This is a genomic window from Corynebacterium sp. 1103A, from assembly GCF_055700955.1.
The window spans coordinates 57,672-115,342 of the sequence record NZ_JASTTF010000005.1; the positions used below are offsets into that span (position 1 = coordinate 57,672).

Consider the following 57,671-nt stretch of genomic DNA (forward strand, 5'->3'; position numbering starts at 1 on the left):
CTGTCCAAAGGCCGAAAAATGGAGCAATGTGCCCAAGTAGGCATCGTCAGGCACAATTAGGCGCACAAAGACCCCCGCACGCGGCGGGGGCAGTGGAGAATTTAACTGCTAGAACAGCTCGCGCGACGCGATTTCCGCGCCCTCGACCAGCGACTGCAGCTTCGCCCACGCGATCTGGTAGTGCAGGCGCCCACCCAGACCACAGTCCGCGGAGGCGACGACCTTGTCCGGGCCAACCTGCTCGGCGAACTTGATGTTACGGTCGGCCACCAGGCGCGGGTGCTCTACGGCGTTGGTGGAGTGCGAGACCACGCCCGGGTAGATGACCGTGCCCTCGGGCAGCTCGTGGTCCTGCCAGACGCGCCACTCGTGGGCGTGGCGCGGGGACACACCCTCGAAGGAGAAGCCGCCGACCTTGGCCTGCAGGATCTCGTCAATAATGTCCGCGAACGGAACGTCGGTCACGTGCGGGCCGTGCCAGGACCCCCAGCAGATGTGCAGGCGGGTCTTTTCGACGGGCAGGTCGCGGATGGCATCGTTGAGCACGTTGATGCGGTCCCGCACGAAGCCGCGGAAATCCTCGACGGACGGCTCCGGGTTGATCTGGTCCCAGGCCTCAGCCAAGTCGGGGGGCGTCGAACTGAACGGTGAAGCCGGCGTCGGTAATCGCCTTGTACTCGTGGCTCAGCGCCTCGCCGCAGGCGCGCACGACGTCGAAATCGTCGTCATAGTACTTGTTCTTCAGGCGAGCGGCGGACCCCGGGGACAAAGCGGCGACGAAGCCCTCGGCAGCGCCGGCCTTGTCCATGGCCTGGCGCAGCAGCTTCACATCGACCTCAACCTGGTCCTGGCCGATGTAGGTAATCGGGCCGGTGAACTCCGGGTTGCCCACCTTAGAGCGGCCGGTGAAGATGCCGGACTCCGGATCCTCGTAGGCCTCGGAGAACAGCGCGCGGTCGCGGCGGTCCGGGAAGGAAGTCAGGCGCGGGTTGCCCGGGGTGGAGCGCACGACCTCGTCGTTGGCCCAGCGGTCGGTGTCGGTCATGGTGAGCCCGCCCAGGCGGGTAAAGGAGTAGTTCCACCAGGCGCCGTAGTCGACGGCGCCCGAGGTAATGTGCCCGTACTCCCCCTCGTTAATGATGTCGAGGCCCAGGTCGACCTGGCGGGTGACCACCTCGTCGACGGAACGCTCCAGGATGGCGTGGAATTCCTCATCGTCGAGCGCACCCTGGGCCCGCTGGTGGTTGGCTTCCAGCAGCTCCGGGGTGCGGGGCAGCGAGCCGACGTGGGTAGTGCGAATCTTGTTGGCCATGGGAGGTTCTCCTTCGTTCCCAGTAGACTGTGCTGTCTACATTAACTAAGGAGGGCCTGCGCCCCGACGTTTTTATTCACCCTGCCCGGCTAGCCGAGGATGCCGGCGCCCATCGTCGCCTTCAAATCCCCCATCAGGTTGCCGGAGCGCTCCACGCGCAGATCCTCGCCCAAGATCATCATGGTGGACTCGTCGCCGCACGTCAGCGTCAGGTAGACGTCGGACTCGCCGCGGTTGTTGGTCAGCACCTGCTTGAGCTTGGCGATGTTGTCCATGGTGCACTGGTCGGTGCGCATCGTCAGCCGCAGCGGCAGGCCGGCGCCGTTGCCGGGGCCTAGGTCGGGCACGCGGATGTCGTTGCAGAACAGGGACATGCGCTCGTCCCGGATCTTGACCTGGACCTTGGCCAGGATGATGTTGTCCTCCACGATCTGCGGAGCGACCAGGGAGTAGACCTTGTTGAAGACCAGGATTTCCACCTGCGCGCCGTGGTGGTCCTCCACCGTGACGATGGCCCAGGGCGAGCCGTCCTTCTTGGAGAAGCGCCGGTCCACGCCCGAGATGATGCCGCCGATGAGCAGCTCCTGCTTGTCGCGGACCTCCCCGGCCAGGACCTTGGGCAGCGGGGTGTCTGTCTGCGCGTCGAGGGCCTCCTCGAAGCCGTCCAGCGGGTGGCCGGAGACGTACAGGCCCAGCATCTCGCGCTCCAGCGCCAGCTCGTGCTTGCGCTCCCAGTGCTCGTCCGGGACCTCGATAGCGAAGGCGTTGGCGGTCTCGGAGTCGTCGCCGCCCAACCCCGCGAACAGGTCAAATTGACCCTTGTCCGCGGCCTTCTTGGTGGTCTGCACCGAGTCCACCGCGTCCTCCTGGATGAGCATCAGGCCCTTGCGGGGGTGCCCCAGGGAGTCGAAAGCGCCGGCCTTGATGAGCGACTCGGTGACGCGCTTGGAGCACGCGGCCAGCTCAATCTTGTCCAGGTAGTCGGAGAAGCTGGTAAACGAGCCCTTTTCGCGGCGGGTGGAGATCAAAGACTCCACCACGTCCGCGCCGACGTTACGGATGGCCCCCATGCCGAAGCGGATGTCCTCGCCGACTGCCTGGAAGTCGACATCGGACTCGTTGACGTCCGGCGGCAGCACCTTGATGCCCAGGTGGCGGCAGTCGGACAGGTAGATGGCGGACTTGTCCTTCTTGTCGCCGACCGAGGTCAGCAGCGCCGCCATGTATTCCGGCGCGTAGTAGGCCTTCAGGTAGGCGGTCCAGAAGGAAACCAGCCCGTAGCCGGCGGCGTGGGACTTGTTGAACGCGTACGACGCGAAGGGCTCGATGGTGCCCCAGAGGGCATCGACGGCCTCCTTGGAGTAGCCGTTGTCGAACATGCCGCCCGAGAACTTCTCGTACTGCTGGGCGAGCACCTCGGGCTTCTTCTTACCCATAGCCTTACGGAAGCCGTCTGCCTCGCCGGCCGTGTAGTTGGCCACCTTCTGGGAGATACGCATGATCTGCTCCTGGTAGACGATGAGGCCGTAGGTCTCGTCCAGGATCTCCTTCAACGGTTCTGCCAGCTCGGGGTGGATCGGGGCGATTTCCTTGCGCCCGTTCTTGCGGTCGGCGTAATCCCAGTGGGCGTTAACACCCATTGGGCCCGGGCGGTAGAGCGCCAGCGATGCCACGATGTCCTTGAAGCCCGTCGGCTTCATGCGCTTGAGCAGCTCCTGCATGCCGCCGGAGTCCAGCTGGAACACGCCCAGGGTCTCGCCGCGGGAAAGCAGGTCGTAGACGCGGCTGACAGCCGGGTCGTCGGCGTGCAGGTCCTCCAGGTGGATCTCCTCGCCGCGGTTTTTGCGGATGTTTTCTAGGGCGTCGCCGATGACGGTGAGGTTGCGCAGGCCCAGAAAGTCCATCTTCAGCAGGCCGATGGCCTCGCAGGCCGGGTAGTCCCAGCCGGTGATGATGGCGCCGTCGGCGGGCCGCTTCCACATCGGGATGTGTTCCATCAGACGTACCGAGGCCATAATCACCGCGCAGGCGTGGACGCCGGCCTGGCGGACCACGCCCTCCAGGCCGCGGGCGGTGTCGTAGATCTGGCGGACGGTCGGGTCGGATTCGACCATGTTGCGCACCTCGGCGGCCTCGGAGTAGCGCTCGTGCTCTGGGTCGGTGATGCCGGCCAGCGGGATGTCCTTGGCCATGATCGCCGGCGGCAGGGCCGCATTGATGCGGTCGGCCATCTGGAAGCCCTCCTGCCCGAAGTGCACCTTTGCGGAGTCCTTGATGGCCTGCTTGGTCTTGACTGTGCCGAAGGTGATCACCTGGGCGATCTTGTCCTCGCCCCAGCGCTCGGCGGCGTAGGTGATCATCTCGCCGCGGCGGCGGTCGTCGAAGTCGATATCGATATCGGGCGCGGACGGGCGCTCCGGGTTGAGGAAGCGCTCAAAAAGCAGGTCGTGCTCGATGGGGTCGATATTGGTAATGGTCAGCGCGTAGGCGACCAGGGCGCCGGCGGCCGAGCCACGGCCCGGTCCGACGCGGATGCCCACCGACCGGGCGTGCTTGATGAGCTCGGCCACGATGAGGAAGTAGGACGGATAGCCCTTCATGTCGATGACCGAGATCTCGTACTCGGCGCGCTTGATGTAGTCGTCCGGCACCTCCGAGTCGGGGAAGCGCGCCTTGAGCCCCTCCATTACCTCATGGGTCAGCCAGGAGGTCGGGCTGTAGCCCTCCGGCACGTCCGCGATCGGCATGCGGTCGTGGGTGTGTTCCTCCCAGACCTTGCTGTAGTCGCCGACGCGCTCGGCGATCCACAGGGTGTTGTCACAGCCGTCGGGGACCATCTCGTCCCAGATCTCGCGCATCTGCCGCGCGGACTTGATGTAGTAGCCCGATCCGCCGAACTTGAAGCGGTCCGGATCGTTAAGAGTCTTGCCGGTCTGCACGCACAGCATGGCCTCGTGGTTGGCGGCCTGGGATTCCAGCACGTAGTGGCAGTCGTTGGTCACCAGCGGCGGCAGGTCCAGGCGGCGGCCGATTTCCAGCAGGGCGTCGCGGGTGCGCTTTTCGATGTCCAGCCCGTGGTCCATCAGCTCCAGGAAGTAGTTGTCCTTGCCGTAGATGTCCTGCCACATAGCGGCAGCCTCCAGCGCCTCGTCGAACTGCCCCAGGCGCAGGCGCGTCTGCACGTCCCCCGAGGGGCAGCCGGTGGTGGCGATGATGCCGTCGGCGTGCTCGGCGATAAGCTCGGCGTCCATGCGCGGCCACTTGCCCAGCTGGCCCTCGTAGGAGGCCAACGACGACAGCTTGAACAGGTTCTGCAGACCGGTGGCGTTCTCGGCCAACATGGTCTGGTGGAGGTAGGCGCCGGAGGCGGAGACGTCGTCGCGTTTCTGGTCCGGGTTGCCCCACAGCTGGCGCTTCTTGTTGAAGCGGGAGCCCGGCGCCATGTAGGCCTCGATGCCGATGATCGGCTTAATACCCGCCCCCGTCATGCGGCGGTAGAAGGCGTCGGAGCCGAACATGTTGCCGTGGTCGGTCATGCCCACGGCCGGCATCTGCTGCCGGACGACCTCCTCTGCCAGCAGATCCACCTTGGCCATGCCGTCCAGCATGGAATACTCGGTGTGGTTATGCAGGTGGACGAAGGAGGAGTTTTTGACCATGCCGGCTATTCTAGCGGGTGCGTCAAGGCAGCCTTAAAGCCGTGGAAGGGGACCTTTTAAGCCAATGCTGTATACACTCGCCGCCTACCTGATGTGGGGATTTTTCCCTGCCTTCTTCCCTCTCCTGCTGCCCGCCGACCCGCTGGAGATCCTCGCCCACCGCGTGGTGTGGACCGCCGTGCTAGTCGGCGCCTACTTGCTGGCCACCGGCGGCTGGCGGGAGCTGCAAGCCTTCAGCCTGCGCACCTGGGGCTGGATGGCCGCCTGCGGCGTGGCGATCACCATCAACTGGGGTGTGTACGTCGTGGCGATTAACACCAACCACGTCGCCGACGCCGCCCTGGGCTATTTCATCAACCCGCTGGTGGCGGTCTGCCTAGGCATCATCTTCTTGAAGGAGCAGCTGCGCCGCGGCCAGCTCGCGGCGGTCATCATAGCCGCGGTGGCGGTGCTCTGGCTGACCTTCATGACGAGCCAGACACCATATATCTCGCTGGCGCTGGCGCTCAGCTTCGGCATCTACGGGCTGCTCAAGAAGAAGGTCTCGGTCTCCTCGACCGCGTCCGTGGCGGCGGAGACCCTGGTCATGGTCCCGCTGGCGCTGGGCTACCTCATCTACCTAGAGGCCGGCGGCCAGGGCACCTTCTTCAACCAGGACCCGCTGCACCCGCTGCTGCTCATCAGCGCCGGCCTGGTCACCGCGCTGCCGCTTCTGTGCTTCGCCCAGGGCGCCAAGCACCTGCCGCTGGCCACCATCGGCATGCTGCAGTACATCACCCCGACCATGCAGATGCTCTGGGCGCTGTTTGTCACCCAGGAGCACATGCCCCCGGAGCGCTGGGTCGGCTTCATCATCATCTGGGTGGCCGTGGCGGTCTACCTCATCGACCTGTTGCGCCACCGGCCGCGCAGGGCGCGGCAGACTACAGGGCGCCCGGAGGGCGAATAGCGAAGCTGCCCCAGGCGGCATCGGCGGGCGCGGGTTCCACGGCCGCCACCTGCCCCTCCCCGGCGATGTCCCGCAGGGTCTGCCCGGTGTCCCAGACCACCACGGCGCTCAGCTCGCGGGGGATCTCGACGTGCCCGATTCCCCCCATCCCCGCCCGGGTCTGCTCCAGCGCGGCGTCGAAGACGTCCGCCCTTTTAGCCCCGGCGACCGGCTCCGGCACGGCGATGGGCTCAGACGCGCCCACCAGCATGGCGTTGACGCGACCGGCCGGCTCCACAACGTCGGCGGCGTCCTGGGCAGATAGCGCGGACCGGAAGGTCACGAGCGCGTAGGTGGAGGTGGCATCGTCAGCGGCGGCGAGGCTGTCCGCGGCGCGGGCGACGTAAGCGTCCTGGTCCTCGCCGGCTCCGGGGCCGAGCTGGTCTCCCTGCAGTGGCGCGGTAGGCTGCGCGCCGAAGGCCCCGGCCGCCCAGACCACCCCGACCGCGGCGACACCGACGACCGCCCAGCCGCGGCCATTCATCCGCGCACCACGTCGAGGGCGTGGTCCAGATCGTCCGGATACGGCGCGGTGATTTCCATCCAGCGGCCGCTGACCGGGTGGTAGAAGCCCAGCTTGACCGCGTGCAGCCACTGGCGGATAAGCCCCAGGCGCTGCGCGAGGTTGGGATCGGAGCCGTACATGGGATCCCCACAGCACGGGTGCCCGGTGGCGGACATGTGCACGCGGATCTGGTGCGTGCGGCCGGTCTCCAGGTGGACCTCCAGCAGGCTGGCCTCGCGGAAGGCCTCCATGAGCTCGTAGTGGGTCACGGCCGGCTTGCCGTCCTCGGTGACGGCGAATTTCCAGCCCGCGGACGGGTGCCGGCCGATGGGGGCGTCGATGGTGCCCTCGATGGGATCGGGCAGGCCCTGGACCAGCGCGTGGTAGGTCTTTTTCACCGTGCGCTCCTTGAAGGCGCGCTTGAGCACCGAGTAGCCGCGCTCGCTGGCGGCGACCACCATCACGCCGGAGGTGCCCACGTCCAGGCGCTGGACGATGCCCTTGCGCTCCGGCGGCCCCGAGGTAGAAATCCGGAACCCGGCCGCGGCCAGGCCACCGACGACGGTGGGCCCGTCCCAGCCGACGGTGGGGTGGGCGGCCACGCCCACGGGCTTGTGCACGGCGATGACGTCGTCGTCGGAGTAGAGGATGTCCATGCCCTCGACCAGTTCCTCGGCCGGCATGAGCGGCTTGGGCGGCTCCGGCATGGTCACGTCCAGCCAGGCGCCCTCCAGCAGGTGGTCGGACTTGCTCTGGGGTTTGCCGTCGACGGTGACGTCGCCGTCGGCGCACAGCTGCGCGGCCGTGGCCCGGGAGAAGCCGAGCAGCTTGGATAGGGCGGCATCGACCCGCATGCCGGCGAGTCCTTCGGGGACGGGCAGCGTTCTACTCTCCCTGTGCACGGGCTTGGCTCCTTTCTTCTCGGAACATGGCGACGATGAAGATGACCACCCCGATGGTGATGGACGCGTCGGCAATGTTGAACACGGCGAACGATCCCACGGAGATGAAGTCCACGACGTGGCCGAACCAGAAGCCCGGTTCGCGGGCGATACGGTCGATGAAATTGCCCAGGGCCCCGCCGGCGATCATCGCCAACCCGACGGCCTGGCCGGGGTCTTTGATCCGCGGGGCGGCTATGGCCACGCCCACGACGAAGGCCAGCTGGATGGTGGTAAACAGCCAGGTGGCCCCCTCCCCGCCCATGGAGAAGGCGGCCCCGGGGTTGAAGACGAGGAAGAACCGGAACCAGTCCCCGATGACGGCGACGACTTCGCCTTCGTCGAGCCACGCCAGCATTACCGCCTTGGTCACCTGGTCGAGGACTGCCACCGCCACCACGATGGTGGCCATTAATCCGAGATTTCTCCTTTTAGTTGGGCTCACCCGGCCCATTGTAAACGTATCGATCCGGTAATTTGGAATACGTGTTTCGTGTTAAAGCTATCCCCGCTGTCCTAGTCACCTCCCTGCTGCTGGCCGGCTGCAACTACCAAGCCCCCGGCCCGGCCGTGGAGCAGCCCGTGGGCATGGCTGTCGATGCCCCACGCGTGACCGTCGAATCCACCGGCCAGGGCGACAAGAAGGTGCTCGCCTTCGCCGACATAGACTCTGAGCAGGAGCTCAACCTGGATATCACGGAGGGCTTCCAGCAGGACGTCCTGCGGGCCGATGCCGCGGCCGACTTCCGCGCCGAGGACATCGACACCGCCACCACTCACCTGCCGCTTCAAGGCGCCGTGGAACAGGCCTCCGAGGCCACCGAGGGGCAGGCGCCGGCCACCCGGAATGCCTTCTTCACCGTGGGCGAGCCCGGCTTCGACGGCGATTCCGATATCTCCTCGGCCGAGGGCTTCCAGTTCGGCTGGCGCGCCGAGGACAATGGCCAGATGTCTTCGCTGCGCCTGGCCGCCCCGCAGGAATCCACGGATACCGCACGGGCGATCGCCGAGCAGGCCATCACCAAGCTGACGGCCCTGCCCGTGGTCTTCCCAGACGAGGAGATCGGCCCCGGCGCGACCTGGACCGTGGAGTCGCGCGTGCCGGGTGAGGCGGTGTTGTTGCAGGAGACGACCTACACGCTGGAATCGCTTGCGGATGGGCGCGCGGAGCTGGGCGTGGAGATCCACCAGCGCCCGTCGCTGGGCGCGCTGTCGCTGGACGGCCAAGCGGAGGGAACCGATCTGGAGGGTCAGGAGCTGAAGGTGCTGGACTCGAGCACCAACAGCACGGGCTCGCTGACCGTGGATCTGGGCAAGCCCCTGCCCGTGGCCGGCAACGTCAGCATGCACACCAAGATCACCTACGGCACCCCGGAGTCCGAGGTGCGCGTGGTCCAGACCTCCGCCACCGCGCTGGACTTTTCCTAGAACCCCGGCCCCGCATGGCACGAGCCCCTCCCGGCCGCTAGGGCGGGGAGGGTCTTCGGCTCAATAGTTGCGCGGCGGCGGGCGGGCTTACTGCTCGCTGACGGCGCCGTCGTTGTTTTCGACGCTGCCGTCGGTGCACATGGCCGGCACCTGCTCCGGGGCGACGGTGTTGGTGATCAGGGTGCAGGCCCAGGACTGGGACAGCTTCCACTTGCCGTCTTCGTAGACGAACTCGACGTTGTCGGCGGTCTGGCCGGGCTCTTCGGGGACGCTGAAATTGACGGTGGCCAGCACGGACTGCGGGGCGTAGCCCGGCAGGACCGGGTCGACGACCTCGAAGGTTGCGCCGGTCTCGGCCTTGGAGGCGGCCATGGTCTCGAAGAGCTCGGGGGCGGTCTCGCCGCCCTGGACGGTGGCGACCTTATCTTCCTCGGAGGCGGCCGGGTCCGTGGCGGTGGCCAGGACGGCGTTGAGGTCCGCGGCGGTCGGCTGCTCCGGGGTCGCGCTGTCCCCCTCCGCGCCGGCGGAGCCGTCAGTGCCCTCGGCGGATTCCGCCTGGGTGGTCGCGGCGGAGTCGGTGGCGTTGTTGTCTTCCTCGTCGGAAGAGCAGGCGGCCAGCGCCAGCCCGGCGGCCGTGGCGAGTGCCGCGGCGGAAATCCGACGACCAAGTTGAGCGTTAATCACGAAAAAGATCTCCTTGCATAGGGTCCAGCGCGCGGTCTTGCAGAGCGCGCCTGTCAGTCTTATTTATGCTACCGGCTTTGCCGCCACCTGCGAAACACGCGCGCCGGAGCTATCAGCCAATTCCCAAACTCTCCCCGCTCGCAGCCCCCCCAAAGTTTATGCTGGAGCATATGAATTCCACCTCCGCGTCCCCGTCCATCGTCGTCTTGGCCACCGGCGGGACCATAGCCTGCACGAAGGATGATTCCGGCGCGCTGGTGCCCACCCGCCAGGCCGCGGACCTGGTGCAGGGGCTTGAGCCCCCACTGCCCGTCCGCGCCGTGGACTACCTGCAGCTGGACTCTTCCGCCATCACGCCGGCCGACCTGGACGGGCTGCTGGCCGAGGTCCGCGGGCGACTGGCCGATCCCGCCACCGCCGGCGTGGTGATAACCCACGGCACCGATTCGCTGGAAGAAACGGCCATGGCCCTGGCCTGCCAGCTAGCCCCTGCCAAGCCCGTGGTGCTTACCGGCGCCCAGCGCGCCGCCGACCACCCGGACCCCGACGGGCCGGGCAACCTGCATCTGGCCCTGGACACCGCCTGCCACCACGCGGGCGCTGCCACCGGCGGGGCGTGGGTCTGCTTCGGCGGACAGACGCTGCCGGCGGCAGGCGTGCGCAAGCGGCATACCAGCCAACTCGACGCCTTCGAGTCGCTCGAGGTGCCACACGCGCTTTCTGCCCGCTTCCCGCTGCCGGCGGGCGCGCTGGATACCGCCCCGGTTGCCACTCTCGCGGCCTACCCGGGCGCCGGGCGCGAGCTTATCGATGCCGCCGTGGCCAGCGGAGCCCGCGGCATCGTCGTCGCGGCCATGGGCTCGGGCAACATGTCCCCGGCGATGGGCCAGGCCCTGAGCGAGGCGCTGCGGGCCGGGACCAGCGTGGTGATTTCGACCCGCTCGCCCTACGGCGCGGTGCGGCTGGCCTACGGCGGTGACGGCGGGGGCGCATCGTTGGGCGCGGCGGGAGCCTTGGGCGCGGGACCGCTGCGCCCAGGGCAGGCCCGGATCCTGCTGGCGGCCTGCCTGGCCGGCGGCGTGGACCCGGCCGAGGTCTTTAGCTTCTAGTCCTCGTCCAGACCCGCGAGGTCATCCTCGTGGGCTAGGAACCACTCGTCCCAGGCCAGCGAGTCCAGCGGATCAGCAGGCACCAGGTCCGGGTCGTCGTCGGGAAGCGACTTGGTGCGCCCGGGGCCGGTTGCGCGCGTTTCGAAGCGCACGCTGACCACCCCATGGCCCGCCCCCTGGATCCAGCCGTGTCCGTAGTCCGGGTGGTAGACGTCCTGGGTGGCCACCCACTGGCTATCCGGGGTATCGGCGACATCGACGGCCACGGGGCCCGTATCCACCGTGCGATCGGCCACGCCGGTCTCGAAGTCGCTATCCGGCGGGACGGGCCTAACGATCTCGCGATCGAGCTCGGGGAAGAGCACGTCCTGCCGGGCGGTTTCCAGCCCGGAATAGCCCACGCCGACCAGGCGGATGGGGCCCAACTCCGCGGGGTAGCGCGCCAGCTTGAACGCCGCGGCGCGCAGGGTCTCGAAGTCGTCGGTGGCGTAGGGCAAGGTCGCCGAGCGCGACTCGATGTGAAAGTCCGCCATCCGCAGCTTGACCGTCACGGTGCGCGCTCCCCGCCCGTCCTTGAGCAGGCGGACGTGCGCGCCCTCGGCGGCGCGGTCGATAGCCGCGTCCACCTCCGCCTCCGTTATCAGATCCTTCGGGTAGGTGTGCTCGGCGGAGATCGACTTGGAAATGGCCCGCGGGGCGACCTCGCGCGGGTCGATGCCGCGCGCCATCTCCCACAGCTGGCCGCCGACCACGGAACCGACCGAGATCTCCACCTCGCGCTTGCTTAGGCTGGCCAAGTCGCCGATGGTCTTAATCCCAATCGAGTGCAGCTTCTGCGCGGTCACCGGGCCGACGCCCCAGAGCTTGGCCACGTCCAGCGGGTGGAGGAAGTCCAGCTGCTGGTCCGCGGGGATGACGAATGTGCCGTCCGGCTTGGCCTCGCCCGAGCCGATCTTGGCGAACTGCTTGCCCGTGCCCGCCCCGATGGAGCACGGCAGGCCGGTCTCGGCACGGATGGCCGCGCGCAGCTCCTCGGACCAGTCGAAGACGGTCTGGGCAGAAGCGCCCTGCAGCTCGGCCGGCTCCATGAATCCCTCGTCGATGGACAGCTGCTCAATGAGCCCGACGCGGGAGGAAATCAGTTCGAAGACGCGCCGGGAGGCGGCCTGGTAGACCACGCGCCGGGGGCGGACCACGACGGCGCGGGCGCTGACCAGTTGCTGGGCGCGGTACATGGGCATCGCCGAGTGGGCCCCGAAGGCGCGGGCCTCGTAGCTGGCCCCGGCGACCACGCCGCGGCCGCCCAGGCCGCCGACGAGGACGGGGCGCCCGCGCAGGGTGGGCCGGGTCAGCTGCTCGACGGAGGCGAAAAACGCGTCCATATCGATGTGGAGAACCCAGCGCTTCATACCCCCGATCTTAACCTGGCACTTGCCCCGCAACCGAACTTGGATCCATGCTGTATCCATGTTGCATACAAAGACCGAGCACCACTCCCCGCCCGCGGCGGAACGGGCCTACGCCTACCTCAAGGAACGAATTATCGACGGCACCGTGCCCGGATCGAGCATGCTCAGCGAGGGCGAAATGGCCCAAGAACTCGGTTGCAGCCGCACCCCCGTCCGCGAAGCTTTCCTCCGCCTAGAGGTCGAGGGCTTTTTGCAGCTCTACCCCAAGCGCGGCGCCCTGGTGGTGCCGCTGACCGCCCGGGACATCCGCGAGGTCTACGAGGCCCGCGAGCTGGTGGACCGTTTTTCCGCCGAGCACATCTGCGGGCTCTCGGACAGCGAGCGGCACGTCATCGGCGGCGTGCTGGAGGCCATCATCGCCGAGCAGGACGAAGCCCTAGCGGCCGAGGACTTGGCCGAATACACCCGCCTGGACGCCAAGTTCCACCAGACCATCATGGACAATGGCGGCAACCGCTTCCTGTCCCAGCTCGGCCACAGCCTGCGCGAGCAGCAGCAACGCTTTACCGCCACGGCGGTCGGGCGCAGCCCGGCGCGCGCCCGCCGCTTCGTCGACGGCCACCGCCAGCTCACCCGCGCTCTTAACTACGGTGACTTCGAGGCTTACAGCCACGCCCTATCCAACCACCTCACCCACTCCCGAAATCAGTTATGACCACTACCGTTACCGAACGCATCCCTCAGTTAAGTCCTATCCCTCCCACGCCTGGTGGCCTGTGGCTGGCACCATGTTCGCCGTCGCCTGGGGCGGCAACGAATTCACCCCGCTGCTGGTGATGTACCGCGAGATCTCCAGCTTCAGCCAGGGCACCGTCAACGGGCTGCTAGCCGCCTACATGGTGGGCATTATCCCCGCCCTACTTATCGGCGGGCCGTTAACCGATCTCATCGGCCGCAAGCCCACGCTGCTGCCGGCCGCTCCTCTGTCCCTGTTCGGTTCCTTCCTGCAGTCGGTGGCCCCGAACGAGCCGCCGATTATCGCCGGCGGGCGCGTGCTCTGCGGCATGGCGCTGGGCCTGGTCATGGCGGTCGGCTCCACCTGGATCACCGAGCTCGAGCCTCGCGGCGGCGCCCGCAAGGCCTAGCTGTGCCTGACCGTCGGCTTCCTCGTCGGCGCCGGGCTGGCCTCGGTGCTGCCCCAGCTGCTTTCCCGCTCGGCCGGGGGACGTCCCCATAGCCTTCTCCGGCCTGATGACGGTCATCACCCTGAGCTGCGGCGTGGGCGTGCAGATGCTCGGCCAGGTCATTGACACCAACCGCTCAGCGCGCGCCTCGGCTATCGCCATGGCGGTTATCACCTGCGGCACCCTGCTGGGGGCCGCCGCCGCGCACACCCTGTCGCTGCCGCTGGGCATTCTCGCCGCTGCCACGATGGGCGCCGGCTACGGCCTGGCCCTGGTGGCCGGGCTGTCCGAGGTCCAGCGGATCGCCGGTGAGCGGGAGCTGGCCGGCCTGACCGCCGTCTACTATTGCATCGCCTACCTCGGGTTCTTCATCCCGATGGCGTTCTCGGCGCTGGCGCCGTATATCGGCTTTACCAGCCTGTTTTCCGTCGGCGCGGTGCTCGCGCTGTTCTGCCTGGGCAACGTGTCCCTGGCCTGGCGCAAGCACCTGCCGGGCACAAACTAATTCTTCGCGACGGTGGCGGTAACTCCCGCCACCACCTGGTGCACGCCCTCGCTTTCAGCGGGGGCGTTTGTACTGACCTGGAAGTCCGTGGCCAGCACCTCGCCCGCGATGTGCTCGGCGTGGCGACGAGCCCAGTCTTCCTTCTCCGCCGGCACGTAGAGCACTGCGGAAATCCGGTCGCTGACCTCGAACCCGGAGGCCTTGCGGGCGTCCTGCAGGCCGCGGATAACGTCCGCGGCCCAGCCCTCGGCCTCCAGCTCCTCGGTGACGTTGGTGTCCAGCACCACCAGACCGTCGACGCCGTCGATGCGGGCCGTCGAGTCCGGATCCGCCGCCTGCAGGCGCTCGGTGTACTCGTCGGCGTGCAGGGTGATGTCGCCGTCGACGACGACCTCCTCGCCCTGGCGCTCGTAGTTGCCCGCCTTCAGGTTCTTGATCGCGCGCTGGACGTCCTTGCCCAGGCGCGGGCCGGCGACCTTCGCATTGCAGACGACCTCGAAGCGGCCGGCGGAATCCACGTCCTCGGTCAGCTCGACCTCCTTGACGTTGACCTCATCGCGGATGATGCTCGCGAAATCCGCCAGCTTGTCCGCGCCGGCCATCGCCACGGTCAGCTTCGGCAGCGGCAGGCGGTTGCGTAGCTTATTGGACTTGCGCACCGAGGACGCTGCCGAGGCCACCGCGCGGGTGGCATCCATGGCGGAGACCAGGGCATCGTCAGCCGGGTAGTCCGCCAGATCCGGGAATCTGGTCAGGTGGACGGAACGCTCACCGGTCAGGCCGCGGTAAATGACCTCGCTGATGTGCGGCAGCAACGGGGCGAAGACGCGGGCCACGGTCTCCAGCACCGTGTGGAGGGTGTTGAAGGCCTCCGGGTGGTCCGCGTCGCCGGACCAGAAGCGGTCACGGGAGCGACGCACGTACCAGTTGGTGAGCACGTCCGCGAACAGGCGTGCCTCCTCGGTGGCGGTGGCGATGTCGGTATTCGCCAGGGAGGCATCGACGTTTTTGACCAGGTCGTGCGTCTTGGCCAGGATGTAGCGGTCCAGCACGTTGGTCGAGGAGGTGTCGAAGTGCGCCTCCTGGCCGGCGTAGAGCTGCAGGAAGGAGTAGGCGTTCCAGATGGGCAGCAGCGCCTGGCGCACACCGTCGCGGATGCCCTGCTCGGTCACGATGAGGTTGCCGCCGCGCAAGATGGGGCTGGACATGAGGAACCAGCGCATGGCATCCGAGCCGTCGCGTTCGAAGACCTCGTTGACGTCCGGGTAGTTGCCCTTGGATTTGGACATCTTCAGCCCGTCGTTGCCTAGAACGATGCCGTGGGCGACGACCTTCTTATACGCCGGGCGGTCGAACAGCGCGGTGGACAATACGTGCATGACGTAGAACCAGCCGCGGGTCTGGCCGGAGTACTCGACGATGAAGTCCGACGGCGAGTGGGTCTCGAACCAGTCCTTGTTCTCGAACGGGTAGTGCTTCTGAGCGAAAGGCATGGAGCCGGACTCGAACCAGCAGTCCAGCACGTCCGGCACGCGGCGCATGGTGGACTTGCCCGTCGGATCATCCGGGTTCGGGCGGGTCAGCTCGTCGATGTACGGGCGGTGCAGCGAGCTCGGGCGCACGCCGAAGTCGCGCTCCAGCTCGTCCAGCGAGCCGTAGACGTCCATGCGCGGGTACTCCTCGGAATCGGAGACCCACACTGGGATCGGCGCGCCCCAGTAGCGCGAGCGGGAGATGTTCCAATCGCGGGCGCCCTCTAACCACTTGCCGAACTGGCCGTCGCGGATATGGCCCGGCATCCACTCGATCTCGTTGTGGTTGAGCTCGACCATGCGATCACGGAACTCGGTGACCTTGACAAACCAGGACGGCATCGCCTTGTAGATGAGCGGCTCGCCGGAGCGCCACGAGTGCGGGTAGGAGTGCTCGATGGTCTGGTGGCGCACCACGCGGCCCGCGGACTTCAGGTCGCGGATGATGTCCTTGTTGGCGTCGAAGACCAGCTGGCCCTCGTAGTCCGGCACCTGGGAGGTGAACTTGCCGTCGTCGTCGACGGGAATGACCAGCTCGATGTCGTGCGCGGCGCAGGTGTTCATATCGTCCTCACCGAAGGCCGGGGCCTGGTGGACCACGCCGGTGCCGTCCTCGGTGGTGACGTAGTCGGCAGACAGTAGCTGGAAGCCGTTACGCATATCGGCGAAATAATCGAATATCGGCTGATAGTTGAAGCCGGTCAGCTCCGATCCGGTGAAGGTCTTGACGACCTCGGCGTCCTCGCCCAGCTCCTTGGCATACGCCGCGCGCAGCCCGTCAGCGAGCACGAAGAGCCGGCCGGCGAACTCGCCGTCGCCGCCCACGCGCACCAGGGCATAAGTGACCTCCGGGTGCACGGCCAGGGCGGAGTTAGACGGCAGGGTCCACGGGGTGGTGGTCCAGGCCAGGAAGGAAGCATCGGCCAGCTCCGGGTTGGCCTGCAGTGTCTCCTCCGCGGCCGAGCCGGCCAGCGCGCCGGTGACCGGGAAGGTCACGGTCAGCGTCGGGTCCTGACGCATCTTGTAGGAGTCATCCAGGCGGGTTTCCTGGTTCGACAGCGGGGTGTGCTCGGCCCAGGAGTACGGCAGCACGCGGAAACCCTGGTAGATAAGCCCCTTGTCGTAGAGCTCCTTGAAGGCCCACATGACCGACTCCATGAAGTCCAGGTCCATGGTCTTGTAGCCGTGGTCGAAGTCCACCCAGCGGGCCTGGCGGGTGACGTAGTCCTTCCACTCGCCCGCGTAGCGCAGGACCGAAGACGCGCAGTACTCGTTGAAGCGCTCGAGGCCCATCTCCTCGATCTGGCCCTTGTCGGTGATGCCCAGCTGCTTTTCGGCCTCCAGCTCCGCCGGCAGGCCGTGGCAGTCCCAGCCGAAAACGCGGGGAACGTAGTTACCCGCCATGGTGCGATAGCGCGGGACGATGTCCTTGACGTAGCCGGTCAAAAGGTGACCGTAGTGCGGCAGGCCGTTAGCAAAAGGCGGGCCGTCGTAGAAGATGTATTCCGGCTTGTCCTCGGACTGATCCAACGAGGCCTGGAAGGTCCCGTCCTGCTTCCAGTAGTCTTGGACGACCTCTTCCATATCCGGGAAGCGGCTGGAACCGCCGGTCATATCTACTTTGGGGTACACGCCGCCGACATTGGGGCTGTGGTGGTTCACGGTTTACTCCATCCTTCACGCGCGGTAATTAAACACTGCGCGGGGACGCCCGTTATGAGCGCGGTACCACCCCGCTTGGAGCCCACATGGCGCTCCCGCTTCGTTGATCGTGAAGGAGTTGACGGTCCCACCCGCCCGGTTCTAGTAAGCGCTGCTCAGATAGCGTAAAAAGCAGCGCCGTTCTTCCGGAATACTCCCCGGTGATTGCCGGATCATCGTATATAAGCCCTTAGTATAGCCGCCCGAGCGCCGGCTGGGCCAGTCCCCGCGGCAATTCGTTTCCGCACCAGGCCAGCCTGCGAGGACAGGACAGCTAGGACTGGCGGGCCGCGTCCTGCGGCTGCGAGCTAGGCGGGGTCCGGTCCCCGCGGTGCTTGGCGAATGCGTCGATTATAACCAAGATGATGCCGGCGGCTGCGGCGACGAAAACCACCACGAGCGACCAGGTGGCCGCGGACAGCAGGTAGTTTACGAAGGCGATGAAAGCGATGAACGCTAAGACCAAAGCAGCAATCAGCATGGAAAATGACGCCCTTTCTCGCAGATGCGTATCAAACTGGCTTATGCATTAAACCTACACCAAAGCCCCCGTCGCGCACGGTTATGACCGTGGGCGTCCGGGGGCGTGCGGTAGCGCAGGGAAGACGAGCTTCCTCCCTAGCGAGGTCTTAGGAGTTGGACTCGCCGTTCGGGGCGGCGGAGCCGCGGGTCTCGAGCTCCTCCAGCTGGGACTCCAGCAGGGTCTTCAGGCGGGTGCGGTACTCGCGCTCGAATGTGCGCAGCTCGGAGATGCGGGTCTCCAGGGCGGTCTGCTGCTGCTTGACCGTATTCATGATCTCGGTGTGCTTCTTCTCAGCGTCAGCCTGCAGGGCCGCTGCCTTCTCCTCGGCCTGGCGGATCTGGGCCTCGGCGCGCGAGTTAGCCTCGGACTCGGTCTGCTTGGCGCGCTGCTGGGCCTCGGCGACCTGAGCGTCGGCCTTCTTCTGGGCCTCGTCCAACTGGGTGCGGGACTTGGTGTCGGCGTCGGACAGCTGCTTCTCGGCGGCGGTGCGCGCGTCGCTCAGCATGGACTCGGACTCGGCCTTGGCCTCGTTGGTCAGGCGGTCGGCCATCTCCTGGGCCAGGCCCAACACGCGGGCGGCCTGCATGTGGGTCTCCGGGGTAGCCAGCCCGTTGGCGTCCGCGGTGGCGGCAGCCGCCGGGGTCTCCTTGGCGGTGGAAGCGGAGGCGGAGGAACCGGAAACGTCCGCGACCTTCTTCTGCAGCTCCTGGTTTTCTTTCTTGGCAGCCTCCAGGTCGCGGCGGGCCTTGTCCAGGTCCTGCTTGGCCTTGGTGGCCTCGTCCTGGGCGGCCTTCAGCTCCTTGGAGTCGGCGCTGGACTTGCCAGCGGCAGCGGAAGCCTGCTCCTTCTTGGCGTTCTGCGCGGCTTCGGCCTTGGCGTCGGCCAGCTTCTTCTCGTATTCCTTGTCGAGCTGGGAGCGCAGGTCTGCCTCGATCTCCTTACGGAGAGCGGTCTCGTCGACCGAAGAGGTAGCGGACGGCGCGGAAGCGGTGGCAGCGCCGGAGCCGGCCTGCAGGCTGTTGACCTGCGACTGCAGCTCGTCATTCTCGTCCTGCAGCTGGGCAAGGGCGTCTTCAACCAGGTCGAGGAACTGGTCGACCTCGTCCTCGTTGTAGCCACGCTTGCCAATCGGCGGCTTGCTGAACGCGACGTTGTGTACATCAGCTGGTGACAGCGGCATTGACTTCTCTTCCCCTTCAAGTCGGTGCAACCCCGGAGGTTTCCGGAGCCAATAGAAGATTTGAATCAAGCTACGAGCCTACACTCGTCGCCCAACCCAAGGTTTTCTAATCGGACAATAATACGATTCTTCGTTTCATTGTAACCAAAAAGACACAGTAACGGACGATTACTCAAGTCTCAATATTAAGCCGAGGTTGACGATTTTGCACTTTCGTTTACCTCTGCCCCGCTAGTGCTCGTCCGTTACCGCCGTGTTCTAGCCCGTCGGCGGCCGGCTAAATCACGGAAACTAGACCATCGTGGCGATGACGATATTCATCAGGATGGCCAGGATAATGAACAGGACGATGATTGACATGTCTAGCGCTACCCCGCCCAGCCGCAACGGCGGAATGAGTTTGCGCAGGGCTTTTACGGGCGGATCTGTGACCGCAAACAACGGCTCGGCGCACATCATGAACCAGCGCGGCGGGTTGAACTGCCGGGAAAAGGACTGGATCATCTCGATGATGATGCGCACGATTAGCGCTAGGGAAAAGATACGGAGCACGGCGTACAGAATAATTCCTAATTGACTCACCCCTTCGACCCTATCCGAACTACCCCCGCCTTTGGGGAAATACCCGGCAAAACACGAAAAATCCCCGGGTGCTGAACTGGCCCCCGAAAGTTGGACTGGTTTAATTCTAGGCGGTTAGGGCTTCAAGGGTCTGATTTCGATATTGCATCGGGGTCAGAACCTTGAGTCGTTGTTGGATGCGTTCGGTGTTGTACCACTGGATGTACTCGTCGATCGCCTGGTTGAACTCTGCGACGGTGTCGAAGACTTCTCCGTGGTACATCTCGGTTTTTAAGTGTCCGAAGAAATTCTCCATGACCGCGTTGTCGTAACAGTTGGCTTTACGCGCCATCGACTGAACACCACCGTTGTCATGAATCAAGTTGCGCCAGGACGAATGCTGGTACTGGAAACCTTGATCGGTATGCATCATCCACCCGGGCTCAGGCGCACACGTTTTAATCGTCTTAGTTAAAGAATCGGCGGTAAACGCTGTCGACGGCGATGTAGCTACGGTGTGGGCAACGATTGAACGGTCGAACAGATCCATCACCGATGACAGGTAGACCTTGCGGCCTGCGACCCTGAACTCGGTGACGTCGCTGACAAAGACGGTATTTGGCTTATCTGGGGTGAACTTGCGCTCAAGTGTGTTGTCGGCAATGTGGCTGATCGTCCCGTTATAGGAAACATATGGCCTGCGCTGGCGGACCTTGGCTCGAAGTCCCATCTCCCGCATGAGTTTGTAGACGAGCTTGTGATTGACCACCCACCCCTGGTTGCGCAGGTCAAGTAGCACTCGTCGGTAGCCGTAGCGATGCTTGTTACGCTCGAAGCTTCCTCGGATCGCGTCTTTGAGCACAGCGTGCTTATCCGGCTCGCTGAGTCGTTTCTGGTGATAGAAGAATGTCGAGGGTGCCCATGTCGGCCGCATCCAAAAAGTATTGCAGACGATGCCGTGACTTGAGGATGACAATCGCCTGGACCTTCAAGCGTGTCCCTGATTCCTCAAGTCCCGCAATTTTTTAGATATGCGTTTTCCGCTTCCAACCGCGCGATCTGGCGACGCAGCTTCGCTTCCTCCGAGAGCGGTTTCGGCGTGACCGAGCCCTTGGGCCTGCCCTTCGGCTTCGGTTTTAGTGCCTCATCGCCACCTTTACGCCATTTCCACGACCATCCGCTGACCAGCTGCTCTGATGACAGGCCAAACTCGCGCGCAAGATCCATCGCTGTCTCACCAGCAAGGTGGCGTTGGACAACTTCCTTCTTGGTTTCGAACGAATACTGCTGCTTAGTCGGTTTTTCCACAAGACGTAGTCTGCCATGCGGCTTAAACCGACGACAGAGCATACGGGCGGCGTATTTGGAGACACCAAGAGCAGTAGCAGCGGCACGATAGCCCATGCCTTGCTCAAATAGTTCAACCAACTGCTCCCGCTGATGCTCACTCACCAAACTTCGAGCGCTCAATGAAAACTACTCCCCACTAATCGGAAACTGATTTCTCAGTCCAACTAATGGGGAGCAGTTCAGTGCCCTCACCGGGGTTATCCGGTGGGCAAAGCCCGGGGAAAAAGCCGTGGCGCGCTTAGCGCAGCTGGGCGGCGCGCTCCAGCTCCAGGGTGGAGATGTTGGCGCGCTCCGGCACGATGGCGAACACGCGGCGGTCGGTGTCTAGACCCTTGGTCAGGTCGACCATGCGGCCGCGCAGCGCGAAGCAGAGACCGGCGGCGAAGTCGATGAAGCGCTTGGCGGCGGACTTTTCGGCATCGGTCAGCTCGAAGACAACGGCGTCGCCGTCGCGGAAGGGCTCGCCGATCTTCGGGGCGTCGCTGTAGGTGGTCAGGGAAATCGGCACGATGGTCGGCGCGAACTCCGACTCGGCCGGGGTGCGCTCGTAGCTCGGGCTCGGCTGGTAGGCCGCGGAGCCAGCGGTGGCGTAGCGAGCGTCGTCCTCGTAGTAGGCGTCGTCGTGGTCCATGTCCATCGGCTGCAGGCCGAAGAACTCCTTCGTGCGATCAATAAATGACATATGTGGTCTCCCTCTGACCCGAAATGTACAAGTGCGGTCTGATATGCGTCTTTGCGTTGGTTTTTAACCTACTGGCCGCGCGCCCATGATGCCGGTTCCGACACGCACGATATCCGTGCCGGCAAAAATTGCCTCGCGCAGATCCGCGCTCATCCCGGCCGACAGCTCGAGCGCGCGGCCGAGCTTCTCCCCCAGCTCCTCGACCAGCTGGCGTGCGGAGGCAAAGACCTCTGCCGCGTCCGCCCCCACGGGCGGGACGACCATGATGCCGCGCAGGTCCAGGTTTTCCAGATCCTCGACCACCCGCAGCAGGTCTTCGGCCGTGTCCCAGGCCCCGCCCCCGCGGGACGGATCCGAGTCGTAGGACAGCTGCACGTAGACCGGCAGGTTCTCGCTGCGCTGGCCGCGCTCGCGCGCCAGCTCCACCCCGCGGTCGAGGGCGTGGGCGAGTTTTTCGGAATCCAGCGAGTGCACGCTGTGTGCCCAGCGGGCCACGTGGTTGGCCTTCTTGGTCTGGATCTGGCCGATCATGTGGAAGCGCATCTCGGGCAGCTGCTCGGCCTTGGCGCGGGCTTCCTGCTCGCGGTTTTCCGCAACATCGGTGACCCCCAGCTGGCTAAGCAGCGCGATGTCCTCGGCCGGGTGGAACTTTGTCACCGGCAGCAGGCGCGGCGCCGGGCGGCCGGCTTCGGCGGCCAGTTCGGAGATCTGCGCCCGAGTGCTTGCCAGGCCGCGCTCCAACTCGGCGAGCCGGGCCTGGTCGCTGCCCTGGCCTGCCGTGTCCTGCTGGCGGTCCTGCGGGGTGGTCTTATCGGTCATTGTCGGTCTGCTCCTCCAACCAGATGAGTCCTGCCTGCCGACCGGTCGTCCCCTCCCGGCGGTAGGAAAAGAAAGTGGTGTCCTCGATAGTGCAGCGCGGATCCGCCTGGATAGCGGTAACGCCCAGACCCATCAGCTGCCGGATGAGTCCGGCGCGCACGTCGATGCCCGGGGTACCCTCCTCTGTCGTCGTCCGCGAGCCAGGCAGGTGGGCCTCGACGTCGGCGGCCATCTCGGCGGGCACCTCGTAGTGCCGCCCGCTAGCGGCCGGGCCCAGCAGCACCTGCAGGCGTTCCGGGCGCGCGCCGAGGCCGCACATCGCCTCCACGGTCGCTGGCACGATCCCATTGCGCGCGCCTAAGCGCCCGGCGTGGGCGGCGGCGACCACGCGGGCTTCCGGGTCGGCCAGCAGCACCGGGGTGCAGTCGGCGACCAGCACGCCCAGGGCCAGACCCTCGGTGGCGGTGACCAGGGCATCGGTAGCCTCCACGGGCGCAGACCGCGGGCCGTCGACGACGGTGACGTTATTGGTGTGGAGCTGCTCCATCCAGACGATCTCGTCTAGGCGCAGCAGCTCGCGCAGGCGCTGCCGGTTCGCCGCGACCGCCGCCGGGTCGTCGCCCACGTGCTCAGCCAGGTTGAAAGACTCGTACGGGGACGCCGAAGCCCCTCCCGAGCGGGCCGTAAAGACCATCCGGAAAGGGCGTTTCAGGCGGGCGGGGCGGGTGGTGCGTGCTTCCTCGTTTACTGGCATGCACTCCAGACTAGCGCGCGCTAGGACTTAATTAGCGCAAGAAGTCCGGCACGTCCAGGTCGTCGTCGCCGCGGTTGTCGCGCTCGTCGCGGTAGCTCGGGCGGTAGTCCTCGCGCGGGGCCTCCCGGTCGAAGCGCTCGCGGGTGGTAAACAGTCCGCCGTCGCCACGGGAGTCACCGGCGCGGCGCTGCGGCTCCGACACGCGCGGGCTGTAGCCCTCGCGCTCGTCGTGGCGCAGCTGGTGGCGCGGCTCGTAGCCGCCGCGCGGCTCCTCGGCCGGCTCCGGCTCGGTGGCGCGGTCGCGATTTTCGAACAGCGAACCCGAGCGCTGCTGGGTCTGCTGCGGGCGGGCCTCACCAGCCGGCTTATCCGTAGCGTTCTTCTCAGCGTCGAAACCGGTGGCGATGATGGTCACACGGACCTCGTCGCCCAGGTTGTCGTCGATGATGGTGCCGAAAATCAGGTTGACGTCCGGGTCGGCCTTCTCCTCGACCATGGAGGAAGCCTCGTAGACCTCCTGCAGGCCCAAGTCGGAGCCGCCGGCCACGGACAGCAGCACGCCCTTCGCGCCCTCCATGGTGGACTCCAACAGCGGGGAGTTGATGGCCTGCTCGGCCGCGGTCATGACCCGGTTGTCGCCGCGGGCAGAACCCACGCCCATCAGGGCGGAGCCGGCGTCGGCCATGACGGAGCGAACGTCGGCAAAGTCGACGTTGATCATGCCCGGGATGAGGATCAGGTTGGAGATACCCTGAACACCGTTATGGAGGACCTCATCGGCGGCGCGGAAGGCTTCCATCATGGACAGGTTCTCGTCGCCCAGCTGCAGCAAGCGGTCGTTCGGGATGACGATGAGCGTGTCGCAGACCTCGCGGAGCTGCTCGATGCCCTCCAGGGCCTGGCGGGTACGGCGGGCGCCCTCGAACTTGAAGGGCTTGGTGACAACACCGACGGTCAGCGCGCCCTGCTTCTTGGCGATGGAGGCCACGACCGGGGCGGCGCCGGTGCCGGTGCCGCCACCCTCACCGGCGGTGACGAAGACCATGTCGGCACCGTTGAGGGCGTCCTCAATCTCGGACTTGTTGTCCTCGGCGGAGGTCCGGCCGACCTCCGGGTTGGCGCCAGCGCCCAGGCCGCGGGTGGCCTCGCGACCGATATCCAGCTTGAAGTCAGCATCAGAGAAGATCAGCGCCTGGGAGTCCGTGTTGATTGCCACGAACTCGACGCCCTTGAGGCCTTCTTCGATCATGCGGTTGACGGCGTTGACGCCGCCGCCGCCGACGCCGACGACCTTGATTTCCGCCAAATTGTTGTTCGGTGTGCTCATGAGAGGTGGTCAAACCTTTCGGGATTTGTTGGTAAATAAACGAGGAATTGCGCGCCTGTGACGCGGTTGCTATCCATCTTCACTGACACACGTGTAATTTACGTGTTCATTTGCCCGCGTGTCGGTACCCTCAACCTCTACTTTAGGGTTTCTGACATGGGCTTTTATGCAGTTCGCGCCCCACCCTACGGCAATCAGGCGGGGGCGCGAATTCGAGAATGCTTAACAGCGCTAATCGCGCTTGGTCACCAACTCGGGGTTAGTGATATTCCACTGGGTGCCGTCCATCTGCAGCACGGCGGAAAACGCCCGCGCCTTGTCCGCGTTGTCGTCGTTCGCCCCCCAGACGACCGTGCGGCCTTCCGTCAGGTGCAGCGTGGCCGAGTATTTCTCGTCCATGCTGAGCTTTTCGACCTGGGCGCGCTGGTCCTGCGACAAGGCGGCCAGGATCTCGACGGCGTCGACCAGGCTGGACTTGTCATCACTGTCGATCTCCACGGCCCCTTCCGGCGGCTCGGCGACGACGAATTCCTTGCCCGCCGAGTCGATGAGGTGGGTGCCATCGCCCTCGCGCAGAAAGGCCACGGCCTCCCGCTCGGTGATGTCCACCTGCACCGTGCTAGGCAGGGAGCGGCCCACCGTCGCAGACTTGACCCACGGAAGGGTGGCCACGCCCTCGGCGGCTGCGTGCGCGTCCAGTCGCATCAGGTTACTGCCCTCGGCTATCCCAGAGGCCTCGCGGATCTCTTCCTCGGTGACCTGGGTGGCGCCGTTGAGCTCGAAATTCTGGGCCTTAAACACGGGGAAGAACCACACCACTGCGGCAGCGATGACCACCACCGCCACGAGTGCGCCTACCACCGAAAGTACTAGCTTGCTCCTCATTGGAAACGCTGCTCCAGCTCAGCCAGGATCTCCGCGGCCACCAAGGTGACCGAGCCGGCGCCCATCGTCAGCACCAGATCGCCCGGTTTGACGGCCGCGACCACGCTGGCCGCCGCCGCGGAAAAGTCCGGCTCGTAGAACACCTCGGTTCCCGCGGGAATCTTGTCGGTGATGATGCGGGAGGTGATCCCCTCCACCGGTTGCTCGCGGGCGCCGTAGATATCCAGCACGACTGCCACGTCCGCCAGGCTCAGCGCGTCGGCAAATTCCTGCTGGAATTTCATGGTGCGCGAGTACAGGTGCGGCTGGAAGCAAACCACCACACGGCCGGCGCGGGTGGTCGCCTCCACCCGCTCACGGGCGGCGCGCAGGACCGCGGCTACCTCGGTCGGGTGGTGCGCGTAGTCGTCGAAGACCTCCACCGGCTCCTGGCCTTGAGGCCCCGCCGCGACGGCCCCACGGTACTCGAAGCGCCGACGCACGCCCGTGAAGTCGCTGAGCCCGTCGGCCAGCTTGTGCGGGTCCGCGCCCGCCAGCGTGCCGGACACCAAGGCGGCGGCCGAGTTGAGCACCATGTGGTGTCCGGGGACCTGCAGCAGGTAGTCCAGGCCCACCGAGTGCCCCGCCACGTCCAGGTGGACGGTGACCCGGGTTCCCTCCGCGGTGGCCTCCTCGGTAGAAATCACCGCGGCCGCCGGGACGTCCGGGTAGCGATGGACGGCGTCGGGGGTGCCGTAGCCTACGACGGCGATGCCGCGCTGGGCGGCGCGTTGGCCCATCTGGGCCGCGTGCTCGTCCTCCAGGCAGACCACCAGGTGCCCGGTTGGGGTGATCCGGTCGGCGAAGCTCTCGAAGACCTGGAAGTAGGACTCTGGGGTGCCGAAGAAGTCCAGGTGATCGGGCTCGATATTGGTCACCACCGCCACGTCCGGGCGGTAGCGCAACAGGGAGGCATCCGACTCGTCCGCCTCGGCCACGAAGGCCTTCCCACTGCCGTGGTGGGCGTTGGTGCCGGCCCGGTTGAGCTGGCCGCCGATCGCGAAGGACGGGTCCTCGCAGGCCTGCTGCAGCGCGTTGACCGTCATCGAGGTCGTCGAGGTCTTGCCGTGGGTGCCGGCTAGCAGCACCTGGGTGTAGCCTTCCATCAGCTCTCCTAGCAGGTCGGAGCGGCGGATGACCGGAATGCCGGCCTCCCGCGCGGCGACCAGCTCCGGGTTATCCTGCGGGATCGCGGCAAAAGAGGTGACCACGGCGGTCGGGTTCTCGCCGCTGAGCCGCAGGTTCTCTGCGGCGTGGCCGACCGAGATGTGCGCGCCGAGGGTGCGCAGGACCTCCACGGCGGTGGATTCCTTCTGGTCCGAGCCGGACACGGCGCTGCCGCGGGCCAGGAGGATCCGGGCCAGGCCGGACATGCCGGCGCCGCCGATGCCCACCAGGTGGACCCGGTCGAGGTTGACTGCGTCTGGGGTGGATTCGGGACCCACTAGGATTCCTCCTTGCCTTCTCGGACGGCGGTGGCGATGTGATCGGCTAGGCGCTTGGCCGCGCCGCCGGCCGCGCTGTCGGCAACCGCCGCGCGCATGGACTTAAGGCGCTGCGCATCGCCCAGGATGGCGCGCACCTCGCGGTCGAGGCGGTCGGCGTCCAGCTCAGCGTCAGGGACTTGGACGGCAGCGCCCGCTGCCACGACATCCTTGGAATTGAGAGCCTGTTCGCCGTTGCCGTGCGGCAGCGGCACGTAGATGGCGGGTACACCGGCGGCGGAGACCTCCGCCACGGTCATCGCCCCGGAGCGGCAGACCGCCAGATCCGCCACGGCCAGGGCCGCGGACATGTCATCGATGTATGGCACCGGCACGTAGCCCTCGCTCGACTCAGGCAGCGCGTTCTTCTTGCCGACGGCGTGCAGGACCTGGAACTCCCCGGCCCAGAAGGACTTCGCCTCGGCCACGGCGCGGTTAATGCTGGCCGCGCCCTGGGAGCCGCCGGTGACCAGGATGGTGGGAATACCCTCGCGCAGGCCCCAGAGCTCGCGCCCGCGGGCGGCGGCCTCCGGATCGTTGCCCAGTTCCGGTCGCACCGGAATGCCGACTTGCTCGCCCGGCATGCCCGAATTCGGGTGGGCGTTGAAGCCGATGCCGCCCAGCTTGACGCCCAGCTTATTGGCCAGGCCCGCCAACGCATTGGTCTCCAAAACGTAGAAGGGCAGGTGGCGGCTGGCCGCGGCCAGGTAGGCCGGCGCGGCGACGTAGCCGCCGGTGCCGAAGACGGCGTCAGCGTCCACCTTCTTAAGAACCTTGCGGGCTTCCAACACGGAACGCATCAGGCGGTACGGCAGCTTCAGCAGGTCCAGGCTGAGATTGCGCGGGATCGGGACCGGGGTGATCATCGCCAGGCCCACCCCGCGGGCGGGAATGAGGTCGCTCTCCAGCCCCTTCTGGGTGCCCAGAGCGGTAATACGGGCGCCGTAGTCGCGCTGCAGGACAGCGGCCACAGCCAGGGCCGGCTCAATGTGTCCGGCAGTGCCGCCACCAGCGACGACGACGGATAAAGGCTTTGAATTCATGAACTACAGGCTACCAGCGCCGGCGCGGATTCCTGTCCCCGCCGCGCCCGGTGGAATCCTGCCCGCGCGGCGTGGAGCGCACCGGGCGGGTCCGCCCGGTCACCGGGGAGCCGAAACGCTCCTCGCGCTGCTGCTGTCTGCGGGCACTGCCCCGCTTTTGGGGGCTAGCACCCGGGCGCTCGGGGCGGCGGTCCCGAGGCGCGCCCGAACCGTCGGCGCGGCGACGACCGCCCCGCGGGACGGCATCGGCCGGCTCGGGCTCCGCGATGAAGAAGAGCCGGTCGAAGAGCGGACGCCCGTAGTTGCGCATGGCCGAGACCGCCTCCGGCTCGTGCCGGGCCACATTGCACAACAGGCCCATGGAGCCAATGGTGATGATTGCCGCGGTGCCGCCGGCCGAGATCATCGGTAGCTGGATGCCGGTCACCGGCAGCAGGCCGACGACGTAGCCGATGTTGAAGTAGGCCTGGACCACCACGCCGGTGGTCAGGGTCGCCGCCATGAGGGCGTGGAACTGGTTCTGCGCGCGCAAGGCGGTGCGGATGCCAAAGAACCCCAGCAGGGCGAAGAGCACGATGACCAGTGCGCCGCCCCACAGGCCGAGCTCCTCGCCTACCACGGCGAAGATGAAGTCGTTCTTGGCCTCCGGAAGGTAGAACCACTTGGCGCGGGACTGGCCAATGCCCACGCCGGCGACGCCCCCATCGGCTAGCGAGAGGAAGCCTTGGTATGCCTGGAAGCCGGTGCCCTGGGTGTCCTGGATGTTGCCCACCAGCGCGTCAAAGTAGGTGTGGAAACGGTGCGAGCGGAAACCGCCCAAGAAGAAGACGAAGACGACGCCGGCGAAGGCCAGGCCGATAATCGAGGCGACCACTCGCCAGTCCACGCCGGCGAAAAACAGGGTGAAAACGACCACCACGGCGAAGGACATAGCCATGCCCAGGTCGCCCTGGCCGATAATCAGCAGGAACATCGGGGCCGCGATGGCGGAATAGATCATGAACGGATCCAGCAGGTCCTTCGGGCGGTGCTGCTTGTTGGCCAGCGCCGAGGCGCCGAAGAGCCCGATGGCCACGCGCGCCAGCTCCGAGGGCTGCAAGGAGATGGGACCCAAGATGATCCACGACTGGGAGCCGACCTCCGCGCGGCCGGTACCCACCCCCGGGATGAGCACGAGGATAAGCAGCACGATGGAGAGCAACAGGATCCACGGGATGGCCCAGCGCATGGCCCGCGGCGGGATCTTCAGCGCGACCCAGAAGGCCAACAGCCCGACCAGGACCATCGCGGTCTGGCGCAGCGCCTGCCCCCAGACCAGGCCGGATTCCACGAGGGATTCGGCCATGGAGGAAGAAAACACCATCGTCACGCCGATGCCGACGAGCAGGAAGATGATGATCCGCAACATCAGATAGTCCAGCCCCGGCCACTTGTTCATCTGATCGAGGCGGCGCTCGAGGAAATTAGCCGCCCGCTGACCGGGCTTGGCTGACTTCTGCGTTGTGGAGGTCATTGCGCTGGCTTCTCCTCGTGCTCTTCCCCGGCAACCTGGGCGGCGTCGTGGGCGGATTGCTCCGTGAGAGCGCGGGCTGCGGCGGCAAAGAAGTCGCCGCGCTGCGCCATCCCGGTGTACATGTCTAACGATGCCGCAGCCGGGGCCAAAAGTACGGTATCCCCCGCCTCGGCGTGTTGCCAGGCCGCCGCGACCGCGGCATCCATGGCCGCCTGCGGGTCCGGCTCGTCTAAGACGGTGACGGGGACCTGCGGGGCGTGGGCGCTTAGGGCCTGCGCCACCAGCTGCCGGTCCACGCCCAGCACGACGGCGGCCTTGAGGTGGTCGGCGTGGGTGGCGACCAGCTGGCTGACATCTGCCCCCTTGAGCTGCCCGCCGGCCAGCCAGATGACCCGGTCGAGGCCCTCCAGGGCGGCGTCGGCGGCGTGCGGGTTGGTGGCCTTGGAGTTGTCGATGAAGCTGACCCCGCCGTGGCGGTGCACGACCGCGCCGCGGTGGCCGGCGACGTGGTAGGCCGCCAGGCCTGCTTCCACGGCTTCGCGGCTCGCGCCCGCGGCCAGCCCGGCCGCGGCGGCAGCGCAGGCGTCCATGACGCCGGCCAGCCCGGCCGGCTCCACCCCGTCGGCGGAGACTAGGTCTAGATCCTCGCCGTCCAGGCGCGCGATAATTCGCCCGCCCTCCACGCCGACCTGGCCAGCCTGCGGGGTCTGGGAGGTAAAGGAATAGACCTGCGCGGCCAGGTCGCCGGACTGGCGGGCGCGGGCAACTAGCTCCAGCACGTGCGCGTCGTCCGCGCCGGCGATAGCGATGCCGCCGTGCATAACCTTGGCCTTGTCCGCGGCGTAGTTGTCGAAGCTGCCGTGCCAGTCGAGGTGGTCCTCGGCCAGATTGAGCAGCACGCCCACGTCCGGGCGCAGCTGGCTGGCCCAGTGCAGCTGGAAAGACGACAGCTCAGCGACCAGCACGTCGACGCGATCGTTGTCCTGGATGGCGTCGAAGACGGAGACCCCGATGTTGCCCACCGGCACCGCGCGGCGGCCGGTGCGACTAGTGTCTGCCTGCATGATGGCCGCCAGCATGCCGGTGGTGGTGGTCTTTCCGTTGGTGCCGGTGATGACCAGCCACTGGCGCGGCGCGCCGAAGGTGCCGGTCGAGTCCAGGCGGTAGGCCAGCTCGACGTCGCCGATGATCTCGACGCCGGCGTCGCGATAGGCGGTAAGCAGCGGCGAGTCCGGGCGCCACCCCGGGGAGGTCACCACCAGGTCGATCTGGCCGTCGGCGGCAATAGCCATAGCCTCCGCGGTGCTCATCCCGCTCGCCCGCGCGCCGCAGTCGGCCAGGGCCTGCTGCCGCGCCTGCGGGTTGTCGTCGGCGATGGTGACCTCGAGGTTCAGGCGATCCAGCACGCGGGCACAGCCGCGCCCGGAAACGCCCGCGCCCGCTACCAGCACCCGGCGGGCCTGGGCCAGGTCCGCGGGCAGACTACGCGCCGTGTGCAAAGTCATGGTGTTGTCGAAGGCTCCTAACCTTTATCTTCAGTGTCTAGATTCCGATGCCCGCGGCGGTCAGCCAGTCCGCGTAGAACAGGGCCACGCCCAGCATGGCGGCCATGCCGGCCAGCAGCCAGAAGCGGATGACCACGGAGGTCTCCGGCCAGCCGCCGTTTTCGAAGTGGTGATGGATGGGCGCCATGCGGAAAAAGCGCTTGCCGGTGGTCTTGAAGACAGCGACCTGGATGACCACGGAGGCCGCCTCCACCACGAACAGGGAGCCGATGATGATCATCAGCAGCTCGGTGTGGGTGGTCACGGAGATACCCGCGACCAGGCCGCCAAGCGCCAGGGAGCCCGTGTCCCCCATGAAGATCTTGGCCGGGGCGGCGTTCCACCACAGAAAGCCCAGGCAGCCACCCAGCCCGGCCGCGGCCAGGATGGCCAGGTCCAGCGGGTCGCGGACCTCGTAGCAGCCGGCGGCGTGGTCGGCACCGCAGGCGTTGCGGAACTGCCAGAAGGTGATCAGGCTGTAGGCGCCCATCACGAAGGCGGTCGTGCCGGCCGCCAGCCCATCCAGGCCATCGGTGAGGTTGACCGCGTTCGACCAGGCCGCGATAAGGATATACATGAAGACCAAAAAGACGATGGTGCCGATGACGGCGCCGCCGACGGCGATGTCGAAGGTGTCGATCTCGCGGAACATCGACAGCTTGGTCGAAGCCGGAGTCAGCCCGTTGTCGTTCGGGAACTGCAGCGCTAGGAAGCCGAAGGCCAGGGCCAGCGCGAGCTGCCCGATAAGCTTGGCCTTCTTGTTCAGGCCCAGGTTGCGGGCCTTGAACAGTTTGATGAAGTCGTCCGCAAAGCCCAGACCGCCCAGCCCCAGGGTCAAGCCCAGGACCAGGACGCCGGAGACAGTGAACCCGCCCTTGCCGGAGATCAGCCCGTAGAGGCCCGTGGTCAGGTAGGCCACGACGATGCCGGCCAGGATCGCCAGTCCGCCCATGGTCGGGGTCCCGCGCTTGCGCAGGTGCGACTTGGGGCCGTCTTCACGGATCTCCTGCCCCTTGCCGGCGTGGGAGAAATACCGGATCAGCCAGGGGGTGAAGAAAATCGCGACGATAAAGCTAATTACGCCGGAGACAATAATTTGGGTCACTGTGAACGTGGTCCTTCTAATACAACAAAAGCAGTCTGAAGAAAATTCTGCGCGAGCTTATCTTATCGAGGTGGTTCTAGCCCTCGCCCTTTAAGGTTGCGGCTACCCGCCACAGCTGCTGGGCGTTCGATGCCTTGATGAGCACCACGTCTTTAGCCGCGCGCTGCGACCATTGCTCCACCGCGGCGGGCGGGGTCCGCAGGGTTTCCTCGACCAGCTGGGCGGCCTGCGCGTGGTCCGCCCCGACGGTCGTGGTGATCCCGCGGCCGGCGGCCGCGGCGGCCAGCGCCCGGCAGGCCGGGGAATCACCGACGATGATCAGCCGGCCCACGTTGTACTTCGCCAGCTCCGCGCCCAACTGCTGGTGGGCGTTCTCGGCTTCCGCGCCCAGCTCGCCCATCTCGCCCAAGACCGCGATCGCCCGGGCGTCCGGGCGCGCCGCGGTGGTGTACCCCAGCGCCGCGATGGCCGCGCGCATGGAGTCCGGGTTGGCGTTGTAGGAGTCGTTGATGATGGTGACCCCGTCCGGGCGGCTGTAGACGTCCATCCGGTTCGCGGAGGCGTTCCGGTGCCCGCTCAGCGCCGCGGCGACCTTCTCCGCCGGGATCCCCGACTCGATGGCCGAGGCGGCCGCTGCCAGGGCGTTGGAGACCTGATGGACGCCGAAGACCTGCAGTTTGATGCGCTGCGGGGCGGCGTTCGGCGAGTGGAGGGTAAACGCGGCGCGCGCGACATCGTCGAGCTCGACGTCGGTGGCGGTGTAGTCAGCCTCCGGCGCCGGCGGGTTTGCCGCGGAGTAGTAGACGACCTTGGCCTCGGTGCGCTTGGCCATGGCGGCGACGAAGGAGTCGTCGGCGTTGAGCACCGCTACCCCGCCGTCGTTTGCGGCCGGCAGGGCCTCGACGAGTTCACCCTTGGCCTGGGCGATGTTTTCGCGGGAGCCGAACTCGCCCAGGTGGGCAGAGCCCACGTTGAGTACCGCCCCGATGGTCGGGCGGGCGATGTCCGCCAGGTGGCGGATGTGGCCGATTCCGCGCGCCGACATCTCCGCGACCAGGTACTTGGTCTGCCAGTCGCACCGCAGCGCGGTGTAGGGGTGTCCGACCTCGTTGTTGAAGGAGCCGGGCGGGGCGACGGTCTCGCCCGCACAGTGGAAGATCGCCGCCATCAGGTCCTTGGTCGAGGTCTTGCCGGCCGAGCCGGTCACTCCGACGATGGTCAGGTTGCCGTGGTAGGCCAGCCGGCGGGTGACCTCCCGAGCCAGGGCCGAGAGGGCGCGGACGACCGCGGCGGCAGACCCGTCGGCGTCGTGGGCGTAAATATCAGCGTTAGCGCCGTCGCCCTCCACGCGGCCGGTGGGTTCGACGACGATTGCTGGCACGCCTACCGGGCGGGCTGCTAGCACGGCCACCGCACCCTGATTGACCGCCGCGCGGGCGTAGTCGTGCCCATCGACGCGGGCGCCGGGCAGGGCCAAAAACAGCCCGCCCGGGGTGATCTTGCGCGAATCGAATTCGACGAAGCTGGTGACCTGAGCCTGCGGGTCATCGACCTCGTCCAGATAGCCGCCGGTGATCTCGGCTATCTCTTTTAGCGTTAGCTCAATCATGCTTCTTCCTTCCCCGCCGGCGTGGTGCCGGAGGTCTTAGTTTCCAGTGCGCGCTGTACCTCTTCCCGGTCGTCAAAGTGGTGGACCGTGTCCCCCACGATCTGGCCGACTTCGTGGCCTTTGCCTACCACGATAATCGCGTCGCCAGGCTCTGCCCACTGGATGGCCGCGTCGATGGCCGCGGCGCGGGAGGCGTACTCGGCCAGGGTGACCTCGTCGTCGCGCTCGGCGGCGGCCTCCTTCGCACCTGCCAGCACGGCCGCGCGGATGGGAGCCGGGTCTTCGGTGCGGGGGTTGTCGTCGGTGACCGCGACGTAGTCGGCGCGGCTGGCCGCGGCCTGCCCCATCAGCGGGCGCTTGGAAGAATCCCGGTCGCCGCCGGCGCCGATGACAATGCCGATGCGCCCCTCGGGGTGCTCGGAGGTCCGGATCTGCTCGCGCAGCGTGTCCAGGACCGCGGCCACGGCCGCCGGCTTGTGAGCGTAGTCGACCACGGCGACGAAATCCTGCCCGCAGTCCACGCGCTGCATGCGCCCCGGTACCGCGACGCCGGCCACGCCCTTCAGGAAGGCCTCCACGTCCACTCCACCCGCGGCGGCCATCCCGGCTGCCAGGGCGGCGTTGGCCACGTTGAACTTGCCCGGCAGCGGGACCGTGAACTCGTAGTCCTTGCCCTCCAGGCTCAGCACGCCGTGCTGCTCGCCGGTCGGTTCCACCGCGGTGTGGTGGGCGGAAATTACCTTGCCCGCGTTGGTTGTTACGGCCTGCTCGGCGGTGGCGACCTCCGCGGTGGGCGTGCCCGCCGCGCGGGACAGTTCCACCAAGCGCTGGCCCCAGGAATCGTCGACGCAGATGACCGCGGCCGCGGCGGCCTCGGGCCCGGTGAACAGGCGGGCCTTGGTCAGGAAATAGTCTTCCATGGTCGGGTGGAAGTCTAGGTGGTCCTGCGAGAGGTTGGTAAACCCACCCACGGCAAAGCGCGTGCCCTTCACGCGGCCCAGTGCCAAGGCGTGGGAGGAGACCTCCATGACCACGTGGGTGACCCCCTGGTCGCGCATCTGCGCGAAAAGCTCTTGGAGTTTCGGGGCTTCCGGGGTGGTCAGCGACGTGGGCACCGGGGTGCGGTTAATGCGCGTGCCGGTGGTGCCGATAAGGCCTACCTGGTAGCCGGCGGCCAGCAGCCCGGCCTCCAGCAGGTAGCTGGTGGTGGTCTTGCCGGAGGTCCCGGTAACGCCCAGGATGGTCAGGTCCGCGGACGGGTGGTCGTAAATTTCGGCGGAGATATCCCCCAGCACGGCCCGGATGTCCTCGACCACCAGCCGGGGTCGGGTGTCGCCGGCGGCGTCAAGGATTTCCGCGCCGGCGGCATCGGTAAGCACCGCCGCTGCCGGTGTGTCGGCGGCAAAACGCGCGCCGTGGGCGTGAAGACCCGGCAAGGCCGCGAACATCCCGCCCGGGGCGATGGAGCGCGAGTCCAGTCCGATGCTACTAACTTCCGTCTCCGGCGAGCCGCTCAGACTCCCGCCGGCCAGCTGTGCCAGTCGCGCTAGCGTACGTGCCATGGTGATGTTCTCCTATTCCGCCCGCAGTTTAAGGTTCTTGCCCTCGGGAGAGGTGGGTATGTTGTCTCGGTTGAGTAGCCAGCCGGCGATGTCGCTAAAGACCGGCGCCGCGGACTGCCCGCCCGAGCCGTCGTCGTTGACGCCCGACTTCGGCTCGTCCAGCATGATGGCGACCACGAAGCGCGGGTCATCCGCCGGGGCCACGCCCGCGAAGGTGATCCAGTAGGCGGAATTAGAATACGCCCCCGTGTTCGGGTCGACCTTCTGGGCCGTGCCGGTTTTGCCGGACAGCTGGTAGCCGTCGAGGCCGTTGCCCTGCGCCGTGCCGGACTGCACGCCCACCGGGTCTTCCTGGAAGACCGCTCGGAACATGTCCAGGGTGGTCTTCGCCGCGGCCGGGCTGATGACCTGGGTCTTCTCCGGCTCGGAGTGGATGCGGTCCTCGCCGCTTTCGCCCTCGATGTCCTTGATGATGCGCGGAGTGATGCGCTCGCCCTCGTTCGCGATGGTCTGGTAGACACTCGCCATCTGCAGCGTCGTCCAGGACATGCCCTGGCCGATCGGCAGGTTGGCGAAGGTGCCGCCGGACCACTGCTCGAAGGCCGGTACCAGGCCGCCGGACTCGTTCGGCAGCTCGATGCCGCTGGCGTTGCCCAGCCCGAAGGCGTCGAGGTACTTCGAGTAGGTCTTGTCCCCCAGCTTCTCGGCCAGCATGAGCGTGCCGACGTTGGAGGACTTACCGAAGATGCCGGCCGTGGTGTAGGGCTCGACGCCGTGCTGCCAGGCGTCGTTGACCGTCACACCGGCCATGTCGATGGAGCCCGGGACTTGGTGGACTTCCTCCGGGGTCGTCACGCCCTCCTCGATGGCCGCGGCGGCGGTGACGATCTTGGCCACCGAGCCCGGCTCGTAGGGGTGTGAGATCGACGGGTTCTCGAAGCCCTTGCCGGACTTGACCTGCTTTTCGATGTCCTCGTTCGGGTCGACGGTATCCGTATTCGCCATGGCGAGAACCTCGCCGGTAGCTGAGTCCAACACGACGGCCTCGGCGGACTTGGCCTGCGAATTGGCCTTGGCCTTCTCCAGCTTCTGCTGCACGAAGGTCTGCAGGTCCAGGTCCAGCGTCAGGTGGACGTTGGCGCCGTCGACGGCGTTGACCTCGTCGCGCAGGGTGCCCGGGATAGGCTGCCCGTCCGTGGAGACGTCCTCGGTCTTGCGTCCGTCGATGCCCGTCAGCGTCGAGTCGCCGGAGGCCTCCAAGCCGAACTGGCCCTGGCCGTCCATGGAGACCTTGCCAATCACGTTCTCGGCGATGGCACCGTTCGGGTACTGGCGGATGTCCTGGTGGTCGGCGGCCACGCCGTGGTATTCCTCGGCGATTTCTACGGCCACGTCCGGATCCACGTTGCGCACCAGCACCTCGTACTGGGTGTCTGCCTTCAGCTTGTCAAGGATCTCCTTGTCGTCGACGCTGCCGACCTCGGCGCCGGCGTCCTTGATCATCTTCGGGATGCCCTTGGACATCTCCTTCAGGCGGTCATCGACGGCCTCGCCGGCCCTCTTCTTCAGATCGTCGCCGCTCGCGCCCTCGGCGCTAAGTTCGTTGGTGAACTGCTCCTCCAGCTCCTTGCGCAAGCGCGTCGGCGAGACGGTCAGGGAGCGGGCCTGCATGGTATAGGCCAGGCGCTGCCCATCGCTATCGGTGATCTCGCCGCGGCGGGCCGGCTCCACGTAGACGCGGGAGCGCTGCTCAATGGCCTTGGCCGACAGGTCCGGGCCCCAGACCACCTGCACCCAGGCCAGGCGGCCCACCAGCAGCAACATGCCCACCAACAGGAAAGCCATGATGAACCGCAGACGGCGGGACATCATGTGCGAATTCTTGTAGAGCTTCTTGACCTGCGGCTGGGTGCTAGCCGGCCGCGTCTTCTCCGCGGCGGTGCCGTAGCTGTGGCCGCCGGCGCGCGGCTGACGTGCCGATTGCCCCACCCGCGCACCGGTATCGCGATACCGCCGGTGCGGCCGCGATCCCGGATTCCGTGACGTCACGGTGGTAAGTCACCTGCCTTATTCATTTCCTCTGGGACAACCACCCGGCTGCCCAAAGCAACTGCTAATTCCCGGCTCCAGAATACGGGGCACGGACCGGCAGATCCGGTAACTCGTCCGCGCGTGGTGCATTCGATTCCGCGTTCTGGTCACGGTTCTGCTCGCGGCCCTCGCCCGAACGCTCGGACTGCGCCTGCGGCGAACGATGCCCATCCGGCGTAGCATTCAGACTATCGGACATGCCTTCCGTGTCGTCCGGGTTACTGGAGGCGCGACCCGGACGGATTGCCGTGCCGTTGACGTCGATGATGGCTTCCTGCTCGTCCGTCGCCGCGCGCTTCTCCTTTACCTTGCCGTCTTCGCCGACCTCGACGACGCCTGGGTTGGTGGGCACGCCCATGTTCGCGTCCGCGGCGCGGCGGGCCACGTCCGCGGTGGAGCGCACGTTTTCTAGGTCGCGGTTCAGCGTCTCAATCTGGTTGCCCAGCTGCGATTCCTGCGCGGAGAGCTGCTGGATCTTGAAAGTCTGGGAGGTCGACAGACCCGACAGCCACATGGCAAGGAACACGCCGCCGATAAGCAGCACGATGGCCACCGCCGACAGGCGGGCGAACAGCGAGTTCTTCTTGATCGGGGTCAGGCGGCGGCCGCGCTGGGAGACCACCTGCTGGGAGCCCAGCCGCTGGTAGCGCGGGCCGTGCGGGCTGGTCGTGCCGTGCGAGCTGCGCCGCGGGCGCACGTCCCAGCGTTCCGGGGTCCGCGTGCGGGCGGTGCGCTGGGTACTGCGGCGGGCATCCCGCTCGAGCAGCGCGGTGGCCGCGCCGGTGTCTTCTCCGGTCGTGAAATCTCGGCTAGCTCCCATGGAGCGGTGTCCCTTCGTCGAGGATTGGCGGGTGTGGTGTCGAGTGGTCTGGGTCATGGTGTGCCTCCCGGGGAAAGCAGCTGCGGGGTGCCGGATATTCGCTCCAGCGCCCGCACCCGCACCGAGGCGGCACGCGGGTTCTCGGCGATTTCGGTCTCAGAGGACTTCTCCGCCCCGCGGGTTGCCACCTGGTAGTCCGGTTCGGTGCCTGGCAGATCCATTGGCAGCCCCTCCGGGGTCGACGACGTCGATTGCTCCTTGAAGAACTGCTTGACCAGCCGGTCCTCCAGGGACTGGTAGCTCATAAACACCGCGCGGCCGCCGACTCGCAGCGCCGCGGCAATAACCGGCAGGACCTGCTCGATGGCCTCCAGCTCGCGGTTGACCTCCACGCGCAGCGCCTGGAAGGTGCGCTTGGCCGGGTGCCCGCCCGTGCGCCGGGTAGCCGCCGGGATGGTGGCGTACAAAAGCTCCACCAGCCGCGCCGAGTCACGGAAAGGTTCCTTCTCACGCTCGCGCACGACGGCGCTCGCAATCTTGCCGGCGAAACGCTCATCCCCGTAGGTCTTAAGGATGCGCGCCAGGTCGCCGTGATCGTAGGTGTTGAGCACGTCCGCCGCGGTAATCCCCTGGCTGGGGTCCATACGCATGTCCAGCGGGGCGTCCTGGCTGTAGGCGAAGCCGCGCTCGGCCTGGTCCAGCTGCATCGACGACACCCCCAGGTCAAACAACGCGCCCGCGATGCCCCACTCCCGCGCCTTGTCCACAACCGCGTGCGGGGTGGCCGGTCGGGCAATCTCGTCGCCCACCTGGTCGAAGCGCGCCTGCACGCCCACGAAGCGGTCCCCGAACTTCGCCAAGCGCTCGCGGGCCGCCGCCAACGATGCCCCATCGCGGTCTACGCCAATCACCGACACCTCCGGGAAGGTCTCCAGGAAGTATTCCGTGTGTCCGCCCGCGCCAAGCGTTCCATCCACCAAGACGGCGCCACCCAAGGTCTCTGCTTCCGCCTTCGCCACGGCGGGCGCGAGTAGCTCGGCCATACGCTCACGCATCACGGGCACGTGGCCGTGGTTGTTGCGTTCAGCTGAAGCCATGGTGCCCCCTTTCCGTAAACGAAGTAGCTTGAAGTTGGCCGCGGTGGGTTGTCGGGACAAATTAAGTGCGTATAGGGCCCTGCCCGAAATGGATTCTGATGTCGGGGAAGTACACCAGCTACTCCACTTCGGACAGAGTCCGTACACGCACTCTGTTGAGTTGTGAACTGCCTTCTACAGCAGGCCGGACAGGACGTCATCCGCATCCGCCGCCGAGTAGGCGTCTTCAGTTTGCTCTTGGTACTCAGCCCAGGCGGCTGCGTCCCAAATCTCGAGAAAATCCACCGACCCGACAACCACACACTCTTTGGAAAGGTTGGCGTATTCGCGGTGCCCTGCGGACAACGTGATACGGCCATGCCCATCCGGGCGTTGCTCATCGGCGCTCGCTGCCAAGTTACGGATGAACGCGCGGGCGGCGGGGTTCGTCCGGGACACGGCCGCTGCTTTTCGAGCTCGTTCCGCAAACTCCTCGCGCGGGTAAACCGCTAGTGAGTGGTCCTGCCCCTTAGTCACCATCAGTCCGCCAGCTAGTTCATCTCGAAACTTAGCCGGAAGCGTTAGGCGTCCTTTGTCATCAAGCTTCGGAGTGTAGGTTCCGAGAAACATCCCGGCGTCCACCTTCCTTGGCTCGATAACTCCGACTTTTCTCCACGGTCTCAAAGTTCCACTTCTCCACCGCTGCCGCCCACTTTACCCCACTTTCCCCCACTTTCAACACCCACTACGCCCCACCCACCACCCACTCGCGACATACCCGCAGGTCAAAGGTAATAAAAATAGTGGGGAGAAATCCCCAGTCGCGGCCTTTTCGAGACCCCAGACGCCACATAGGCACCCCTTGTACCACAAGGTTCTTTAGCCCCAAAGCGCACATTCCCCTACTACTGTGACCCGCAAGCTGGCCTAATGCCGCACGCGCCGCCCCTCCTGGAGGCCCACTTCCGCGCAGCACTCCCCGTTCTAGGCCCCGCGGGGGCCAGCGTGGGTGAAAGTGGGGAATTGTGTGGAGACCACGCGAAGACACGAAAAAGGCCCCTAGGATCTCTCCCAGGGGCCTTGAAAGCTAGGCCGCTTAACTCGGTGCTCTAGTTGCCCTCGAAGCGGCGACGGAAGTTCTCTTCCAGCTTGTTGCCCATCGAGCTACCGCCAGACCGCGACGCCCCCGCGCCGCCCCGGCCGGAGCCCGACTTCTTCTTGCCCGACTTCGCACCCGTGGCACCACCACCGCGGAGCATCCAAATGCCCGCGCCGAACATGACGAGGAAGCCCAGGATCGACAGGACCACGAACCACAGGCTGTTCTGCGCTAGGGCCACGCCGCCCACCAGCATGACCAGTCCGACAACTACCAGCGCCACGCCGCGCAGGGTCACGGCCCCGCTCGGGGAACCGGCCGAGGCCTGGGCTACAGAGGCACCGAACTTGGGATCCTCAGCCAACAGCTGCTGCTCGAGCTCCCGTAGCGCGCGCTGTTCCTGCTCCGAAAGAGACACTGTACCTCCAATAAACCTAAGGGACCGCTGCCTAAAATACGGCCCTGCACGACGGCCTTTCACTGTGTTCAACGTGAGCGCCAAACTTTTAGTTCCCGCCGTGCTACTTCCTCCCCCATTCTAACGTAGATACAAAGCCCAACTTAAGCCTCGAGCCAACCCCCTAGGGCTAACGACTAGGGCCAACACCTGGGTCTAGCACCTAGGACGAACTCTGAGCGCAAGCCCTAGGCGACAAAACCCCCTAGGCGGCGAAGTCGGATTCCACCGCGGCCGCATGGGTGGCGGCCATGAACCGCGCGGCTAGCCCCATCAGCTCAAAAACGGCATCTTCCTCGATCCCGTCCTCCAGGCCCAGGGAAACGCGCGAGCGCAGCTTCGAATACTGGCCGAATTCCTGCGCCCACTCCTTGTCCCCCGCGCTCACGAGCGCGAGCTGCTCCCAGGCGCTAGAGGGCTTCCGCTTGCGGCGCGCCACCATGGAGACCGCGATGCGCGCCCCCGCGGTGCGCAGCCCCGCCTGGTAGGCGACCTCGAGGGCCTCCTCGAAACGCCCATCCGCCGCATACTCCCGCGCCTGCTCAATCAGCATTCGCGCTTGACGCAGGAAATGCTGCTGCTTCCCCACGCCGCTCGTGCGCGAGGTCCGCGTGGTTGCCTGCCTAGTTGCCGAGATTACGTGTGCCATGTCCGTTCACCTTCCCTCCGAAGCTGCCGCTTGCGGGAGCGCCGTTGTTTTCTTTTGCCGTTTACTCTAGGAACACTTCCGACTCACACCCTCTTAATATAGCTCAGGTGTTCGAAGCCCACAACCCCTCAAGCAGGATTAAAACCTTCTTTTCGAACACGTGGGAGCTAGTTCGAACACCTTCAATTAGGCTAATTGCCCCGCCGCGGGGCCAAACATGTTTCGATTGATTCGTGAACATCTCCATCCGTCGCCTCAGCCCGCAAGAGTTTTCCCTGCTCGCGCCCCAGCTCGTCGAGATCTATATCGAGGCGATGGACTACAACGACTCCATCCGCGTCAGCCGTACCCACGCCTGGCGCCGAGAGATCTCCCACCCGGGCTTTAGCGCAGTGGTCGCCACCACCGACAGTGGCATCGTCGGCCTGGCCTACGGCTTTCTCGGCTCGCCGGATACCTGGTGGGACCGGCAGCTGCGCCGGGGCTTCTACGAAAAGGGCGGCCCTACCGAGCAGCAATGGGCGCTGCTGCGCAGCTATTTCGAGCTAGCCGAGGTGCACGTGTGCCCCGGCATGCAAAACCACGGCATCGGACGCCAGCTGATAACGGAGCTACTCTGGAACGTCCCCGCCGCCTACGTCGCGCTATCAACGCCGGAAGTACCCCAGGAAGGCAATTCCGCGTTCGGCCTTTACCGCTCGCTGGGCTTTCGGGACGCACTGCGCCACCACCGCTACCCCGGCGATTCCCGCCCGTTTGCCCTCTTGTACGCCCCACTGCCGCTGCCGGCGGTTGCGCAACACCGGACCACCGCCCGCGACCGGTAAGATACCTAGGCGTGACCGCAGACAATTTTCCCCAGCTTGAACAGATCCCCGACGCCGCTCGCGCTGCCCTCGCGGAATTCCTAGAGGAGCGACGGCCGGTCGTAGGCTCCATCGGCGCGCCGGTTACCCGCTCCATCGCCTACCTCGAGGACTTCGTTCTCGGCGGCGGCAAGCGCATCCGCCCGCTCTACGCCTGGGCGGGCTTCGTCGGCGCCGGCGGGCTGGACGGCGACGAGGATCCGCAGGCCGTCCTCCGCGCCGCCTCTTCCCTGGAATTCATCCAGGCCTGCGCGCTCATCCACGATGACATCATCGACGCCTCCAGCACCCGCCGCGGCAAGCCGACGGTGCACCGCGCGGTGGCAGGGCGGCATCGTCAAGCGCAGTGGCACGGCGACGCCGACTTCTTCGGCGAGTCCGTCGCCATCCTCGTCGGGGATATGGCCCTAGCCTGGGCCGAGGACATGCTGCAGGATTCCGGCCTCAGCGCCGCTGCCCTGGCCCGCACCCGCGAGCCGTGGCGCGCCATGCGCACTGAGGTCATCGGCGGCCAGCTGCTCGACATCACCCTAGAGGCCACCGGTTCCGAGTCGGTCGAGCTCGCCGGTGCCGTCAACCGCTACAAGACCGCCGCCTACACCATCGAACGCCCCCTCCACCTGGGCGCCGCCATTGCCGGCGCCTCGCCCACGCTTATCGACGCCTTCCGCGGTTACGGCCGCGAGATCGGCGTGGCTTTCCAGCTGCGCGACGATCAGCTAGGCGTTTTCGGCGATCCTTCCGTCACCGGCAAGCCGGCCGGAGACGACCTGCGCGAAGGCAAGCGCACCGTCCTGCTTGCCACCGCCCTGGAGCGCGCCGACCAGGCCGACCCCGCCGCGGCCGCCACGCTGCGCCGCCTAGTCGGCACCACCGACGACCCGGCCGATATCGCCACCATGTCGCAGATCATCCAGGACTCCGGCGCGGTCGAGGCCATCGAGGAGCGCATCGATGCCCTGACCGAATCCGGCCTGGGGCACCTCCACGCCGCTGGTGTGGACGAGAAGGTCTCTGCCGCCCTGCGCGACCTGGCCATCCGCGCGACCTCCCGGCAGAAGTAGCGCCGCGCCATGGCTACGCCCCCACTGACCATCCGCCTCCCGCGCCCGCTAACGCTCGGGCTCGCCGGTACCATCCTGCTGGCTATCGCGTCCTTTTCCGGTGGCGCCACCCGCAACCGCGGCGGCCTGTTGGAGGCGCTCAACCTGAGCTTTTTGGCCTACGGCCACGGCCGCAACCTCGGCATGGCGCTGTTTTGGGTGGGCATCTTCTTCCTGGTCGGCGCCTGGATCCTCCTGGGCAGGGAGACTGTCGCACCCGCCCGCGAAGGAGCGCTGGCTACCGTCCGGCGCACGCTGGCCTGGTGGCTGGCCCCACTCATCGTGGCCGCACCGCTGGCCTCACGCGACGTCTACTCCTACCTCATGCAGGGCGCCATGGTCCGCGACGGCTTCGACCCGTATTCGGAAGGCCCCGTGGTCAATCCCGGTCCCTTCCTGCTGGAGGTCTCCCAGGACTGGCGCAACACCACCACCCCGTACGGCCCGCTGCACCTGTGGATTGGCGACGGCGTGACCTCCCTGGTCGGCGACAACGTCGCCGTGGGGATCTTCGTCTACAAGCTGATTTCCTTGGCCGGCTTCGCCGCGATTGCTTGGTCAGTACCCCAGATCGCCCGGGAGCTCGGCGGCTCGCCCACGATGGCGCTCTGGCTCGGCGTGGCCAACCCCGTCACGCTGCTCCACCTCGTGGCCGGCATGCACAACGAATCCGTCATGGTCGGCCTGGTCTCCGTGGGCCTGCTGCTAGCCCTGCGCCGCAAGTTCTCGTCCGGGGTGGCGCTGATCGCCGCCGCCGTGGCCCTAAAGGCGACCGCCTTCATCGCGATGCCCTTCGTCGTCTGGATCATGGTCCACCACTTCGCCCCGCGTGCGACCTCCAGCGTGGCCAAGCGCTTCGGCGTCTTCGTGGCGGCCGGCACCGTGATGGTTCTCGAGACCGTCGCCGTCGTGGCCGTCATTACCTGGGCGTCCGGGTCCTCCTGGGGCTGGCTGTCGGAGATTACCGGCAACGCCAAGGTCATCAACCCGCTGGCCGGCCCGACGCTGATCACCGACGTGGTCGCGCCGCTGGTCCAGATCTTCAACCCGGAAATTTCCTACAACAGCGTGCTGAACATCATGCGCACGCTGTCGATGCTCCTCATGCTGCTGGGACTAATCCTGGTGTGGTGGATTTCCCACCGCAGCATCCGCGATGCCGTCCTAGGCACCGCCGGCGCCTACCAGGTCGCGTTCATCTTCAACTCCGTGACGCTGCCATGGTACTACGCCTCGGTCATTTCGCTCGTGTGCGTGGCGCGGCCGCCGATGTGGGTCATGAAGCTCGCCACCGGCGCCTCCGTCTTCGTGGCCGTGTCGTTTTCCAGTGACGGCAACCACCAGCTCTACAACTGGTGGTGGGTCATCGGCTCCATCATCGTGTCCTGGTTGGCCGCCGAGTGGGTCTTCCCCGCCCGTCCGCGGCGGGAATTATCCTCAGGATCCCGCGCCGCGGTGTGACTAGCTCAACTCCCGAGGCGCCAAAATCGGGGTTATTCACATTCCCGACGCGTATGGGGACCAGCTTTGCGCCTACTTGGGCACATTGCTCCATTTTTCGGCCTTTGGACAGGTGCGCCACGAAAACGGCCGTATTCGGCCTGTGGATAGTGTGCGCAAGACGGTTATAGCGCCCCGAGTTATCCACAGATCCGTATTTCGGCCCTTGTAGGGGTGGTCAGCCGCTTCTAGCGTGTGAGGCATGACAGCAACGACAGCCTTGGACACTGTGAAAGCAGCGCACGCCATCTTCGCGGACGGGATCCAGTATTTGGACCTGTGCCGCCAGCTCAGCCTGCCCGCTTTGAAGGCGGTCATGTCCGATGTTGCCGCCGCCGCGCACTGTCGTGCCTGCCACACCTTCTTCGGGACGACATCCTTTACGAAAAAACAAGCCGCCGCCCGGAAAGCCGCCGCTTCTCAGGGCCATCACCTGGACACCCTCTTAGTGTTGGACAACGCCTTCCGCCGGGTACGCAACCAGGCCGACGCCTGGGCCATGCTCATCGAGTTGTGCAACACCCCCGGCACCACCACACAACTGCGCAGACTGGCCAACCAAAAAGTACTCCAGCTCAACCGCCCCGCCCCACCCACCGAAGGAATACGAGTTATCCGCCGCAAGGACGGGCCCAGTACTTTCTCCATTACCGGGGACCCGCAGCTGATAGAAAACCTCTGGGCATCAATTAAAACCATCCCCGACGTCGAAGCCCTCTTTAGTGGCGGCCTCGAAAAACAACCCAAGACCACCCACGTGGTCATCTCCCTACCCGACTGGGTGCGCATCCTTACCGGCGACGGCGACGAGATCACCCTGCAGCTCAGCAACGGCACCACCATGACCGGAGCCGACTACATCCGCCAATGCCTACTCGATGCCGGCCTAGCCACCCTGGTGGACCCACGCCGCGGGCCGGTCAACCAATACCGCTACCAACGGCACGCCTCGCCCAAGCAAAAAGACATGGCCAAAGCCGAAACCACCCGGTGCGCCTGGCCGAACTGCCGCAAACCAGCCGACGAGTGCCAAGTCCACCACATCCACCCCTGGGCAGACGGCGGCGAAACCAACCAAGAAAACCTCACCCTCCTGTGCGAGTTCCACAACTCCTGGAACGACGACGACCCGACCTACCCCAGACACGGCAGGATCACCCGAAGACACGGCACAGTCACCTGGGACCCACCCTGGAGCAACAGGCCCTAACGGCCAACGGCTGACACGGCGGTCAGCCGCGAGAACAAGCCCACCGCGAGACCAAGGCTGCGAGGGGACACCACAAGCAACAAGGCCAGCAGAAGCACACGACTGCCTAAACACGCGAAAAGGCGCCACGGAAACCACTCCGTAGCGCCCACTCGGCGCGCCTTAGAAGGCCGAGGCCTGCGCGCGCCGGATTACTTCGCGCGCGAGGTGCCCGTGCAGGCCGTCGATGGGGCGCCCCGGCAGGGACTCGTCCTCGGTGAAGAGGTGGCGAAGGATTTCGTCCTCGCTGTAGCCGCCGTCCGACAGCACGGTGATGGCTCCCGAAACGAATTTGCTGATGGCTTCCTTATCGTTGAAGAAGGCCGCGGGGACCAGCTTCTTGTCGCCGGTGCGCCAGGCAATAATTTTCTTCGCGTTCAACAGGTCGTGCACGCGGGTCACCGCGATGCCGAGCTTGTCGGCGACCTGCGGCAGGGTGAGCATCGGTTCGTCGCGGAGCAGGGTTTCCAGAGATTCATCCATACTAGTCACGGCACTCTACTGTAGCCGGTGTGCACATCCTCCGGGATTTCGGCCATACTGGAATCCATGAGTCGCTTAGAAATTGGTGACGTGCTGGAGAACCGGTACCGGGTGGACCGCCCCATCGCCCGCGGTGGCATGTCCACGGTCTACCGCTGCGTGGACATGCGCCTGGGCCGCGCCGTCGCCGCCAAGGTCATGCACGCGGAATTCGTGGAAGACCCGGTCTTTACCCGCCGCTTCGAGCGCGAAGCCAAGGCGATGGCCCAGCTCGCCCACCCGAACCTAGTCGGCGTGTACGACTTCTCCGCCGACGGCAACCCGATGTTCCTCATCATGGAGCTCATCACCGGCGGCACGCTGCGCGAGCTACTCGCCGAGCGCGGCCCCCTGCCGCCCTACGCGGTCGCCGGCGTCATGCGCGCCGTGCTCGCCGGCCTGAACGCCGTCCATAACAAGGGCCTCATCCACCGCGACATCAAGCCGGACAACGTCCTGATCAACTCGGATCACCGCGTGATGCTCGGCGACTTCGGCTTGGTCCGCTCCACCAGCGCGCAGCAGGCGACCTCCGACAAGATCGTCGGCACGGTTTCCTACCTGGCCCCCGAGCAGGTCGACGGCTCTCCGATTACGCCCGCCACGGACGTCTACTCGGCCGGCATCGTCCTGTTCGAGCTGCTCACCGGCACCGTCCCCTTCCAGGGCGAGACCGCCCTGGCGCATGCCCTGGCCCGCCTTCAGGAGGATGTGGTGGCGCCGAGCGAGCGCATCGCCGGCATTCCGCCGCTTTTCGATGCCCTCGTCGCCTCCGCCACCGCCCGCGATCCGCAGGCCCGCTTCGCCGACGCCGGCGAGTTCCTCGCCGCGCTTGACGATGTCTCCCGCGAGCTCGACCTGCCCACTTACACCGTGCCCGTCCCCCAGGATTCCGCCGCCGCCCGCACCGCGGCGCAGCCCACGGACATGTCCGGCACGGCGTTCTTCGCCGCCACGGGGGTATTGGAGAACTCCGCGCCGTCCGAAGACCCCGGGAATCTGGACGCGGAGGCGGAAACGCGCATCGTTAGCGACCCCGCGACTGAGGCACCGACCAAGCAGTACCGCCGCGAGCCGCTCAGCTTCGAGACCCGCCTGGACCAGCCCCAGGTCGCCCCACAGCCGATGCCCGCACCGCAGCCAGCTCAACCAGCCCCTGTGCCGCACCAGCGCCCCCTGGCCGCCCCGATGGCCCGCACGGCAGAAAAAGAACCCACCGAACGGCTGCTGACCAACCGTTCATGGGTTCCGTTGACGCTCTTTCTCGTCCTAGCTGCTGTGCTCGCCGGCAGCGTCGCGCTGGCGGCCTGGTGGTTCGGGTCCGGCTACTACGCCGGTACCCCGATTTTCTGGCGCACCTACTAGCGATGCCGCCCCTGGTTCCGCAGCATCTCCGCCACCAGGAAGGATAGCTCCAGCGACTGCTGCGTGTTCAGGCGCGGGTCCACGGCGGACTCGTAGCGGCCTGGCAGGTCGACGTCGGTGATGTCCTCGGCGCCGCCCAGACACTCGGTGACGTCCTCGCCGGTGAACTCTAGGTGGATGCCACCCGGGTGGGTGCCCAGCTCGCGGTGCACCTCGAAGAAGCCCTGCACCTCGTCCAGGATCTTGTCGAAGTGGCGGGTCTTGTAGCCGTTGGAGGCGGTGAAGGTGTTGCCGTGCATCGGGTCGGACTGCCAGACGACCTTGTGACCGGACTCCTCGACGGCCTTGATGACCGGCGGCAGCACGTTGCGCACCTTGTCGTGGCCCATGCGGGCGATCATGGTCAGGTGGCCCGGCTCGCGCAGCGGGTCGAGCTTCTCCGCGTATTCCACGGCCTCCTCCGGCGTGATCCCCGGCCCCAGCTTGATGCCGACCGGGTTACCGATTAGCGCCGCGAAGTTGACATGGAAGTCTTCCATCCCACGGGTGCGCTCGCCGACCCACACCTGGTGGGCGGACAGGTCGTAGAGCTTGGTGTGGCCGCGGTCGTCCTGGCCTAGACGCAGCATGCCGCGCTCGTAGTCCTTGAGCAGGGCCTCGTGCGAGCAGTAGATGTCCGCCGAGCGCAGGGTGTCGTCGTTGACACCGCAGGCGCTCATGAAGTTCAGGCCGGCCTCGATCTCGTTGGCCAGGGCCTCGTAGCGGGCGCCGGCGCGGGAGTTGGAGACGAACTCACGGTTCCACTCGTGCAGCGAGTACAGGTCCGCGGTGCCCGACGAGGTCAGCGACCGCACCAGGTTCATCGCCGCCGAGGAGTTGGCGTAGGCACGAACCATGCGGGCTGGGTCGTGGCGGCGGGCTTCCTCGGTCGGCTCCACGCCGTTGACGATGTCGCCGCGGTAGTTCAGCAGCCCGTTACCGTCGCGGTCCGCGGAGCGCGGCTTGGCGTACTGGCCCGCGATACGCGCGAGCTTCACCACCGGCGTCGACGCGCCGTAGGTCAGCACGACGGCCATCTGCAGGAGGGTCTTAATGTTGCCGCGGATGTGCGGCTCGGTGTTGGACTCGAAGGTCTCAGCGCAGTCGCCGCCTTGGAGCAAAAAGGCCTTGCCAGTGGCGACGGCCGCGAGCTTCCGCTTCAGGGATTCAATCTCCGGTGGCACGACGATGGGCGGGACCGACTCCAAGATCTTGCGCACATTGTCCGCCTGGGCTTGGTCCCAGGACGGCTGCTGCTTGGCAGGGCGGTCTACGACGTCCCGAAACTTCTCCTCGATGCCATCCGGCAACGGGGGAAGATCGGGCAGGGCTTCGTTCGGGATATCAATTGTCCAACTCACACCCCGATTTAACCACGTTCATCGGTCGGATGATAGTTACGATTTACTTAGTAATTCGATTACCCTTGGTCAGTGGCAGCGCCTTCTGGCAGATGTTGAACTTGGCCAGGTTGTGGCGCGCGTCCACTAACGCGTCGTGGTTGCCCGCCGGCACGGCCGGCAGCTTCGGGCGGCCGGCAAACTCCCAGTACTGCTTGAGTTCTCGCGTGTACCGCGGCAGCCGTTTGGGCAGCCCCGCCATGTCGCCCCACAGCTGCGCGAGCACCACGTGGTCGTAGGCGCCGACCCACGCCCACAGTTCGGGCGGCGTTTTCGCACTGCATAAAAATCCGTAGACTTCCTCCCGGATGGTGTGGATGGGCTTCCACACGGCATCGTGGGGCGAGGGCAATTTGTCGAGCACGTTCTCGCACACCCAGGCGTTGGCCAGCTGCGGGTCGAACTCCGTCGACACGGCGTAGTACTCGCGCCCGTCTTCCGCGACAATACCGATGGAGACCAGCTCTATTGTCCGGCCGTCCTCGATGAATTCAGTGTCGTAGAAGTATCGCACGAGTATTGATTCTAGTCCTTGGTTAGACAGATCCTCGCGCGGGGTAGACTACGTTGCGTGCTCGCTTCAGTCGTACGGCGCATTCCCGCCTGGATCCCGCTCATCATCTCGTTCGCGCTCAGCATCTTCTGGCTTATCGATACCCCCTTATTCCTCACCGAGGGCATCCTGCGGCCGTACTACCACATCGATCTCGACGTCTACCGCGCCGGCGGCCAGGCCTGGTTGGAGGGCAAACACCTCTACGCGCAGGATTACGAGGTCTCCGGCGGGATGATCCTGCCGTTTACCTACCCGCCGCTGGCGGCGGTGCTCTTTTCGTCCCTCAGCGTGGCGAGCCTGCCGGTGGTCTCGGTGGTATGGACGGTGGCATCGTGGGCCGGGATGTGGGCATGCCTGTGGCTGGTGCTGCGGCCGCTGAAAAAAGACGTGGCGGCGACGTGGGCCGCCTGGTGCATGGTGCCGGCCGTCGTGGCCGAGCCTATCACCGAGTCCTTCAGCTTCGGCCAGGTCAACATCTTGCTCACGCTCATCGTGCTGGTGGACTTTCTGGTCCTGCCCCGCCGCCTGCGCGGCGTGCTGCTCGGCCTGGCCATTAGCATCAAGCTGACCCCCGCGGTCTTCGTGCTGGTGTACTTCGCCCGGCGGGAGTGGCGCGCGCTAGCGACCACCGCGGTGGCGGTTGCCGGCTGGGTCGGCGTGGGCTTTTTAGCGGCGCCGGCCAGTTCGCGGGACTATTGGCTGCAGACGCTGCGGGACTCGGAGCGTATTGGCGGCTTGGCGTATTCGTCGAACCAGTCGCTGCGCGGCTTCCTCGAGCGGATCGGAGCCGGCGACTTCTGGCTTGCCGGCGTGGCGGTCGTCATCGCCGCCTGCGTGGTGGCCGTTTACCGCGTCCGCGCCGGCGGCGTGGTGCCGATAGTCCTTATCGCCGCGCAGCTGTCGCTGCTGGCCTCGCCGGTGTCCTGGTCCCACCACTACGTGTGGCTGGTGCTGCTGGCGGCCTACGTCACCGCGCTTGTCCCCCGCAGCTACTGGCTGCCCGGGCTGCTGTGGCTGGTGCTTTTCGCCCGCGGGCACTGGCTGGTGCCCAACACCCAGAACCAGGAGCTGGAGTGGAGCCTGTGGCAGGCCGTGCCCGGCAACGACTATTTCTGGTTGACCTGGGTGGTCGTGCTGTGCGCGCTGGTGGCCCCGCGGTATATCTGCGGCGGTTTCATCGACCAGCCCAGCACGTGGACCTTGCTCAAGGCCCACAGCGCCAGCGCCCCGACGGCAGAAATGACCAAGCAGTAGAGGATCCAGAACCAGGTGTTCTCCCACGGCCACGCGCCGTCGATCATAACCTCGACCGGGTGGTGGGCGGTCAGCAGCCCGAAGCCCAGGGTCAGCGCGATGGGGTGGCCCAGGTAGACCGGCAACGTGTGCCGGCCGATAAACCGCAGCAGGTGGGATACACCCGGCACGTACGACAGCAACACCGCGCCCGCGATGGCGGCCGGGAACATCAGCAGGTGCTGTCCCAGGCGCACCAGCGACCAGAGCTCCGCGCCGCCGATCGAGTCCGCACCCGGCAAGTACCAGTCCACCACGATGTCCGAGTCCTTGATACCGTTCCACCAGCGCACCAGGCTGTAGCCCGCCACAAAACCGCCGGCGCTGCCAAGCACGGGCGCGATGGCCTTGAGCACCGCGTATATGGGCGGGCGCACGCGGGCGGTGAAGGCGTGGCGCAGGGGGGCTTCGATGAGCTCGGCGAAATCCGTGATCCACTGGCGGCAAAACGCGCCGATGACGAAGATGGGCAGGTACATCAGTGCCTTGCCCACGAAGTAGACCTCCTCGTGCCAGCCCAGAAAGAGCACGGGGGCCAGCGAGCCGAAAACCGCGGCCCAGCGCGGCAGGTGGCGGACCGCCCACAGGTAGAGGTTGAACAACACCAGCGCGTGCAGGAACCAGCCCATGTTGTGGCCCAGCAGCAGGGACACCGCGTAGTCGGTGAAGGTGCGCGGCTCGTCGCCGAAAACGATTGAGTAGTGGACGCTGTTGGTCCACAGCTCGACGGGCACCCAGATGCAGTAGGGCACGATGAAAAACCACAGGCGGCGGCTGAAGAGCTCCCACAGGCTGTAGTGGAAGATCTTTTTCGAAAAGTAGCCGCTGACCAAGAAAAACAACGGCATGCGCAGCGGGTCCAGCCAGGTGTTGGCGGTAAAGAGCCAGGTTAAGTGGGCATCCGGGACGGCGATGGAGATATGCAGCACCACCACCCCGATGATCGAGAGCCCCTTCGCAACATCAGGCCAGGCCAGCCTTTGGGAGGCGGCGGGAGAAGGCAAAACTTCTATGCCACCCCCGACTGCGGCGCAGACGGTTCCGCGCCCTCCGGGTAGCCGTTCCCGGCGGCCAGGGATTCCTTGACTTCGGAGGCGTAGACGTCCACGTAGGGCTGGTCCACCATGTCCGCCAGGCGGTGCATAACGAAGTCGGTGAAGGCGCGCGTGGCCTCATGGGACTCGGGGTCGAGGCCTTCCTCGCGGGCCCAGGCGAGGGGATCGATGGGCTCGCCCACCACCATGCCGACGCGCTTAGGCCGCGGGATCCACGTGCCGATGGGGTTGGCGTCACGGCTGCCGATCATGCCGATGGGGATGACTGGCTCGCCGGTGGCCATGGCCACCCGCGCCATGCCGGTGCGCCCCTTGTAGACGCGGCCGTCCGGGGAGCGCGTGCCCTCCGGATAGATGCCGAACAGGTCGCCGTTGCCCAGGATGCGCTTGGCGGAAATCAGCATGCCCGCGCTGGCGGAGTCGGCGTTGCGCTCGATGGGCACCTGCCCCACCGAGCTGAAGAACCACTTCTGCACGCGGCCGACCAGCCCGGGCGAGGTGAAGTATTCCGCTTTGGCGAGAAAGATAATCTGGCGCGGGCACAGCAGCGGAAAGTAGAACGAATCCATCACGGCCTGGTGCGTGGACGCTAGGATGGCGGGCCCGGTGGCCGGGATGTTGTCCATGCCTCGCGACCAGGGCCGGTTCCATAGGCGCAGCGCCGGGCCAAAGAAAATGTTCTTAAAGGCCCAATACCATTTATTGTGCATCGTCTAACTTTCCTCGTGAACCATGTCCGCCTGGCGCAGTGCCAAATCTGCCACTCCGATCATACCTGCTGCAGATCCCAGGCTGGCGGTAACGACCTCGGCCACGGGGCGGTGCCCCGCGCCGACGATGTCGCGGGCCATGAACTCGCGCGCCGTTTCCAGGTAGAGGTCGGCGTCCTTGCTGACTCCCCCACCCAGCACGATGAGCTCCGGGTCGAGGACGTCCGCCACGATCGAGAGGCCCTGGCCGAGCCAGCTGCCCAGATCCTCCATGACGGCAATGCCTAGCGCGTCGCCCGCGCGGGCGGCGGCGGCGATCTCCTCGCCCGAGGGATCGGCCGGCAAGGTGGTGGCATAGTCCGGGCGCAGCTCGTTGGCGGTGTCGGTCAGCGCGGTGCCCGAGGCGTAGCGCTCCAGGCAGCCGCGCTTGCCGCACGAGCACTGGCGCCCGCCCGGCACGACCACTAGGTGGCCGAACTCCGGGGCGGTGCCAAAGGCGCCGCGGTAGATGGTCTCCTGCGTCATCAACGTCGCGCCGATCCCGGTGCCCACAGAGAAAAAGACCCAGTCGCGGGCGTGCTGCCCGGCCCCGAAGCGCCACTCGCCCCACGCCGCGGAGTTCGCGTCGTGTTCGAGACGCACCGGCAGGCCCAGCCGCTCTTCTACCCGCCGGCGCACCGGCGCGTTGCGCCACGGCAGGTGCGGCGCGAAGCGGACCACCTCGCAGTCCGGGTCCATGAACCCGGCTACGGCTAGGCCCAAGGCTTGGATGCGGTAGGTGTCTTGGAGTCGGCGGACGGCATCGACAAGCACGTCCTCGAGCCCGTCGGCGGTGCTGGGGGTGGGGACGCTAACACTATCGATGAGCTGTCCGGCGGGCGTAATCACGCCGGCGCGCAGGTTGGTGCCGCCAATATCCATGCCGATAGTCAACGGCTGCGAGGACTCCGCCTCTGCAGACGAGGGGGCGGGAAAGGCTTTCGACATGCAGTCTAGGATATACCCCCTTCCCCTTAGCGGTCACATCGAAGCAGCCGGCGCAGACGCGCGCCCATGACCTCCCACGTCCATTCCTGCTGCACGTACGCCCGCCCGGCCTGGCCCATCTCCTGCCGGCGCTGCGGATTCGACAACAAAGTATCTAAGGCATCAGTGAGTTCCTCCACGCTTGTCCCGCGCACGACGATGCCCGTGTCTCGCGTGACCGTCTCCGGCGCGCCGCCGGAATCGCCCGCGATGACGGGCACGCCCGCGGCTTGGGCCTCGAGGTAGACGATGCCCAGCCCCTCCACGTCGAGCCCACCACCTCGGGTGCGCGCCGGCATGGCGAAGATGTCGGCGGCGGCCAAAGCGGCGTTAAGGTCGGCGGTGTCGGCGGCCTCGGCGAAGTGCGTGTCTGGGAAGTACATGCCGGCCAGTGCCTCGAGGCTAGCGCGGTAGCGGCCGCGGCCGACGATGAGCAGCTGAGCGTTAGGGTGCTGGTCTTTGAGCCAGCCGAAGGCGCGGATGAGCTGGTCCTGGCCCTTGCGCGGGACTAGGCGGGAGATGCAGACGACGACGGGGCCGTCCGCGCGCAGGCCGTAGCGGCGGCGGGCGGCGGCGGTCACTGCGGCGTCGACGGGGTGGAAATCGTCCGTGTTGACGGCCGACGGCAGGTGTACCCAGTCCAGCTGGGAGCCAAAGGCCGGGCGCAGGCGGCGCAGGGTGTAGTCGGAGATATAGGTCGCCGCGGTGGCGGAGGCTCCGATGAGGCGGAGGGCCTGGCGGGCGCCGGGGAGCATCGACCAGCCGACTTCGTGCCCGTGGGTGGTCACGATGACGCGGGTGGCGCCGGCGGCGCGGGCGGCCTTGCCGAGCAGCCCCAGCGGGGCGGCGGCGCCGAACCAGACCGTGTCGATGCCCTCGCGGCGGATGATCTCCTGCATGGCGCGGGCCGTCGCCGGCGTGGGCAGCATGACCTGTCGGGGCCAGCGCACCACCTGGTAGGGCAGGTCGCGGTCGTAGGAGGCGGCATCGTCGGCGTTTTGGGTCGAAGCGAAGACCATGACCTGGTCCGGTGGCAGGGTACCGAGGAAATCCCGCAGGTAGGACTGGATCCCGCCGATGATGGGCGGGAAATCGTTGGTAACAAGCAAAACGCGGGCCATAGGCACCAACTGTACCTATAACCCACGCGCGTTTAGTAACGGGAAGCGCCCTGGATGGGCATGGAGTCGACCGGCACGACCTGGACCGGCACGCCGTAGGTCGAGGCATGGACGACCTGGCCGTCGCCGATGTACATGCCGACGTGGGTAACGCCCGGGTAGTAGCCGACGATATCGCCCGGCTGCAGGTCGTTGATGCTCACGCTGGTGCCGCCGGCGATCTGCGCCTGGGAGGTACGCGGGATACTCACACCCTTTTGCTGGTAGGCCCAGAACATCAGGCCGGAGCAGTCGAACTCGCTGGGGCCGGCGGCGCCCCAGCCGTACGGGCTACCGATCTTCGACAGGGCCGCCGCCACGGCGTCCCCGCCCTTGCCGGACAGGCCGGCGATGTCCCCCGGCGACAGGGACAAGCCGCCGAACTGGGCCTCCCAGCGGGCGCGGTCCTCGCCGGACAGGGCGTCGACGCGCTCCTCGATGGAGGTCTTCTGCTTCTCCAGATCCTCCTGCTCGCGCACGAGGCGGTCCTTCTGCTCCTGCAGCTCGCGGGTCTTGCGCTCGGCCTCCTTGACGGCGGCGTCGGCGGCGTCGCGCTTGGACTTGGCGGCGTCCGCGTTGGTGGACATGGTCTCGAGGTCGCGCTGGGCGTCGCGGGAAATCGCGCCCAGGTAGCCGAGGCGCTCCACGGCCGCCTGCGGGTCACCGCTGGCCAAGGTGGCGGTCAGGCGGTCCATGTTCACGCCGCGGTAACGCGACTTGGCAATGCCGTTGACGTTGCCGCGCTGGTGGCTGACGGCGGCATCGGCAGCAGCTGCCTCTTCCTGGGCCCGGTGGGCGTGCTCGGCAGAGCGATTGGTGTCCTTTTCTGCCGCGGCGAGCTTGTCCTCGGCCTCCTTGACCTCTTCGCTCTTCGCGGAGACCTTCTGGGCCACCTCGCCCATCTCGGCGAGCAGGGAGTCAACGTCGTCACCGGCCGGCGCGACGGCGGGCTGATCCGCGCCGTCGGCCTCCTGCGCCACCGCCCCGGGACTCAAGACCGCTGCACCCATCACAACGGCCGTGGTGACAGCCAACCAGCTGCCGGAGATGCGGCGCATGGAACGGGCGCGCCCCGCAGAGTATTCAAGCACGATGACTCTTTCTTCAGTGTCAAAAAGGAGTGAACTAACTTAAAGAACTATAGAGCATCATGTCGGGGTTTACCAGTCAGGTGCAAAATTGTTTTCCCACCTTAAGGCGGGAAAGTGGCAAAGATGCAACGGGTGTGACAAAAGAGAAAAACCCCGACCCGCGCGCGGATCGGGGCCAGCCTAACGAGCGGCTGCGGTAAGTCCTAGAAGCGGAAGGCCGAGTGGATCGGCATGTAGTCCAGCGGACGCTCCTGAACCGGGGTGCCGGAATTCAGGGCGTCGATGATGGTGCCGTTGCCGGTGTAGATACCGACGTGGGAAGCGCCACCGTAGTAGGCAACGATGTCACCCGGCTGCAGCTGGTCCAGGGAGACCGGGGTACCCTGGGCGGCCTGCGCCTGGGAGGTACGCGGGATGGACTTGCCCACCTGGCCGTAGGCCCAGGAGGTCAGGCCGGAGCAATCGAAAGAGCTCGGGCCGGCAGCACCCCAGCCATACGGAGCGCCGATGACGGAGCGAGCCGCGTCGACGACCTTCTGGCCCTCGGACTTAGCCGGCGCCGGAGCGGCCTGTGCGGTGGCGTTGTAGTTGACGTTCTGTGCCTCACCCAGGGACGGGACGTAGGTCTGGATGTTCGGAACCTTCTCAATGTTCGGAACCTGATCCAGGCCCTGGACATTGAAAGAGTAGTTGGTGTTCGGGATAACTACCTCGGTAGCGTTCGCAACGCCCGGGACGGCGACGGTAGCGGATGCTGCCACTACGGCGGTGGTCGCGATACGACGGGTCATAGTTGCGGTCTGACGACGGTGCTTAGCCACGAAAAAACTCCAAATCTTGTTTGGCGCCTACCTTGCCAGGATTCTGTCTACCCCGGTAAGGCTCTGGCCCAGGGGACGGGCCTAACGTTCGTCGGCCGGCTGCAACTTCATTGCCGACCTCCGTTCGGCCACAACCCTCTTCGTGGGAGCGGCCAGATACGGCGCTTTAAAAAATCTTTAGTTCGGGACTGGCTGCTCGGTGAGCAACGCTGTGTCTCGAATAGGTTACGAAACAATCACGAACTCTGTCTAATTGACCGAAGTGTGTCGCGTTGTAACCGTTTCGTTATACTCCGTTTATCGGACTGAGACGCTATCAGATTTTGCGGTCTTGACGCGCCCCCCACGCCACCAATCGACCCGGACGAGGTTACCATGACCTGCGGCAACGGCCAAATCGCGACACCCTGAAAGCTCTTAAGCAAGTTCCACCCCACCCAATGAACGCCATCAAGCCAAACCCCTATTGTTAGCTTCCTCACACCCGCTATTCGAGGCCTAAATTCCGCGGTTTTTAGGTCCCAATGGGGCCAGTTTTGGACCCCGATGGGACTCGAGAAGAGTTCCCCCAGAGCCCTCACGCAGTTCTCTTTAGCCTTATACGCTACCCCATCGTTAACACGCGTACCAGTACATGGAAGCAGATCAAGATGGAACCGTTCCTCTACATACCTATCTATATAGAGGAATAGAATGCAGCCGGCCGCCATAGTTGGTCGCGCCGCAACGATGGGCCGTTCTACGGCCACTGAGCACCCCAAGGCACCTCAAGGAGCCCCTGCCGCC

46 protein-coding genes and 4 pseudogenes are annotated in these 57,671 nt (G+C 66.2%); 11 read left to right on the top strand and 39 right to left on the bottom strand.

What is annotated here, in order from left to right; genetic code table 11:
- Positions 1-108: 108 nt before the first annotated feature.
- A pseudogene (locus tag QQS52_RS05395) lies at positions 109-1,312 on the bottom strand (cobalamin-independent methionine synthase II family protein).
- Between the two features lie 89 nt (positions 1,313-1,401).
- Positions 1,402-4,971, bottom strand: coding sequence for a DNA polymerase III subunit alpha (gene dnaE / locus QQS52_RS05400; RefSeq protein WP_472772920.1), 3,570 nt, complete (start codon positions 4,969-4,971; stop codon positions 1,402-1,404).
- A gap of 64 nt (positions 4,972-5,035) precedes the next feature.
- Between dnaE and rarD the strand changes: the two genes are divergently transcribed.
- A complete protein-coding gene (gene rarD, locus QQS52_RS05405) occupies positions 5,036-5,920 on the top strand; it encodes an EamA family transporter RarD (RefSeq protein WP_472772921.1) in 885 nt (294 codons plus the stop codon).
- Here rarD and QQS52_RS05410 read toward each other — a convergent pair.
- The 3 genes from QQS52_RS05410 to lspA are packed head-to-tail and all read right to left on the bottom strand — an operon-like array spanning position 5,895 to position 7,859.
- The gene (locus QQS52_RS05410; RefSeq protein WP_472772922.1) at positions 5,895-6,443 is read right to left on the bottom strand and encodes a hypothetical protein; all 549 of its coding nucleotides are present in this window, start codon (positions 6,441-6,443) and stop codon (positions 5,895-5,897) included. The two genes, rarD and QQS52_RS05410, sit on opposite strands and share 26 nt — an antisense overlap.
- Positions 6,440-7,366 (bottom strand): RluA family pseudouridine synthase, encoded by a 927-nt coding sequence (locus QQS52_RS05415; protein WP_472772923.1) that lies wholly within the window; start codon positions 7,364-7,366, stop codon positions 6,440-6,442. The genes QQS52_RS05410 and QQS52_RS05415 overlap by 4 nt, the downstream gene beginning before the upstream one ends.
- The gene (lspA, locus tag QQS52_RS05420; RefSeq protein WP_472772924.1) at positions 7,350-7,859 is read right to left on the bottom strand and encodes a signal peptidase II; all 510 of its coding nucleotides are present in this window, start codon (positions 7,857-7,859) and stop codon (positions 7,350-7,352) included. The genes QQS52_RS05415 and lspA overlap by 17 nt, the downstream gene beginning before the upstream one ends.
- A gap of 32 nt (positions 7,860-7,891) precedes the next feature.
- On the opposite strand from lspA, the gene QQS52_RS05425 reads away from it, so the two are divergent.
- Positions 7,892-8,833, top strand: a complete 942-nt coding sequence (locus QQS52_RS05425) for a hypothetical protein (RefSeq protein ID WP_472772925.1) — start codon at positions 7,892-7,894, stop codon at positions 8,831-8,833.
- 87 nt (positions 8,834-8,920) lie between these two features.
- On the opposite strand, the gene QQS52_RS05430 is transcribed toward QQS52_RS05425, so the two are convergent.
- Positions 8,921-9,517, bottom strand: coding sequence for a WKL family lipoprotein (locus QQS52_RS05430; protein WP_472772926.1), 597 nt, complete (start codon positions 9,515-9,517; stop codon positions 8,921-8,923).
- A 170-nt stretch (positions 9,518-9,687) separates the two neighbouring features.
- Here QQS52_RS05430 and QQS52_RS05435 point away from each other — a divergent pair, with 170 nt between their 5' ends.
- Positions 9,688-10,626, top strand: a complete 939-nt coding sequence (locus QQS52_RS05435; RefSeq protein WP_472772927.1) for an asparaginase — start codon at positions 9,688-9,690, stop codon at positions 10,624-10,626.
- Here QQS52_RS05435 and QQS52_RS05440 read toward each other — a convergent pair.
- A complete protein-coding gene (locus QQS52_RS05440; RefSeq protein ID WP_472772928.1) occupies positions 10,623-12,035 on the bottom strand; it encodes a DNA polymerase IV in 1,413 nt (470 codons plus the stop codon). The genes QQS52_RS05435 and QQS52_RS05440 overlap by 4 nt on opposite strands.
- Before the next feature lie 58 nt (positions 12,036-12,093).
- Between QQS52_RS05440 and QQS52_RS05445 the strand changes: the two genes are divergently transcribed.
- A complete protein-coding gene (locus QQS52_RS05445) occupies positions 12,094-12,750 on the top strand; it encodes a GntR family transcriptional regulator (protein ID WP_472772929.1) in 657 nt (218 codons plus the stop codon).
- 73 nt (positions 12,751-12,823) lie between these two features.
- Positions 12,824-13,724 (top strand): annotated as a pseudogene (locus tag QQS52_RS05450) (MFS transporter).
- On the opposite strand, the gene ileS reads toward QQS52_RS05450, so the two are convergent.
- The 23 genes and pseudogenes from ileS to QQS52_RS05565 all read right to left on the bottom strand — a co-directional run bounded on the left by ileS (position 13,721) and on the right by QQS52_RS05565 (position 41,129).
- Entirely contained in the window at positions 13,721-16,870 is a 3,150-nt protein-coding gene (ileS, locus tag QQS52_RS05455; protein ID WP_472772980.1) for an isoleucine--tRNA ligase, read from the bottom strand. The pseudogene QQS52_RS05450 and the gene ileS sit on opposite strands and share 4 nt — an antisense overlap.
- A gap of 361 nt (positions 16,871-17,231) precedes the next feature.
- Positions 17,232-17,438, bottom strand: a complete 207-nt coding sequence (locus QQS52_RS05460) for a hypothetical protein (RefSeq protein ID WP_070768275.1) — start codon at positions 17,436-17,438, stop codon at positions 17,232-17,234.
- A 148-nt stretch (positions 17,439-17,586) separates the two neighbouring features.
- Positions 17,587-18,660, bottom strand: a complete 1,074-nt coding sequence (locus QQS52_RS05465; RefSeq protein ID WP_472772930.1) for a DivIVA domain-containing protein — start codon at positions 18,658-18,660, stop codon at positions 17,587-17,589.
- Between the two features lie 291 nt (positions 18,661-18,951).
- Complete coding sequence (locus QQS52_RS05470; RefSeq protein WP_070768273.1) at positions 18,952-19,242, bottom strand: YggT family protein; 291 nt, start codon at positions 19,240-19,242, stop codon at positions 18,952-18,954.
- A gap of 106 nt (positions 19,243-19,348) precedes the next feature.
- Positions 19,349-20,645, bottom strand: a pseudogene (locus tag QQS52_RS05475) (IS3 family transposase).
- A gap of 164 nt (positions 20,646-20,809) precedes the next feature.
- Positions 20,810-21,253: a cell division protein SepF gene (locus QQS52_RS05480; protein WP_472772931.1), complete on the bottom strand. Its 444-nt coding sequence runs from the start codon at positions 21,251-21,253 to the stop codon at positions 20,810-20,812.
- Positions 21,254-21,316: 63 nt separating this feature from the next.
- Positions 21,317-22,072, bottom strand: coding sequence for a YggS family pyridoxal phosphate-dependent enzyme (locus QQS52_RS05485; RefSeq protein ID WP_472772932.1), 756 nt, complete (start codon positions 22,070-22,072; stop codon positions 21,317-21,319).
- Positions 22,062-22,826 (bottom strand): peptidoglycan editing factor PgeF, encoded by a 765-nt coding sequence (gene pgeF / locus QQS52_RS05490; protein WP_472772933.1) that lies wholly within the window; start codon positions 22,824-22,826, stop codon positions 22,062-22,064. Before pgeF ends, QQS52_RS05485 begins: the two co-directional genes overlap by 11 nt.
- Positions 22,827-22,857: 31 nt before the next feature.
- Entirely contained in the window at positions 22,858-24,153 is a 1,296-nt protein-coding gene (ftsZ, locus tag QQS52_RS05495; RefSeq protein ID WP_472772934.1) for a cell division protein FtsZ, read from the bottom strand.
- 231 nt (positions 24,154-24,384) lie between these two features.
- A complete protein-coding gene (locus QQS52_RS05500; RefSeq protein ID WP_472772935.1) occupies positions 24,385-25,014 on the bottom strand; it encodes a cell division protein FtsQ/DivIB in 630 nt (209 codons plus the stop codon).
- 20 nt (positions 25,015-25,034) lie between these two features.
- Positions 25,035-26,450, bottom strand: a complete 1,416-nt coding sequence (murC, locus tag QQS52_RS05505; RefSeq protein ID WP_472772981.1) for a UDP-N-acetylmuramate--L-alanine ligase — start codon at positions 26,448-26,450, stop codon at positions 25,035-25,037.
- A gap of 71 nt (positions 26,451-26,521) precedes the next feature.
- Positions 26,522-27,604, bottom strand: coding sequence for an undecaprenyldiphospho-muramoylpentapeptide beta-N-acetylglucosaminyltransferase (gene murG / locus QQS52_RS05510; protein WP_472772936.1), 1,083 nt, complete (start codon positions 27,602-27,604; stop codon positions 26,522-26,524).
- Positions 27,605-27,614: 10 nt separating this feature from the next.
- Complete coding sequence (locus QQS52_RS05515; RefSeq protein ID WP_472772937.1) at positions 27,615-29,117, bottom strand: FtsW/RodA/SpoVE family cell cycle protein; 1,503 nt, start codon at positions 29,115-29,117, stop codon at positions 27,615-27,617.
- Entirely contained in the window at positions 29,114-30,622 is a 1,509-nt protein-coding gene (gene murD / locus QQS52_RS05520) for a UDP-N-acetylmuramoyl-L-alanine--D-glutamate ligase (RefSeq protein WP_472772938.1), read from the bottom strand. The genes QQS52_RS05515 and murD overlap by 4 nt, the downstream gene beginning before the upstream one ends.
- 37 nt (positions 30,623-30,659) lie before the next feature.
- Positions 30,660-31,766 (bottom strand): phospho-N-acetylmuramoyl-pentapeptide-transferase, encoded by a 1,107-nt coding sequence (gene mraY, locus QQS52_RS05525; protein ID WP_070767711.1) that lies wholly within the window; start codon positions 31,764-31,766, stop codon positions 30,660-30,662.
- A 76-nt stretch (positions 31,767-31,842) separates the two neighbouring features.
- Positions 31,843-33,375: a UDP-N-acetylmuramoyl-tripeptide--D-alanyl-D-alanine ligase gene (locus tag QQS52_RS05530; RefSeq protein WP_472772939.1), complete on the bottom strand. Its 1,533-nt coding sequence runs from the start codon at positions 33,373-33,375 to the stop codon at positions 31,843-31,845.
- On the bottom strand, positions 33,372-34,937 hold the full coding sequence (locus QQS52_RS05535) for a UDP-N-acetylmuramoyl-L-alanyl-D-glutamate--2,6-diaminopimelate ligase (protein ID WP_472772940.1): 1,566 nt from the start codon (positions 34,935-34,937) through the stop codon (positions 33,372-33,374). Before QQS52_RS05535 ends, QQS52_RS05530 begins: the two co-directional genes overlap by 4 nt.
- Before the next feature lie 12 nt (positions 34,938-34,949).
- Positions 34,950-36,806 (bottom strand): peptidoglycan D,D-transpeptidase FtsI family protein, encoded by a 1,857-nt coding sequence (locus QQS52_RS05540; protein WP_472772982.1) that lies wholly within the window; start codon positions 36,804-36,806, stop codon positions 34,950-34,952.
- Between the two features lie 244 nt (positions 36,807-37,050).
- Positions 37,051-37,905: a cell division protein FtsL gene (gene ftsL, locus QQS52_RS05545; RefSeq protein ID WP_472772941.1), complete on the bottom strand. Its 855-nt coding sequence runs from the start codon at positions 37,903-37,905 to the stop codon at positions 37,051-37,053.
- The gene (rsmH, locus tag QQS52_RS05550; protein WP_472772942.1) at positions 37,902-38,945 is read right to left on the bottom strand and encodes a 16S rRNA (cytosine(1402)-N(4))-methyltransferase RsmH; all 1,044 of its coding nucleotides are present in this window, start codon (positions 38,943-38,945) and stop codon (positions 37,902-37,904) included. Before rsmH ends, ftsL begins: the two co-directional genes overlap by 4 nt.
- Positions 38,946-39,119: 174 nt before the next feature.
- The gene (gene mraZ, locus QQS52_RS05555; protein ID WP_290222463.1) at positions 39,120-39,554 is read right to left on the bottom strand and encodes a division/cell wall cluster transcriptional repressor MraZ; all 435 of its coding nucleotides are present in this window, start codon (positions 39,552-39,554) and stop codon (positions 39,120-39,122) included.
- A 479-nt stretch (positions 39,555-40,033) separates the two neighbouring features.
- Positions 40,034-40,441, bottom strand: a complete 408-nt coding sequence (locus QQS52_RS05560; RefSeq protein ID WP_472772943.1) for a DUF3040 domain-containing protein — start codon at positions 40,439-40,441, stop codon at positions 40,034-40,036.
- 244 nt (positions 40,442-40,685) lie between these two features.
- Positions 40,686-41,129, bottom strand: coding sequence for an SAV_6107 family HEPN domain-containing protein (locus QQS52_RS05565; protein WP_472772944.1), 444 nt, complete (start codon positions 41,127-41,129; stop codon positions 40,686-40,688).
- Positions 41,130-41,362: 233 nt separating this feature from the next.
- Here QQS52_RS05565 and QQS52_RS05570 point away from each other — a divergent pair, with 233 nt between their 5' ends.
- From QQS52_RS05570 to QQS52_RS05585, 4 genes are all read left to right on the top strand, one after another.
- On the top strand, positions 41,363-41,956 hold the full coding sequence (locus tag QQS52_RS05570) for a GNAT family N-acetyltransferase (RefSeq protein ID WP_472772945.1): 594 nt from the start codon (positions 41,363-41,365) through the stop codon (positions 41,954-41,956).
- Positions 41,957-41,967: 11 nt separating this feature from the next.
- Positions 41,968-43,059 carry a polyprenyl synthetase family protein gene (locus QQS52_RS05575; protein WP_472772946.1) on the top strand — a complete coding sequence of 364 codons (1,092 nt, stop codon included), beginning with the start codon at positions 41,968-41,970 and terminating at the stop codon, positions 43,057-43,059.
- 9 nt (positions 43,060-43,068) lie between these two features.
- Positions 43,069-44,559 (top strand): alpha-(1->6)-mannopyranosyltransferase A, encoded by a 1,491-nt coding sequence (locus tag QQS52_RS05580; RefSeq protein WP_472772947.1) that lies wholly within the window; start codon positions 43,069-43,071, stop codon positions 44,557-44,559.
- A gap of 241 nt (positions 44,560-44,800) precedes the next feature.
- A complete protein-coding gene (locus QQS52_RS05585; protein WP_472772948.1) occupies positions 44,801-45,808 on the top strand; it encodes an HNH endonuclease signature motif containing protein in 1,008 nt (335 codons plus the stop codon).
- Between the two features lie 162 nt (positions 45,809-45,970).
- On the opposite strand, the gene QQS52_RS05590 is transcribed toward QQS52_RS05585, so the two are convergent.
- Entirely contained in the window at positions 45,971-46,330 is a 360-nt protein-coding gene (locus QQS52_RS05590) for an Rv2175c family DNA-binding protein (RefSeq protein WP_070769634.1), read from the bottom strand.
- 66 nt (positions 46,331-46,396) lie between these two features.
- Between QQS52_RS05590 and QQS52_RS05595 the strand changes: the two genes are divergently transcribed.
- Positions 46,397-47,734, top strand: coding sequence for a protein kinase domain-containing protein (locus QQS52_RS05595; protein ID WP_472772949.1), 1,338 nt, complete (start codon positions 46,397-46,399; stop codon positions 47,732-47,734).
- Here the strand turns inward: QQS52_RS05595 and QQS52_RS05600 are convergent.
- Together QQS52_RS05600 and QQS52_RS05605 are read right to left on the bottom strand one after the other, a co-directional pair.
- Entirely contained in the window at positions 47,731-49,134 is a 1,404-nt protein-coding gene (locus tag QQS52_RS05600; protein WP_472772950.1) for a class II 3-deoxy-7-phosphoheptulonate synthase, read from the bottom strand. The two genes, QQS52_RS05595 and QQS52_RS05600, sit on opposite strands and share 4 nt — an antisense overlap.
- 43 nt (positions 49,135-49,177) lie before the next feature.
- Positions 49,178-49,687, bottom strand: a complete 510-nt coding sequence (locus tag QQS52_RS05605) for a polyadenylate-specific 3'-exoribonuclease AS (protein ID WP_472772951.1) — start codon at positions 49,685-49,687, stop codon at positions 49,178-49,180.
- A gap of 273 nt (positions 49,688-49,960) precedes the next feature.
- Between QQS52_RS05605 and QQS52_RS05610 the strand changes: the two are divergent.
- Positions 49,961-50,635, top strand: a pseudogene (locus QQS52_RS05610) (glycosyltransferase 87 family protein); the annotation flags it as partial.
- A gap of 200 nt (positions 50,636-50,835) precedes the next feature.
- Here the strand turns inward: QQS52_RS05610 and QQS52_RS05615 are convergent.
- The 6 genes from QQS52_RS05615 to QQS52_RS05640 form a co-directional block, all read right to left on the bottom strand.
- Positions 50,836-52,026, bottom strand: a complete 1,191-nt coding sequence (locus QQS52_RS05615; protein WP_472772952.1) for an acyltransferase family protein — start codon at positions 52,024-52,026, stop codon at positions 50,836-50,838.
- Between the two features lie 5 nt (positions 52,027-52,031).
- Positions 52,032-52,787, bottom strand: a complete 756-nt coding sequence (locus QQS52_RS05620; protein ID WP_472772953.1) for a lysophospholipid acyltransferase family protein — start codon at positions 52,785-52,787, stop codon at positions 52,032-52,034.
- A gap of 3 nt (positions 52,788-52,790) precedes the next feature.
- Positions 52,791-53,774 (bottom strand): ROK family protein, encoded by a 984-nt coding sequence (locus QQS52_RS05625; protein WP_472772954.1) that lies wholly within the window; start codon positions 53,772-53,774, stop codon positions 52,791-52,793.
- Positions 53,775-53,800: 26 nt separating this feature from the next.
- Positions 53,801-54,934 carry a glycosyltransferase family 4 protein gene (locus QQS52_RS05630; protein WP_472772955.1) on the bottom strand — a complete coding sequence of 378 codons (1,134 nt, stop codon included), beginning with the start codon at positions 54,932-54,934 and terminating at the stop codon, positions 53,801-53,803.
- A gap of 32 nt (positions 54,935-54,966) precedes the next feature.
- Positions 54,967-56,064, bottom strand: coding sequence for a C40 family peptidase (locus QQS52_RS05635; RefSeq protein ID WP_472772956.1), 1,098 nt, complete (start codon positions 56,062-56,064; stop codon positions 54,967-54,969).
- A gap of 203 nt (positions 56,065-56,267) precedes the next feature.
- Positions 56,268-56,885 (bottom strand): C40 family peptidase, encoded by a 618-nt coding sequence (locus QQS52_RS05640; RefSeq protein ID WP_472772957.1) that lies wholly within the window; start codon positions 56,883-56,885, stop codon positions 56,268-56,270.
- Between the last annotated feature and the right edge of the window lie 786 nt (positions 56,886-57,671).

Coding starts and splice junctions, on each gene's coding strand:
- ftsZ (WP_472772934.1), bottom strand. CDS start 24,153: ATGAGCACACCGAACAACAATTTGGCGGAAATCAAGGTCGTCGGCGTC.
- QQS52_RS05590 (WP_070769634.1), bottom strand. CDS start 46,330: ATGGATGAATCTCTGGAAACCCTGCTCCGCGACGAACCGATGCTCACC.
- QQS52_RS05460 (WP_070768275.1), bottom strand. CDS start 17,438: ATGCTGATTGCTGCTTTGGTCTTAGCGTTCATCGCTTTCATCGCCTTC.
- QQS52_RS05595 (WP_472772949.1), top strand. CDS start 46,397: ATGAGTCGCTTAGAAATTGGTGACGTGCTGGAGAACCGGTACCGGGTG.
- mraZ (WP_290222463.1), bottom strand. CDS start 39,554: ATGTTTCTCGGAACCTACACTCCGAAGCTTGATGACAAAGGACGCCTA.
- QQS52_RS05440 (WP_472772928.1), bottom strand. CDS start 12,035: ATGAAGCGCTGGGTTCTCCACATCGATATGGACGCGTTTTTCGCCTCC.
- QQS52_RS05620 (WP_472772953.1), bottom strand. CDS start 52,787: ATGCACAATAAATGGTATTGGGCCTTTAAGAACATTTTCTTTGGCCCG.
- QQS52_RS05410 (WP_472772922.1), bottom strand. CDS start 6,443: ATGAATGGCCGCGGCTGGGCGGTCGTCGGTGTCGCCGCGGTCGGGGTG.
- QQS52_RS05435 (WP_472772927.1), top strand. CDS start 9,688: ATGAATTCCACCTCCGCGTCCCCGTCCATCGTCGTCTTGGCCACCGGC.
- QQS52_RS05535 (WP_472772940.1), bottom strand. CDS start 34,937: ATGGCACGTACGCTAGCGCGACTGGCACAGCTGGCCGGCGGGAGTCTG.
- murG (WP_472772936.1), bottom strand. CDS start 27,604: ATGAATTCAAAGCCTTTATCCGTCGTCGTCGCTGGTGGCGGCACTGCC.
- QQS52_RS05515 (WP_472772937.1), bottom strand. CDS start 29,117: ATGACCTCCACAACGCAGAAGTCAGCCAAGCCCGGTCAGCGGGCGGCT.
- QQS52_RS05585 (WP_472772948.1), top strand. CDS start 44,801: ATGACAGCAACGACAGCCTTGGACACTGTGAAAGCAGCGCACGCCATC.
- murD (WP_472772938.1), bottom strand. CDS start 30,622: ATGACTTTGCACACGGCGCGTAGTCTGCCCGCGGACCTGGCCCAGGCC.
- rsmH (WP_472772942.1), bottom strand. CDS start 38,945: ATGGCTTCAGCTGAACGCAACAACCACGGCCACGTGCCCGTGATGCGT.
- ftsL (WP_472772941.1), bottom strand. CDS start 37,905: ATGACCCAGACCACTCGACACCACACCCGCCAATCCTCGACGAAGGGA.
- lspA (WP_472772924.1), bottom strand. CDS start 7,859: ATGGGCCGGGTGAGCCCAACTAAAAGGAGAAATCTCGGATTAATGGCC.
- QQS52_RS05445 (WP_472772929.1), top strand. CDS start 12,094: ATGTTGCATACAAAGACCGAGCACCACTCCCCGCCCGCGGCGGAACGG.
- QQS52_RS05480 (WP_472772931.1), bottom strand. CDS start 21,253: ATGTCATTTATTGATCGCACGAAGGAGTTCTTCGGCCTGCAGCCGATG.
- QQS52_RS05580 (WP_472772947.1), top strand. CDS start 43,069: ATGGCTACGCCCCCACTGACCATCCGCCTCCCGCGCCCGCTAACGCTC.
- pgeF (WP_472772933.1), bottom strand. CDS start 22,826: ATGCCAGTAAACGAGGAAGCACGCACCACCCGCCCCGCCCGCCTGAAA.
- murC (WP_472772981.1), bottom strand. CDS start 26,450: ATGTCCGGCCTGGCCCGGATCCTCCTGGCCCGCGGCAGCGCCGTGTCC.
- QQS52_RS05630 (WP_472772955.1), bottom strand. CDS start 54,934: ATGGCCCGCGTTTTGCTTGTTACCAACGATTTCCCGCCCATCATCGGC.
- QQS52_RS05625 (WP_472772954.1), bottom strand. CDS start 53,774: ATGTCGAAAGCCTTTCCCGCCCCCTCGTCTGCAGAGGCGGAGTCCTCG.
- QQS52_RS05485 (WP_472772932.1), bottom strand. CDS start 22,072: ATGACCGATAAGACCACCCCGCAGGACCGCCAGCAGGACACGGCAGGC.
- QQS52_RS05565 (WP_472772944.1), bottom strand. CDS start 41,129: ATGGCACACGTAATCTCGGCAACTAGGCAGGCAACCACGCGGACCTCG.
- QQS52_RS05465 (WP_472772930.1), bottom strand. CDS start 18,660: ATGCCGCTGTCACCAGCTGATGTACACAACGTCGCGTTCAGCAAGCCG.
- QQS52_RS05540 (WP_472772982.1), bottom strand. CDS start 36,806: ATGTCCCGCCGTCTGCGGTTCATCATGGCTTTCCTGTTGGTGGGCATG.
- ileS (WP_472772980.1), bottom strand. CDS start 16,870: ATGACCGGCGGTTCCAGCCGCTTCCCGGATATGGAAGAGGTCGTCCAA.
- QQS52_RS05530 (WP_472772939.1), bottom strand. CDS start 33,375: ATGATTGAGCTAACGCTAAAAGAGATAGCCGAGATCACCGGCGGCTAT.
- rarD (WP_472772921.1), top strand. CDS start 5,036: ATGCTGTATACACTCGCCGCCTACCTGATGTGGGGATTTTTCCCTGCC.
- dnaE (WP_472772920.1), bottom strand. CDS start 4,971: ATGGTCAAAAACTCCTCCTTCGTCCACCTGCATAACCACACCGAGTAT.